The organism is Vibrio sp. 10N.222.52.B7 (assembly GCF_041474275.1).
GTDB lineage: Bacteria > Pseudomonadota > Gammaproteobacteria > Enterobacterales > Vibrionaceae > Vibrio > Vibrio crassostreae_C.
Map to the genome: position 1 here is coordinate 1 of NZ_JBFRTU010000017.1, position 50716 is coordinate 50716.

Below are 50716 nucleotides of genomic sequence, written 5' to 3' on the forward strand. Positions count from 1 at the left end.
ACTTTCACTCAAGCTATCAGGGAGCTTTGAGCTTAACGGAGCCGGAAAGGTGATGTCATCTTGTGGGATAGAGAGATCCGTCAGTGGCGAAATTTGCCAAAGACCATCGAGAAGCAACCGCATATCATTCCTTGAGCTAGATCAATTTTGACCGCATTATAATGAATGAATGCATATAAAGACATTTATTTTTCTGAGGGTAAAAAAATGCCAGCTCGAGGCTGGCATTTTTTAAAATTGGGAAAGAATTACTCTTCGCCTTCATCATCTTCGTCTGGGTAGATAGCATCTTCACCTTCGTAGTAAGTGCCCCAGCCGTCGTAGATAATGTCAAACTTCTCTGCAAGGTTTACAAGCTTCTCAACTTGCTCATCAATCGCTTCTGCATTCAGAGTACATTGCATCGTTGCATCACAACAAAGTAGCTTATTGCCATCTTCGTCTTCTGTCTCTTCAGCTTCAAGCACTTCAAAGCCCATTTTGAATGCTTCAACAACCGCTTTCTCAAGCACATCGAAATCTTCAGCAAATAGGTGATGCTCGATATCGTATAGAGCTTCAGGATCGCTACCATCTTCAATTAATGCTGTAATGATGTCGCGAGTCTCTTCCTTTTGAAATTCAATTAATTCCGCTACTGATAGATATTCATCTTCGTGAGACATGTGTCTGCTCCAGAGTGTTGACTATGAAAAGATCAAATTTGATTGTCACGAAATATGGCACGGATCGTCCAGAAAAGCCACCCAGATCAGGCCTAGAAAGGTAAGTTTATCGCGAGATCGCAGCGCCAATATCAATTCAAAAGTGAAATCAAAATCACAGAAACAAATTTTCAACATTTTATTAACTGCGCCGTATTTTAGCATTTCGTTTTTGTGGCCACTTTAGGGCTTATTGAATAAAACTTGCGTGATTAGTCACGTTAGGTGCATACGCTAAACCGCTTTTGGGGTGCATAAATCCTCAGCTTGTTATCAAAAAGTGCATAATAGTGAATAAAAAATCACGATTAATAAGCAAAATTCAATTCTAACAAGCCACGAATTGAGCATAGATCCTCAAAAACGTTGTTCCGTTCGATAGCCAGTTAGTTGGAATTTAATCTGTATAAACTTAAAAATCACAGGTTTTATGACCAATTATTACCCAAATACCTTGTATTAACTCAATCTACAAAACTTGCATATTACGGACAAGCTTGTCATAAATAGACGCTGGATTAATAGTAAGGATGCAAAATGAGTAAGCTGTACGTTGGCTCCGAAGTCGGTCAATTGAGACGAGTTCTCCTAAATAGACCTGAAAGAGCACTCACCCACCTCACCCCTTCAAACTGTCATGAGCTTCTATTTGATGATGTACTTGCCGTTGAAGCCGCTGGTGAAGAACATGATGCCTTTGCAGAAACGCTGCGCAGCCAAGACGTAGAAGTACTACTGCTGCATGACCTGCTAGTAGAAACGCTTGCCGTATCTCAGGCTCGTGAGTGGTTGCTGAATACTCAAATCTCAGATTTCCGTTATGGGCCGACTTTCGCCCGTGACTTAAGAAACTACCTTGCTCAAATGGATAATGAGCATCTAGCAACGATCTTACTCGGTGGCTTGGCCTACTCTGAGCTTCCTATCAAATCATCATCGATGCTGCCTAAAATGCATCGACCACTCGATTTCGTTATCGAGCCACTGCCTAACCACCTATTTACGCGAGATACTTCTTGCTGGGTTTACGGTGGTGTATCGCTTAACCCAATGATGAAGCCTGCACGTCAACGTGAAACGAACCACCTGCGTGCTATCTACCGCTGGCACCCAGTGTTCGCAGGCCAAGATTTCATTAAGTACTTTGGTGACGAAGACCTTCACTATGACAACGCTAACATTGAAGGCGGTGACGTACTGGTTATCGGTAAAGGTGCGGTACTGGTTGGTATTTCAGAGCGTACGAAACCACAAGGTGTCGAAAACCTAGCGGCTAGCCTATTTAGATCAGGCCAAGCGAGCGAAGTGATTGCGATCGATCTACCAAAACACCGCTCTTGTATGCACCTTGATACGGTGATGACACACATGGATATCGACACGTTCTCTGTCTATCCAGAGATCGTTCGTAAAGACCTCGACACTTGGCGCTTAACGCCAAAAGAAAACGGCGAAATGCGTGTCGAGAAAGCTGAAAACTACCTGTCAGCGATTGAAGGCGCACTAGGCCTTGATCAACTGAAGATCATCACTACCGGCGGTGATAACTACGAAGCTGAGCGTGAACAGTGGAATGACGCTAACAACGTACTGACAGTGAAACCTGGTACCGTGATTGGTTATGAGCGTAATGTTTACACCAATGAGAAATACGACAAAGCGGGTATCGAAGTTCTAACGATTCCTGGCAACGAGCTAGGCCGTGGTCGTGGCGGCGCGCGCTGTATGAGTTGCCCTATCGAAAGAGACGGTATCTAAGTCAAAGAGCTCAGTTAAACAGACTCAATAGTCTTATCTAGGCCAGTATTCATTTACTGGCCTTTTTTATCAAATTAATAAAATAAATATTCACAAATATAGCATTTTTATGTTTAACTAAGTTCTTCATTGATTCTATATACGCAAGGAGCGAGAGATGGCCTTTAATCTTCGCAATCGTAACTTTCTAAAACTTCTCGACTTTACTCCTAAAGAGATTCAGTTTTTACTCGACCTGTCTGCTGACCTAAAAAAAGCTAAGTATGCAGGCACTGAGCAGAAGAAACTCAACGGCAAAAACATTGCTTTGATCTTCGAGAAAGCATCAACTCGAACACGATGTGCGTTTGAAGTGGCCGCCTTTGATCAAGGTGCTCAAGTCTCTTACCTTGGCCCTTCTGGTTCTCAGATTGGTCAAAAAGAATCAATGAAAGATACGGCGCGTGTATTGGGACGCATGTACGATGGCATCGAGTATCGTGGCTTTGGTCAGAGTATCGTTGAAGACTTAGGCGCTTATGCGGGCGTGCCGGTTTGGAATGGCTTAACCGATGAGTTCCACCCTACTCAGATCTTGGCTGATTTCCTCACTATGCTTGAGCATGGCCGCGGGAAGCATCTACACCAAATCAGCTTTGCTTATCTAGGCGATGCACGCAATAACATGGGTAACTCTCTGTTAGTCGGAGCCGCGAAGATGGGCATGGATATTCGCCTTGTCGCGCCAAAAGCCTTTTGGCCAGAAGAGCAGCTTGTTGAAGAGTGCCAAGCTATCGCGCAAAGCACAGGTGCCAACATCACGCTGACAGAAGACGTTGCTGAAGGTGTTCAAGGCTGTGATTTCCTTTATACCGATGTTTGGGTTTCAATGGGCGAGGCCCCTGAAGCTTGGGACGAACGTGTAGCGGTAATGAAACCATACCAAGTGAATATGGATGTCATTAAGCTCACTGGCAATCCTCAAGTGAAATTCATGCACTGCCTACCCGCTTTCCATAACAATGAAACCGTGATCGGCCAGCAAGTCGCAGATAAGTATGGAATGAACGGTTTAGAAGTTACTGATGAAGTCTTTGAATCGGATTACTCAATTGTGTTTGATGAAGCTGAGAATCGCATGCATACCATCAAAGCGGTGATGGTTGCGACACTGGGTCAATAGCGAATACTGAAAGTAAACAAAAGCTTGATGTAATCGCTTGCGCTCACAAATTGAAAGCGTATAATTCTCGGCAATTTGTCTGAGAGTAGTGAAAATGACGCCAACCAATATTGTGATAACACATAGTAATATTGTGAAAACACCAAATATTGCTCGTAAGCTAAGATGCTTACCAGGCCGTCTATTCTGCTTTTCAGCACTTTTTTAAAGCCTCCCATTATGGGGGGCTTTTTTATGGCCAATACATTATTGTGGGGAAGAAGATCATGGCGAATTCGCTCTATCAAAAGCACATCATCTCAATTCCAGAGCTTTCTCGTGAAGAGCTAGAATTAATTGTTCAAACGGCAGGTCAGCTAAAGGCTGAGCCAAACCCAGAACTCATCAAGAACAAAGTTGTTGCCAGCTGCTTCTTCGAACCTTCTACGCGAACTCGTCTCTCTTTTGAAACTGCGATTCAACGCATCGGTGGTGATGTGATTGGTTTCGACAGTGGTGGTAACACTTCTTTGGCAAAGAAAGGCGAAACGCTAGCGGACTCGGTACAGGTTATCTCTTCATACGTTGACGCTTACGTGATGCGTCACCCTCAAGAAGGCGCAGCGCGTCTGGCTTCTGAGTTCTCAAACGGTGTTCCTGTTATTAACGCAGGTGACGGCGCAAACCAACACCCAACACAAACGTTATTAGACCTATTCTCTATAGCTGAGACACAAGGCCGCCTCGACAACCTAAACGTTGCATTCGTTGGTGACCTTAAGTACGGCCGTACGGTTCACTCGTTGACTCAAGCACTAGCGAAGTTCGACAACATCTGTTTCTACTTCGTGGCTCCAGAAGCACTAGCGATGCCAGACTACATTTGCGAAGAGCTTGATGAAGCGGGCATCAAGTACCAACTATTGACGGACATGGAAGATGTGATTCCTGAGCTCGATGTCTTGTACATGACTCGAGTTCAAAAAGAGCGCTTCGATGAGTCAGAATACGCGCACATAAAATCCGCATACATCCTGACCGCTTCGATGCTGGAAAATGCACGCGATAACCTGAAGGTTCTGCACCCTCTTCCTCGCGTTGATGAAATTACTGTCGATGTCGATAAAACACCTTACGCTTACTACTTCCAGCAAGCAGAGAATGGTGTTTACGCCCGTGAAGCATTGCTAGCCCTTGTTCTTAACGAAACGCTGTAGAGGAGAGATATCATGTCTAAAGAGACTCAATTAAAAGTTGAAGCAATCAGAAACGGTACTGTTATCGACCATATCCCAGCCAATATCGGGATCAAGGTGCTAAAACTGTTCGACATGCACAACTCTCATCAGCGCGTGACGATTGGCCTGAATCTACCGTCTTCTGCACTGGGCGGAAAAGACCTGCTCAAGATTGAGAATGTGTTTATCACAGAAGAACAGGCGAGCAAGCTGGCACTTTATGCGCCTCATGCAACAGTGAACCAAATAGAAGATTACGAAGTAGTTAAGAAGCTACCACTAGAACTTCCTGAGCAAATCAACGATGTGTTCGAGTGTCCAAATACTAACTGTATTACTCACAATGAACCGGTTGAAAGCAGCTTTAAGATCTTTGAAAAGAAAGAAGATATTCGATTGAAGTGTAAGTATTGCGAAAAAGTCTTCTCTCGCGAGATCGTGACAGAAAGATAACGTCATACTGCAAAGAAGACCGAATGTAAAAACTATCAAATACCTCGCCTGTGCGGGGTATTTTGCGCTTTACCTATCCAAAGTTTGAAGGCACACTGAAAATTGATTTTTATCTAATAACTGATGGAATAAACCAATGACTAAAGTACTTCACACAGAATCTGCTCCAGCTGCAATCGGCCCATACGTACAAGGCGTTGACCTTGGCAACATGGTACTGACTTCTGGTCAAATCCCAGTAAATCCAGCAACTGGTGAAGTATCTGCTGATATCGCAGAGCAAGCTCGCCAATCTCTAGACAACGTTCAAGCGGTTGTTGAAGCTTCAGGCCTGACTGTAAAAGACATCGTAAAACTAACGGTATTCGTTAAAGACCTAAACGACTTCGGCACAGTAAACGAAGTTTACGGTAAATTCTTCGATGAGCACGGCGTTGCAAACTACCCTGCACGTTCATGTGTTGAAGTAGCTCGTCTGCCAAAAGATGTAGGTATCGAGATCGAAGCTATTGCGGTTCGCAAATAGGTTTTAATCTTTAGATTAAACACCTTCTAATAAACGACTTAGCGTAATACTGGGTGTTTATTAGATACAAAAAAAGGTTGCCCAGTTGGCAACCTTTTTTATTGTTCATCGTTTCGCTTAGATAATTACTTTTTATTAAGCTCAACCACTTCTTTGTCTAACTCTTCAAGTTTCGCAGCCATCTGCTCACGAACTAGGTTAGCCAGTTCACGAACATTAGACTTGTCGTAGCCTTCAGTGCTGATTGGTGGCAGCATTTCAACAATCACGTGACCATTGTTCCAACGGTTTAGCTTCACGCCACCGGTTGAGCTACACACGATAGGGATGATAGGCAAGCCAGCACCAATCGCAGCATGGAATGCACCTGTTTTGAATGGCAGCAGACCACGGCCACGAGAACGAGTGCCTTCAGGGAACATCCAAACTGAAACATCGCTCTCTTTTAGACTCGTCACGACCTGATCAATCGTACCTACCGCTTTGCTACGGTTAGCACGGTCAATTAGGATGTTACCCGTCAACCAGTAAAGCTGACCAAATAGAGGCATCCACACTAGGCTTTTCTTACCAACAGTTACCACTTTTGGCGTTACCGCTGATGAAATCGTGAATAGATCCCAGCTGTTTTGGTGGTTCGCCACATAAACATGTTGGCCGCGAGAGTAGGCATCTTCTGGGATGCGAAGCTCTAACTTCATGCCGAAGATCTTCGACATGCGACCGAAATAACGGCCAAAGGTAAATACGTGTTTCGGGTTGCGTGGACTTAATAGGCAGTAACCACAACCAAATACAAACATAAGAATCGCAAATATCGCCACTGCGAAAATACGTAATATTGCTATCATTTTGTTCCTCACCGACCGCCAAGTTGATTCATCTATTCGCGCAAAAATGAGCAATAGATTTACTCGCGGTAAATACAACTATAAAAAAGCCGAAACCAAGGTTCCGACTTTTATGTTTTCATCTTACTGATTCATGAATCCACTAACCTAAGTTAGTTCGACTCACTAAATCGTATAATGTTTGCGCCTAAGGCTGACAATTTATCTTCAATCTTATCGTAGCCACGATCGATGTGATAAATACGGTCAACGATGGTTTCACCTTGAGCAATACAGCCAGCAATAACAAGGCTCGCAGATGCGCGAAGGTCCGTTGCCATTACTTGAGCGCCGCTCAGTTTTTCCGTTTCACCACAGATAGCCGTGTTACCTTCGATTTCCGCTTTTGCACCCATTCGCTGTAACTCAGGAATGTGCATAAAACGGTTTTCAAAGATAGTCTCAGTGATAACACCACTGCCCTTCGCCATCATGTTAAGCAGAGTAAACTGTGCTTGCATGTCGGTTGGGAAACCAGGGTGAGGTGCCGTTACGATTTTCACCGCTTTCAGTTCACGACCCGTCATATCAAGACTGATCCAGTCTTCGCCCGTTTCAACCTTCGCACCCGCTTCTTCAAGCTTCGCTAAGGCAGCTTCAAGAAGATGAGCGTTGGTGTTGCGACAAACCACTTTACCGCCAGAAACAGCAGCAGCAACCAGGAAAGTACCTGTTTCAATACGGTCAGCAACCACAGAGTGTTGGCCACCACCAAGACGTTCAACGCCTTCGATAGTAATCGTATCTGTACCTGCGCCAGAAATTTTAGCACCCAGTTTGTTTAGGAAGTCAGCCGTATCAACAATCTCAGGCTCACGCGCTGAGTTATCGAGTACTGTTGTTCCTTCCGCTAGCGTTGCTGCACACATGATAGTAATGGTGGCACCCACACTTACTTTATCCATCACGATGTGCGCGCCTTTCAGACGGCCATCAACACTTGCTTTCACATAACCATCTTCCAACTTAATGGTCGCACCTAGTTGCTCTAGACCGTGGATATGCAGATCAACAGGTCGAGCACCAATTGCACAACCGCCTGGAAGTGACACTTGGCCTTCACCAAAACGAGCGACTAGAGGACCTAAAGCCCAGATAGAAGCACGCATTGTTTTCACTAAATCGTAAGGCGCACAAAATTCATTAATTTCGCTGCCATCAACATGAACACTACCATTACGCGATACTTTTGCGCCTAAACGCTTAAGCAGTTCCATCGTAGTATCGATGTCACGTAGGTGAGGAACGTTACTTACTTCCACTGGCTCTTCAGCAAGAATTGAAGCAAATAAGATAGGTAGCGCTGCATTTTTTGCGCCTGAGATCGTCACTTCACCGCTTAGCGGCTTATCCGATCCAATAACTCGAAACTTTTCCATCATAAACCTTAAAGTGACATCAGTTTCTTATCACGTTCCCACTCTTCCGGCGTGAAAGCCTTAATAGAAAGAGCATGGATGTCATTGCGTTGAATGTATTCCATTAGTGGGCCGTAGATTAGTTGCTGCTTCTTAACTCGATTCATGCCGTCAAAACATGGATCAACCGCAACAACTTCGTAATGACTGCCTTCCCCTTTCACGAAAATTTCCTGAAGGTTCAGTGCTTCTGCTAATAATTCTTGTACTTTTGTGCTGTCCACAAATAGCTCCTGCCTAATTTTTTATGTGTTCTGCCATCATTGGCTGGATATTGCTCAATTGGAACAACGTTCGTAATTGTTCTGGCACGAAACTGAGCATTATATGACAGTTTTGATTTTTTGCATGCTCTAATAAGTGAATTAGCATCACCATTCCTGCTGAATCGACTCGATTTATATGGCTAAGGTCAATTTCAACGCTCGATTCCGTCGTTTGCCACTTTTCCAATATACGCCAGATTGCAGGGACACTGTCTCGGTCTAAATCACCGAACAGTTGATACTCTTTAGAGCTTAGTGCTTGCCATTGAGAATGGCTCATTATTTGTTACTCTCAAAACGAATCGGTTGTGCGGCTAATTTCTCTAGTTCGTCTGCAACTTGTAAGATGCCTTCTTGACGAATCTTAGTATTCCACTCCGATTGCTTGCTCGACAACAAGCTAATACCTTCGGCAACCATATCAAATGCTTTCCACTCGCCAGATTTCTTGTCTTTGCGAAGCTTAAATTCAAGCTTAATGTTTGGTCGCGGCGTATCGATGATGTCGACCTTGATACTGGTAATGCGGCTATCCGCTTTGATTTTTGGTTCTGGACCAAATTCAATCGTCTGATCTGTGTATTGAGTCAGCACTTGGGCATAAGAAGAAACAAGGTATTTACGGAATGAATCGATAAACACGCCCACGTCTTTTCTATCCGCGCCTTTCAAGTTTGGTCCAAGTAACTTAAGAGCTGCATATTGTGCATTCACATAAGGCATCAACTCTTCTTCCACGATGACCTTCAATAACTCTGGATCTTGGTGGATGTTGTCTTGTTCACTCTTCAAACGCTCAAATGCCACTTCGGCAACTTGAGTCATCATCTGGTAAGGCTGAGTACGGTCAATCGATTCTGCAGCAAAGGCTTGGGTAGAAATAAGCAACGCCATTGCCGCCATAAACATTGATTTCAAGTAACCAATAGCTTTTAAATAACTAATAGTTTTCAACATTATCTTATTCCTTAGCTTCGCTGTCATTAGAACCACCAACGCTATACAGCACTTGGCCAATCAAATCTTCTAGTACCAATGCTGACTTAGTGTCTTCAATTGAATCACCATCGACCAACATCTCTTCATCATCAAAAATGAAGCCTGGAACCAGACTAATGTACTGCTCACCAATTAAGCCAGATGTTAAAATTTGAGCACTAGAGGTATCTGGAAATTGTGAGTACTTCCCGTCAATAGACAGTTCAACGACAGGAAGGTAGCTCTCGGTATCAAGCTCAATGCTTTTAACTCGTCCAACAACGACGCCACCCACTTTCACTGGAGAACGAACTTTTAGGCTGCCAATGTTGTCAAAGGTCGCTTTTAGATTGTAAGTATGGTTCGAACCTATGCCTTTTACGTCAGCGACTTGAAAGATCATGATTAAGATTGCGCAAATTCCGGCAATAACAAAGGTGCCGACCCATAATTCTAATTTTCGAGTTTGTTGCATGATTAATTCCCAAACATCAATGCGGTAAGAACAAAATCTAGCCCTAGTACCGCTAGAGAAGAGTGCACTACAGTGCGTGTGGTTGCCTGACTGATACCTTCTGAAGTCGGTACTGCGTCATAACCATTGAAAAGTGCGATCCAAGTTACGGTGATAGCGAAGACCATACATTTGATCATGCTGTTACCAATATCTCGGCCAAGTTCTACTGAAGACTGCATCGCAGACCAGAAACTGCCGTGATCAATGCCTTTCCAATCAACACCAACCAGTTGACCGCCCCAAATACCTACCGCCATAAAAATCATAGCAAGCAGTGGCATTGAGATAAGCCCGGCCCAAAGACGTGGTGCAATAATGCGTTTAAGAGGGTCAACGGCCATCATCTCAAGGCTTGAGATCTGCTCTGTTGCCTTCATTAACCCAATCTCTGCCGTGAGTGCTGAACCGGCTCGACCTGCAAATAATAACGCAGTCACCACAGGCCCCAACTCACGCAACAGTGAAAGCGCGACCATTTGACCAAGGTTTCCCTCAGCGCCGTAGTCAATTAACACGACATAGCCCTGCAGGCTGAGCACCATGCCGATAAACAGACCCGAAACTAAAATAATAGCCAATGACTGAACGCCAACGCTATAAAGTTGTTTTACTAATAAGGGGAAGTTTTTTAGTCGCGGGATGCCAAACAAAGCCCCAAATAACATCAGGCTTGCTCGACCAAATGACTCACAGCTCGCAAGTGTACGCTTACCGACACCCGCAATAGTTTTAACAATCATATTAAAACAAATCCTTTTCTAAGCTCTTCGCAGGGAATCTAAATGGTACTGGACCATCGGCTTCGCCTTGCAAAAATTGCTGCACTCTCGGATCGCTATTGTTGTACAACTCATCAGGTGTTCCAGCGGCAATAATCTTGCTATCTGCCATGAGGTAAACCCAATCAGCAATACTCATCACCTCTGGCACATCGTGAGAAACAACAATCGAGGTTAAGCCCAAGGCTTGATTGAGATTTCGTATCAATTCAACCAATACGCCCATGGTGATGGGATCTTGGCCAACAAACGGCTCATCGTACATGATAAGTTCTGGATCCAGTGCGATTGCGCGCGCCAGTGCGGCACGCCTAGCCATTCCGCCAGACAACTCACTCGGCATCAATTGCGCAGCACCACGTAATCCTACCGCTTCAAGCTTAAGTAATACGATGGTACGAATGAATTTTTCATTAAGTTCAGTGTGCTCTCGCAGCGGAAACGCCACATTATCAAAGACATTGAGATCCGTAAAAAGCGCACCCGATTGAAATAGCATGCTCATTTTCTTACGTGCTTGATACAGCTTTCGACGTGATAATGCAGGGACATTGTCGCCATCAAACCAAATTTCGCCTTCATCTGGCGGCAGTTGCCCACCAATCAAACGCAGTAAAGTCGTTTTGCCAATCCCAGACGGCCCCATGATTGCGGTTATCTTGCCTTGAGGCACCTCTAAACTGATGTCATCAAAGATAACGCGCTCACCACGTGAGAAGCTGAGGTTCTTAACTTTCACAAGCTCAGTGTTCAACATATTTTTGTTGTTTCCTTGCTTTAAAAAACGCCAATTATGGCTGCAATAATAATGAGTCTACTTTAGAATTAAAAGCACTGTTCAATTAATTCATATTAAACAGGAATCTATGCAGGGATTTGAAAGCATTAGGAAATTATCTATTGATCTCTCTTTCTTGCCTGCTAACTGGTAATTAATTTGCCGAGTGACTTCCCTTTTATCTAGCAACAGGTCAAAATTAGCGGTTAATTCTCCGTTTTTATTAATTTTTTAGGAATCATCATGCTTGAAGCGATTGCGTTTCTTATTATCGGTCTAGGTTTTTTGGTGTGGAGTGCAGATAAGCTGGTTTACGGTGCCGCTGCTCTTGCTCGCAACTTCGGTATTTCACCACTAGTTATCGGTATGACGATCTTAGCAATGGGGTCTTCGGCTCCTGAAATGATGGTTTCTGCGACAGCAGCCCTTGATGGCAAAACAGATACAGCTGTAGGCAACGTACTGGGCTCTAACATCGCCAACATCGCGCTGATTTTAGGTATTACAGCCCTTATCAAGCCGTTATCGATTAGCTCAGGCGTGATTCGTCGTGAACTACCATTAATGATCGGTGTCACTCTGCTAGCGGGCGCCCTATTGTGGGATAACCATTTAGGCTTCTATGAAGGCGTGTTGTTGTTTGTTCTTTTTGCCGCGTTTTTGTTTGCTATGTTGCAAATCAGCCGCAGCGAGAAAAAGAACGGCGATGCTTTCCTTGATGAGCAAGAATCAGAGATCCCTGAAGGCGTAAGTAACCCTAAGGCTGCAATGTGGGTCGTGATTGGTCTAATCGTCCTACCTTTAGCTGCTGATATGCTGGTAGATAACGCTGTGATCATCGCGAAGTTCTTCGGCATGAGCGACCTTGTCATTGGTTTAACCATCATTGCTGTTGGTACTAGCCTTCCTGAACTTGCAGCATCACTAGCCGGCGTTATGAAGGGTGAAGATGATATGGCTGTAGGTAATATCATTGGTTCAAACGTATTCAACATCCTTGCTGTTATGGGTATCCCGGGCATCCTAAACCCTTCGATCTTGAGCGAGTTCGCTATGGGTCGTGACTTCTGGGTAATGCTAGGCGTATCGCTACTACTTGTTGTGATGGCACTAGGAAAATCTCGTAGTGTGAATCGTATTGAAGGCGGCGTGTTAATTGTGACGTTCGTGGCCTACCAAAGTTACCTATTAATGAACATGTCGGCTTAATTGTTGATTTAACTTCCCGTACTTGGAGTATTTGATGTCTCAGCCATTTGATTACCGCAGCGTTGCAAAACAAGTTTTGGAAACCGAAGTTGCAGGTCTCACTCAATTAGACCAATATTTTAATGATGATTTTTGTAAAGCTTGCGACCTTATCCTGAACAACAAAGGCAAAGTCGTTGTGATGGGCATGGGTAAATCAGGCCACATTGGCAACAAAATCGCAGCAACATTGGCAAGTACCGGGACATCGGCTTTCTTTGTTCACCCAGGCGAAGCGGCGCATGGCGACTTAGGCATGATCGAACCTGGTGATATTGTGATTGCAATATCCAACTCCGGCGAATCGGGAGAAATCCTCAGCCTATTTCCTGTGTTAAAGCGTCTGAGCATCAAGATCATCAGCATGACAGGCAAGCCAGCATCAAACATGGCAACCCTGTCTGATATCCATTTACAAATTTCAGTACCGGAAGAAGCTTGTCCGCTGGGCTTAGCACCAACAACAAGCACCACGGCGACTTTGGTCATGGGTGATGCATTAGCCGTTGCACTTTTGCAGGCTCGAGGCTTCACCGCTCAAGACTTTGCCCTGTCTCATCCTGGTGGCGCTTTAGGTCGTCAGCTGCTGTTGAAGCTCGACGACATCATGCACACAGGCGATTCACTTCCTGTTGTAGCACCCGACGCACTAGTAAGAGACGCTCTACTAGAGATATCTCAGAAAGGCTTAGGCATGACAGCAATCGTTGGTGAAGATGGCCAAATGGCCGGTATTTTTACCGATGGTGATTTACGCCGTATCTTAGACAAACGCGTTGATATCCATAACACGCAGATCGGTGATGTGATGACGCTAAACCCGACGGTAGCCGAGCCAAACATGCTCGCGGTTGAGGGCTTAAACTTGATGCAAGCGAAGAGCATCAATGGCCTGATGTTATGCCAAGAAGGTAAATTAGTCGGAGCGTTAAACATGCATGACTTACTGAAAGCAGGAGTAATGTAATGACACAGACAGTCGAAACTCTATACGGCACTGTTAACTCAGATGTATTTGCAATTGCAAAAGAGATCAAACTGCTGATTTGCGATGTCGATGGTGTCTTCTCTGATGGTCGCATCTACATGGGCAACAACGGTGAAGAGCTGAAAACCTTCCACACTCGTGACGGTTACGGTATCAAATCACTGATGAACGCAGGCATTGAAATCGCGATCATCACGGGTCGCAAATCTCAAATTGTTGAGAATCGTATGACCGCTCTAGGCATTAAGCTGATTTATCAAGGTCAAGACGATAAAGTTAAGGCATACCAAGATATTTGCGATAAGCTTTCTGTAAACCCTGAAAATACAGGTTACATCGGAGACGATCTGATTGACTGGCCTGTAATGGAAAAAGTTGGCTTGAAGGTCTGTGTGGCAGATGGGCACCCGCTACTTGCAAAGCGTGCAAACTACGTGACAACCATTAACGGTGGTCATGGCGCGGTACGTGAAGTCTGTGACCTTATTTTACAAGCAAGAAATGAACTCGACGTGCATAAAGGTTTAAGCATATGAGTTTTACTCGTATTATCTATTTAATACTCATATTTATTGCCTCTTGGTCGACCTATTACTTGTACGACAAAGAGCAAACATCAACGATACAAGTGGCTCCAAATTTGGAGCTGCCCGCGTTTAGTGGCAAAAGCCTGAACAACATTAGCTACGACGAAAGCGGTATTCGCAGCTATCAGGTTGAATCGACGTATTTAGAACACTACTCAGTAGTTGGCGATACGCACTTTCAAAACCCAGTTCTTTCGGTATTCCGTGAAGGGCACACGATTGAATGGCAAGTCACCGCTGATCGCGCGATTATGGATGAGAATCAAGTTGTCACGTTTTATGACAACGTCGTAGCAAAGAACCTGTTGCCAGAAGCCAGCTTCGATACAATGACCACAGATAAAATGGTTGTTGAGCTGCCTAGCCGAGATTTTTATTCAGAGACTCCGGTCCATATGATCGGTACATTTTTTGAAACTGAGGGACAAGCAATGAAAGGTAACTTCGGTACCAACAATGCAACCCTCTTTAATTCTGTTCAAGGTAGATATGAAACTCTTACACCTTAGTTTATTCGCTTTGACCCTTGCGGCACCTAATGTCTATGCTCTGTCTTCGGATAGTGAGCAACCTGTCTACATTGACTCAGACAGCCAGCAATTGGATATGAAAAGTAACCAAGTGACTTTCCTTGGTGATGTGAACCTTAAACAAGGCAGCATCAATATCAATGCCGATAAGGTTATTGTTACTCGTAACGCCGTAAACGGTGAGATTGAAGAAATTCAAGGCTTCGGTAAGCCAGCAACCTTCTCTCAGCTTACTGACGACGGTAAGACACTCTACGGTGAAGCTGACGACCTGCACTACCAGCTTGTTGCCGACCGACTGATCATGACTAAGAATGCGATGTTATCTCAAGATGGCAGCATCATTCGCGGTTCTAAGATCACTTACCAGATCGGTTCTCAGAAATTAGTCGCTGACAGTGGTGAAAACAAACGAGTGTCAACGGTTTTACAACCAACGGAAGTGAATAAGTAACGATGGCTGTTCTTAAAGCAAAAAACCTAGCGAAAACCTACAGTAAACGTAAGGTTGTTACCGATGTAAGCTTACAGGTAGAGTCAGGCCAGATCGTCGGTCTGCTTGGGCCTAACGGTGCAGGTAAAACCACATCTTTCTATATGATTGTTGGTTTGGTGGCGCGTGATGAAGGTACCATCAGCATTGATGACCGAGACATCAGTATCTTACCAATGCACAGCCGCTCTCGTCTTGGTATCGGTTACCTGCCTCAAGAAGCATCGATTTTCCGTAAGTTGTCCGTAGAGAACAACATCATGGCGGTTTTACAAACCCGTGATGAAATGACCAACGAACAACGCCAAGATAAGCTGGAAGACCTGCTAGAAGAGTTCCACATCCAACATATCCGCACCAGCAATGGTATGGCTCTGTCGGGTGGTGAGCGTCGTCGTGTAGAGATTGCTCGTGCACTAGCAGCAAACCCGCAGTTCATTCTATTGGATGAACCATTCGCCGGTGTTGACCCGATCTCAGTAATCGATATCAAAAAAATCATTGTTCACCTGCGTGATCGCGGCTTGGGCGTTTTGATTACCGACCACAACGTTCGTGAAACATTAGACGTGTGTGAAAAAGCTTACATCGTAAGCCAAGGACACCTGATCGCTGAGGGTACTCCTGAAGATGTTCTCAATAACGAACAAGTTAAACAAGTTTATCTAGGCGAACAATTCCGTCTATGATTATATAGAGAGTATCGAGAGTTCTAAGAATAATAACTAGGTAAGTCACACTGAATGAAACCCTCATTACAACTTAAGCTAGGCCAACAGTTAGCAATGACTCCTCAATTGCAGCAAGCGATTCGTTTGTTGCAATTGTCTACTTTAGATTTGCAACAAGAGATTCAAGAAGCACTTGAATCTAACCCACTACTCGATGTCGAAGAAGGCAATGAAGACACGCCAACATCGGAAGAAAAACCTAGCAGTGACGAAAAAGAAACCGTTGAAGCCACAGAGCAAGACTTACCTGATAGTTCAGACTTAATCGAAAAATCAGAGATTGGCAACGAACTAGAAATCGACACAACTTGGGAAGACGTCTACAGCGCAAACACCGGTAATACAGGTATTGCAGTTGATGACGACATGCCTGTTTACCAAGGTGAAACCACTCAAAGCCTGCACGATTACCTACTTTGGCAACTCGATCTAACACCATTCACTGACACCGACCGAAGCATAGCTTTCGCGTTGATTGATGCCATCGATGACTATGGCTACCTCACTGTAACTTGTGAAGACATCCTTGAAAACTTCGACAATGAAGAGATCGAGCTTGATGAAATTGAAGCGGTACGTAAACGAATTCAGCAGTTTGATCCGCTAGGTGTCGGGTCAATCAATCTGCAAGATTGCTTATTACTGCAACTGGCAACCTTCCCTCAAGATACTCCTTGGCTCAACGAAGCTAAGTTAGTACTTACTAGCCATATTGACCAACTTGGTAACCGTGATTACAAATTGGTTATCAAAGAAACCAAGTTGAAAGAAGCAGAACTACGTGAAGTTTTGCAGCTTATTCAACAGCTGGACCCTCGCCCTGGCAGTAAGATTACTCCGGATGAAACTGAGTATGTGGTCCCGGATGTATCTGTCTTCAAAGACCTTGGCAAATGGTTAGTGACCATTAACCCTGATAGCGTGCCTAAACTGAAAGTGAATCAGCAGTACGCTGATCTGGGCAGTAAAGGCAACAGCGCCGACAATCAATACATCCGCTCAAATTTGCAAGAAGCAAAGTGGTTAATTAAAAGCCTAGAGAGCCGAAATGAGACGCTACTCAAAGTTGCGCGATGCATTGTTGAACATCAGCGTGATTTCTTCGAACATGGCGAAGAAGCGATGAAGCCAATGGTTCTTAATGATGTTGCGTTAGCTGTTGATATGCACGAATCCACGATCTCTCGTGTGACGACTCAAAAATTCATGCATACGCCACGTGGCATCTTCGAGCTCAAATACTTTTTCTCAAGCCATGTCAGCACTGACAATGGCGGTGAATGTTCATCTACAGCAATTCGCGCACTCATCAAGAAGCTTGTCGCAGCGGAAAATACCGCGAAGCCTCTAAGTGATAGTAAGATTGCTGCTTTACTGGCTGACCAAGGAATTCAGGTAGCTAGACGTACCATAGCGAAATACCGTGAGTCTCTGGGCATTGCCCCATCGAGTCAGCGTAAACGCCTGCTATAAGCTCATTTAGTCGCTAGTTACTTAGCAACTATGATCAGGCAACCAACTGAAAAGGAAAGTCTATGCAAATCAATATTCAAGGCCATCACGTTGATCTTACCGATTCAATGCAAGACTATGTTCACACCAAATTCGACAAACTTGAGCGCTTCTTTGATCATATCAATAGCGTTCAGGTTGTTTTAAAAGTTGAGAAAATCAATCAAATCGCAGAAGCTACCCTGCATATAAATCAGGGGGAAATCCATGCGACAGCAACAGATGAAAGCATGTATGCCGCGATTGATTCATTGGTTGATAAACTCGTCCGCCAACTCAACAAGCACAAAGAAAAGCTAAGTAGTCACTAACATGCAATTAAGCGAAGTACTTTCATTGGACTGCACCAAAAGTGCAGTCCAATGCACAAGCAAAAAAAGAGCCCTTGAGCTCATCAGCCAGATAGCAGCTGAGAGCTGCGGTCAAGATTCAACAGAGCTATTTGAGTGTATGTTGAGCCGTGAGAAGATGGGCAGTACCGGTATTGGTAATGGTATCGCGATTCCCCATGCTCGTATGAATGTCAGTGATAAAGCGATAGCTGTATTACTGCAATGCCAAGATCCTATCGAATTTGATGCGATTGATAATCGTCCTGTCGACCTACTATTTGCCCTGCTTGTTCCTAGCGAACAATGCAAAGAGCATCTAAAAACCCTTTCTTGTATGGCAGAACGACTAAACGACAAGCAGACTCTTAAACAGCTGCGTAATGCTCAGAGCGATCAAGAGCTTTACGACATCATGATTCAAGTGCCAACTTGCGAGCAATAACATGCGATTAATCGTGGTTAGTGGCCAATCAGGGGCCGGTAAAAGTGTTGCGTTACGAGTCCTAGAAGACTTGGGGTATTACTGTGTCGATAATCTACCAGTAAACCTGCTCAACAACTTTGTCGAATCGGTACGCGAAAGCAACCAAAACGTTGCGGTAAGTATTGATATACGTAACCTACCGAAAGAGCCTCAGTTAGTCACCGACACGCTCGAGCAACTCGAGTCAGCTACAAACATCGATGTTGATGTATTGTTCCTCGATGCCAGCAAGCAGACACTCCTTAAGCGCTACAGCGAAACCCGCAGAATCCACCCTTTATCAATTGGCCAAGAAAAGCTCTCTCTTGAGCAAGCGATTGATTTAGAGAAGACACTTCTGACACCTCTCGCAGAGCACGCCAGCATTGTGATCGACAGCAGTGACTGCAACCTCTACGAATTGAGTGAAAAGGTTCGATTTAAAGTTGAAGGCAAAGAGAAGCAAGAGCTGATCATCGTCTTTCAATCTTTCGGTTTTAAGTATGGCTTGCCAAGTGATGCCGACTACGTGTTTGATGTTCGCTTTTTGCCGAACCCTCACTGGGAACCTGCACTACGACCACTAACCGGGCTAGATGCACCAATTCACTCCTTTCTAGAAGAACATTCAGAAGTTCTGGAACTCAAGCAACAGATCCAAGGCTTTGTTGAACAGTGGTTACCAATGTTAGAGAAGAACAATCGCAGTTACCTAACGGTCGCGATTGGCTGTACTGGCGGCAAACACCGCTCGGTTTATCTAACCCAGAAAATTGGTGAGTACTTTGAGCAACTTGGCCATCAAGTTCAAATCAGACACGCCTCCCTAGAGAAGCACCAACAGGGCTAACCATGGAATTAACTCGAACTGTACTGATCCAAAATCGCTTGGGTCTTCACGCTAGAGCAGCCGTAAAGTTGGTTGAGCTTGCACAAAGCTTTGATGCAACCATCACTATCCATAGCGAAGAAGATAAAACAGCAACAGCAGACAGCGTAATGGGGTTACTTATGCTGGAATCAGCGCAAGGGCAACATATTACGATTCAAGCTGCAGGTACCGATTCACAGCAAGCACTGGATGCCGTCTGTCATCTCATTGAAGACAAGTTTGATGAGGGTGAGTAGCGAAAACGCTTCACTCACAACGCCTAAGACTCAAACAACGAACCAACCAATATTAAATCTTAGTTCTATCTAAGTTTATGATTTAAATAAGCCCCAGAATTAAGTTACTATTCCAACCATTGTTAGAATAATGAGATAGGAGGAAAATATGGCAGAGCAATTAGAATTCGACCAAGCTCACCAAACCCTCCAAGAAGTCAGCGAAGCCCTAGAAAACGGCCGATTTGTTCACGTACGCCGACAACTTCAGGACATGGAGCCTGAAGATATTGCACACCTTTTAGAAGCCTCCCCTCGCAAAAGTCGTGACGTACTCTGGCAACTCACCGATCCTGAAGACTACGGTGAAATTCTTGATGAACTAAACGAAGACGTCAAAGATGCTCTTGTGTCGAAAATGGCACCTGAGACCTTGGCAGAAGCAACCGAAGGTATGGAAACCGATGACGTCGCGTACGTACTTCGAAGCCTACCCGACGATGTTTCTCGCGAAGTCCTTTCTCAAATGGACTCCGTCGATCGTGCATTAGTTGAAACTGCCCTGTCGTACCCTGAAGATTCAGCGGGTGCGATCATGAACACCGACGTAATCACGATTCGTGGTGATGTCGATGTTGACGTTGTATTGCGCTACATGCGTATGCGTGGCGAACTGCCGGATGCAACTGATGCTCTGTATGTTATTGATGAAGAAGAACGTCTTATCGGTAACCTATCACTTACCACGCTAGTAACGACTCAACCTGATGTCCCTGTTTCAGAAGTGATGGATGATGCCGACGAAGCGATCGCGGTAGAAACCAGTGCGTCAGATATCGCGAGCCTGTTTGAACGTCGTAACTGGGTTTCTGCGCCTGTCATCGATAGTAACCAGCACCTTGTTGGTCGTATCACCATCGATGACGTGGTTGATGTTATCCGTGAAGATGCCGAACACTCAATGATGAGTATGGCGGGTATGGACGATGACGAAGATACCTTCGCACCGGTCGTAAAATCTGCTCGTCGTCGTAGTGTGTGGCTTGGTGCTAACGTACTCGCAGCACTGGCGGCAGCATCTGTATCAAACATGTTTGAAGCAACGCTCGATCAAATGGCAGCGATTGCGGTTCTGATGACTATCGTGCCTTCGATGGGGGGTGTTGCGGGTAACCAAACCGTTGCTCTGGTGATTCGTGGTTTGGCACTCGGTCATATCGGTGACAGTAACAAACGCGAACTGCTACTCAAAGAGGCAGCCATCGGCTTCCTAAACGGCGTTCTATGGGCCGTTATCATTGGTGGTATCGTGGTGGCTTGGAAAGGTAACTGGATACTGGGAGGCATCATCTCAGCGGCGATGATGACCAACTTGATTGTCGCAGGTATTGCTGGTGTAACTATCCCAGTGATGTTGAAGAAGATGAATATCGATCCAGCCCTTGCTGGCGGTATGGCACTGACCACAGTAACCGATGTTATTGGCCTATCGGTGTTCCTAGGCTTAGCGACCATACTGATCTAGTTAGCATAAGCAGTTAGCCAATTTTTGGCGAAATACAGAAAACAAAAAGGGAGCCACGGCTCCCTTTTTTAATTCATCAGATTCGCTTTAATTGAATTACTCACCCGCGACTTTCATCGACTCAAGCAGGATAGAACCCGTTTGAATTTGCGAACGTGTTTCTACGTCGTTACCCACAGCAACAATCTGAGTAAACATGTCTTTTAGGTTACCTGCGATTGTTACTTCTGATACTGGGTATTGGATCTCTCCGTTTTCAACCCAGAAACCTGCAGCGCCACGTGAATAATCACCCGTTACGGTGTTTACGCCTTGGCCCATCACTTCAGTGACTAGGAAGCCAGTACCCAACTCTTTTAGCATCTGCTCAAAGTTTTGACCGGTCGATTTAACGAACCAGTTATGAATACCACCAGCATGACCGGTTGGCGTCATATCCATCTTACGTGCGGCATAGCTCGTTAGTAGGTAAGTTGCTAGCACACCGTCAGTGATGATTTCACGATCTTGAGTGAACACACCTTCGCTATCGAATGGGCTTGAAGCCAAACCACGCAAGATATGTGGTCGCTCAGAAATGTTAAACCAGTCAGGTAGGATTTTCTGACCGAGATGATCCAATAGGAATGACGACTTGCGGTAAAGGTTACCGCCACTGATCGCCATAACAAGGTGACCAATCAAGCCAGTTGCCACATCATTAGCGAACATAATTGGGTACTGGCCTGTTGGTAGCTTTTTCGCATCCAAACGGCTAATGGTCTTTTCTGCAGCTTCTTGACCTACACGCTCAGGCGTCCACAGCTCGTCACGGTGACGTGCAACGGTGTAGCTGTAGTCACGCTCCATCTCACCGTTAGCGCCTTGTCCAATTACACAGCAGCTCGTGCTATGACGACTAGAAGCATAGCTTGCTAGTAAGCCATGGCTGTTACCATAAACCTTAACGCCATAGTGGCTGTCGTAGCTTGCGCCATCACTCTGTTTGATCTTATCGCTATAAGCTAACGCTTGCTTCTCAGCAGCAATCGCAATCTCAGCGGCATAGTCAGGGTTTGGTTCATCAGGGTGAAAAAGATCCAAATCTGGAATTTCTTTTACCATGTATTCTTTTGCCGCAGGACCGGCAAATGGGTCTTCAGAAGTGTACTGAGCGATATCAAGTGCGGCCGCGACGGTTTGAGCAATCGCCTTCTCACTCAGGTCAGATGTAGATGCGCTGCCTTTTTTCTGGCCGCGATAAACAGTAATACCAAGTGCACCATCACTATTAAATTCAACGTTTTCCACTTCACACATACGTGTTGAAACACTTAAACCCGTTGACTTAGTAATAGCAACTTCAGCGGCGTCGGCACTCACAGAGGCCATGTCCAACGCTTTTGCTACTGCGGCTTCTAGCTCAACTCTTTGCTGGGCGACTTGCTGTTTTACATCCATATCTATTCTAATTTTGTAGGTCAATATTACGTAGGATAACAAGAATTTCGCTTTCTCCCCAAGATTCTTGCTAAAATAGGCAATATATTCGTTTGAGATAGTGACATAGGCAGAAAAGATGGCTCGCAAAAACCAAAAAGCCCCATGGGAACCAGAAGAAGAAATCATCTGGGTAAGTAAGACAGAAATGAAAACCGACATGGAAGCGCTACAAAAACTGGGGGAAGAACTTGTTTCCCTGAAGCCTTCTGTATTAGACAAGTTTCCTCTGTCTGAAGATTTGGCACAAGCGATTAAAGATGCACAACGCTTTAAAAATGAAGCGAAGCGCCGTCAACTTCAATACATTGGTAAAGTAATGCGCAATGTTGATCCTGAGCCAATTCAAGCGGCTTTGGATAAAGTACGTAACAAGCACTCGCAAGCAACCGCTGAACTGCACAAGCTTGAGCAACTGCGTGATCGTGTTGTTGCTGAAGGTGATGCGGCTATTTCAGAAGTAATGGAAATGTACCCTGAAGCAGACCGTCAGCGTCTTCGTCAGCTAGCTCGCCAAGCTAACAAAGAGAAATCAGCGAACAAGCCAGCAAAGGCTTCTCGTGAAATCTTCCAAATCTTAAAAGAGCTAAAGCTAGAAGACTAATCGTTATCTCGCTTTACTCATAGAGTGAATAAAAGACCTAGCACATGCTAGGTCTTTTTGTTTTTGACGTACTCGATATCAAGAAGCACTCAATATCAATAAATACTCACAGGAGTGATGAGTCGTCACTCACCCGCTTTAACAAATGAGCTTAATTCTGTCTGTGGATGATCCGCCGTCAGTGCCTCTATCGAGTCTTCAACCAACACCTTACCTAGCGCCACAAACACAAACTTATTCGCGATACTGCGTGCGTCACCTAAATGGTGAGTCACCATCAAGACCGTAATATTTCGCTCTGCCGCTAATCGCTTCACTAAGCTAAGCATCTCTTCACGCAGCAAAGGATCAAGCGCAGAGAAAGGTTCATCAAGCAGCCAAATATCATGAGGTTGGACAAAACAACGCGCTAACGCAACACGCTGGCGTTGACCGCCGGATAAGTGCTCAGGCAACCTATCCAAATACTCAGCGACGCCAACTTGCGCTGCGGCTTGCTCCACAGCTTGCTTTTGGGTTGCAGTAAGCTTTAAACCTGGATGCAGACCTAAACCAATATTTTCTCGCACCGTAAGGTGAGCAAACAGGTTGTGCTCTTGAAACAACATCGCCAACGGACGCTGATGAGCTTCTTTACCAATAAGCGACTGCCCAGCCACTGATATCTCACCCGATGTAGGCTCGATGAAACCAGCAACTAGCGCCAACAGTGTAGACTTACCCGCACCACTCGGCCCCATAAGCGCAACAATATCGCCCTGCTCAGCTTGAAAATCAAAGCTAAACAACTCTCTGTGATAGTGGTAATCCACATCTTTCATCACTAACATCATCGGTTCCTTAATTCTTTAGCATCGAGCTTAGATCTTCGAGTAAATAAGAATTCTATTAAGCTAAAACTGCCGACACTCAGTAACAGTAAGCTCACAGAAACTACCGCCGCCGCTTCCATTTGATAGCTGCCTAACAATTGGAATAGATACAAAGGCAGAGTTCTAAAATCTTGGCTACCAAACAAAGCAATCGCGCTTAAGTCACCCATCGCCAACATAAAGCTAATCGAGAAGGCTTGCGCCATCGGCTTACGCAATGCTCGCCACTCCACTAACCTAAAACGCGTGAAACCTGTCATACCCAAGCTTGCACACACATACTGGTACTGCTGAGACAAATGCAGCATAGGTTGAGCTAGGGTTTTAATTACGTAAGGCAGCGCCATTAAGCTGTTGACGGCAATCACGATAAAGAAAGCTAAACTGAATACATCGGTGAATGAACGCAGTAATAAGAAAATACCCGTACTGATCACCAGCCCCGGAGTCACCAAGATAATAGTGCCAATCAGCTCGATTTTATCGGCTCGAAAATTCTTGTTCTGTAAACGCCATGCTCGGCTAGTCAGTAGTATGGCGATACCAATACCAACTGCGATAACACTTGCTAATGACGCGACTTTAACCGAGGTCATTAACGCCGCCCAAAACGGCTCGCTGCTGAGTACGGTTAATGCCTGCGAGTTAATTCCACTGACGATAACCATAGCTAATGGCGGCAATACCAGCATTGAGACTATGATGATCCAAAAGCTATCCCAAGCTTTTGACCACCAGCTGTCCTTAACCAAATATTTCTCTTCCGACAGCTGACTGGCCGTCACTGAAATAGGCTTCGATAGGCGTTGAATGCTCACCGCTAGCACACCACACAGCAGCATTTGCCATATCGCGAGCAAGGCACCAGCTTGAAGGTCAAAGTCGAATTTAATCGCCTGATAAATAGCGAGCTCGATAGTGGTTGATTTAGGTCCACCGCCTAGCGCCATCACGGTAGCAAAGCTGGTAAAACACAACATGAAGACTAAGCCACACACATGTGGTAATTGCTGTCTTAAGCGAGGCCATTCAACCCATCTGAATTTGTTCCAATGACTCATACCCAAGTGAGCACAAAGCTTGTGTTGCTCGGCAGGCACGGTATCTAACGCTTGCAGAAGTAAGCGACTGGCATAAGGCAAGTTGAAGAAAACGTGCGCCAGCAAAATACCATTCAATCCGTATATGGAAAATGGCAATTCAATATCGAAGTTCGCCAAAAACTTAGCTAACCAACCACTATTGCCATAGATCGCAAGTAAGCCAAATACACCCACTAACACTGGCAGGACTAAGGTCGACGCGAACAGCCTTAACAACAAAGCGCGTCCAAAAAATTGTCTACGACACAGCGCATGAGCAATAGGTATAGCAAAGCCAACACTCAGCACCGTTGAGAGTGTCGCCTGATAAAAACTGAATTTCGTTACATGCCAATAGTAGGGATCGGACCATACTTGGCTGATATCAAGAGAAGGGGCATTGCTAAGCAATGCCCCAACTGCTGAAACCACGAAGGCGGTAATGAGTATCGCTACCCAAATCCCAACCTTAGGTGTTTTCTTTATCATAGATTGATTTTTTACCGTAAATGGTTCGCTCAGTTAACATCGAACAAACCTTTAAATACAGAAAGTTAGAAAGCTAATTTTTTAAAAGCAAATTAAAAAGTAAGTGCACTCTGCCATTCACGAATCCATGGCTTACGCTTAGCTGCAATTTCTTCGGGCGTAAAACTTAGCGCTTTCTGAGGAACCGTAAGTTGCTCGAACCCTTTTGGAAGCTCAATATCGGTCACTGGGTACATCCAGTTGCCTGTTGGCATCGCCGATTGGAATTCATCACTTAGGATAAACGCCATAAACTCATCAGCAAGCTTTTCGTTCTTGCTGCCTTTAACCTTAGCGGCCACTTCCACTTGAGTGTAATGCCCCTCTTCGAAGCTTGCTGCTGCATACTTAGAATCGCTTTCAGCAATAATGTGGTAAGCCGGAGACGTTGTATAAGACAACACTAAATCCGACTCGCCTTCTAGGAACATAGAGTAAGCTTCAGACCAGCCTTTGGTTACAGTCACTGTTTTCTGAGCAAGCTTCTTCCATGCTGCTGTCGCTTCATCACCGTATACTGATTTCATCCAAAGCATCATGCCTTGGCCTGGTGTTGATGTACGTGGATCTTGGTAGATGACCTTAAGATCATCACGCTGCTCAACCAGTTCTTTCAAGCTCTTCGGCGGGTTTTCCAGTTTCTCTTTATTGTAAACAAAAGCAAAGTAGCCAAAGTCATAGGGTACAAAAGTGCTGTCGTTCCAACCATTAGGAAGCGTTACCGATGACGTATCAACATTATGCTCAGCCAATAAGCCCGTCGCTTTCGCTTCAGCCATCAGGTTGTTGTCGAGACCTAGCAAGATATCGGCTTTGCTGTTGCCGCCCTCAAGACGTAAACGGTTCAGAATAGACACGCCATCTTCTAGAGCGACAAAATTCACATCACAACCACACTTCTCTTCGAATGCTTTTTCAACGGCAGGACGAGGGCCCCAATCCGCAGCAAAAGAGTCATAGGTGTATATAGTCAAAGTGTTGTCTGCAGCAAAGGCAGAAAAAGAAATAGCTGTAGTAACAGCAAGGGTAGTTAATGTGAATTTCACTGGACGCTCTCCATGGTCTGAGCGGCACAGGTTTGAGGGAGGAGAACGGTAGAGGTTGTTCCTAACTCAATTCCTACGCCAGCATTATCTGGTTCAGGTTTACGGGTCCCAAGCACCTGCTTGATCTCAGCTCGCATTCATTATTTGAATGGTTCGCTCCCCGATGAGTGTTCAGAATTGTAATTTGATTTTTAACAATAAGCTATCAAGTTTGGATCAATTACGTTGATCGTAACCCCAACGTGGCACTAAACCTTGTTCGATACCAAGGTGATCTAGAATACGCGCCACCATAAAGTCGACCAGATCTTCAACTGACTTGGGTTGATGATAAAAACCCGGAGCTGCAGGCATGATCGTTACGCCCATGGTCGAAAGTTTGTGCATGTTCTCGAGATGAAGCGTCGAAAATGGCGTCTCGCGAACCACCAACAACAATTGGCCTCGCTCTTTCATGACTACGTCTGCTGCTCGCTCAATCAGGTTATCTGATAGACCATGAGCAATCGAAGCCAAGCTTCCCGCTGAACATGGACAAACGACCATCTGTTTAGGTGCTGCTGAACCAGAGGCAACCGGCGAGAACCAATCATCTTTGCCACACACCACCAGCTTTTCAGGGTCGCAGCCAAGATGTTTAACCAAAGCTTGTTTCGCCGCATCTGGCCCAGCAGGTAACTTAAGTTCATGCTCGGTCGCCAATACCACTCGCGCTGCCGATGAAATCAGCAAGTAGACCTGATAATCGGCTGCCAAAAGGCATTCAAGTAAACGCAGGCCATAAGGCGCACCGGATGCGCCAGTGAAAGCAAGGGTTATCGCTTTATCGTGTTTTGTCATGTTCTCAATTACTTCAAATTATAAGGTCGTGGATGCCGTTAGCCTTTGAGTGCCAATCCATCCAACAGTTTTTGATGAATGCCACCAAAGCCACCATTACTCATTACCAAAATTTGGTCGCCAGCTTGTGCCTCTGAGACAATTTTAGCAACGAATGCATCCATGTCATCACTCACGTGTGCCGGTTGGTGACAAGCGTCTGCAACATCTTGAACTGACCAATCAATGTTATCCGGTTGGAATAAGTAGGTAGAATCCGCCTGCTTCAACGAATCAGCCAGTATTTCTTTGTGCACACCACGTTTCATGGTGGCGGAACGAGGCTCTAAAACGGCAATGATTTTTTTCGAGTCGACCTTATTACGTAAGCCGCCGAGCGTAAGTTCAATCGCCGTTGGGTGATGAGCAAAATCATCATAAACAGACACACCTGCCACCTCGCCTTTAAACTCCAAACGGCGCTTAGTATTAATAAAGGTAGCTAGTGATTCACAAGCAAGGTCAGGTGTCACGCCCACATGACGTGCAGCTGCAATCGCCATCAAAGCATTATTTACGTTGTGGTCGCCCACTAAATCCCAATTTACGGTTCCAACACATTCATTTTGGAAGTAAACCTCAAATTGAGAGCCATCATTGACCAGTTTCTTGGCATCCCAGTCGCCTTGCTCGCCACTCGATTCAGTTTCACTCCAGCAACCGCGAGCTAGAACATCTTCAATAGCGCTGTCTTGCTTAGGTGAGAAAATGCGACCATTGCTTGGCACAGTACGCACCAAATGATGAAATTGTCGCTTAATCGCTTCAAGATCGTCAAAGATGTCCGCATGATCGAACTCTAGGTTATTCATCACTAAGGTTCTTGGGTGGTAATGAACGAACTTAGATCGTTTATCGAAAAAAGCACTGTCGTATTCGTCGGCTTCTACCACGAAGAACATGCTTTCACCAAGGCGAGCAGAGATACCAAAGTTACCCAACACTCCGCCAACTAAGAAGCCCGGTGCATAGCCACAGTCTTCCAAGATCCAAGCCAACATACTGGAAGTTGTGGTTTTACCGTGAGTACCGGACACCGCAAGAACCCAGCGGTCATGCAATAAGAACTCTTGCAGCCATTGTGGACCAGAGGTGTATCTAAGGTTGTTATCCAACACATACTCAACACACGGATTACCGCGGCTCATTGCGTTACCGATAACCACGAGATCTGGCCTTGGTTCTAATTGGCTAGGGTCGAACCCTTCAATAATTTCAATCCCTTGTGATTCCAACAAGGTGCTCATTGGTGGGTAAACATTCGCGTCACTACCCGTAACCTTGTGACCTAATTGACGAGCCAATACCGCAGCACCACCCATGAAGGTGCCACAAATTCCTAAGATATGAATATGCATAAATTGCTTCCAAACGCTTGGCTAAATAAACAGTGCCTAATTAAAACGGCTTGCACTCATTATCATTAAATGGCGATTAAAAGCGAGCGGCAATGCAAAACAAATTGAGTCGACATAGTAAGTGAGATCTGTGTCGCTTAGTTCATTACCATTAAAAAGATCTAACCTTTAGAATTTAGGTAAGCGTCTAGATGAATAAAGCCCACTCAAGAGGCCGAATCTACAGTGCTCAAATCCCCCCTAATATTGAGAGAAGTTTAAGGAAATAACATGTCTGAGATGCGCACCCTTGGTGAGTTCATTGTTGAGAAACAGAGTGACTTCCCCCATGCAAGCGGTGATCTATCATCCCTTTTATCGTCTATTCGACTTGCTGCAAAAATTGTTAACCGTGAGATCAACAAGGCTGGCCTAGTCGACATCACTGGCGCTGTTGGTACAGACAACGTGCAAGGTGAAGAGCAGCAAAAGCTAGACCTTTACGCGAACGACAAATTTAAAGCGGCTCTAGAAGCCCGTGACCAAGTTTGTGGTGTTGCAAGTGAAGAAGAAGACGAAGCTGTCGCCTTCAATAAAGAGCTCAACAAAAACGCAAAATACGTTGTACTGATGGATCCACTAGATGGCTCATCAAACATCGATGTAAATGTATCGGTTGGTACAATTTTCTCTATCTACCGTCGAGTATCACCGATCGGTACACCACCAACACAAGAAGATTTCTTACAGCCCGGACACAAGCAAGTAGCCGCGGGTTACGTGATTTACGGTTCTTCAACCATGCTTGTATACACAACAGGTGCTGGCGTAAATGGCTTCACCTACGACCCATCACTGGGTACCTTCTGCCTATCTCATGAAAACATGATGATTCCAGACGAAGGTAAGATTTACTCAATCAACGAAGGTAATTACATCCGCTTCCCTACGGGTGTTAAGAAGTACATCAAGTACTGCCAAGAAAATGAGCCAAGCGACAACCGCCCTTATACATCACGTTACATCGGTTCTCTAGTATCAGATTTCCACCGTAACCTTTTGAAAGGCGGCATCTACTTGTACCCAAGCACGCAAAGTCACCCTCAAGGTAAACTGCGTCTGCTTTACGAGTGCAACCCAATTGCTTTCCTTATGGAACAAGCGGGCGGCATCGCTTCAGACGGTGCTCAACGTATCATGGATATCAAACCAACTGAGCTGCACCAACGTGTACCTTTCTTTGTTGGCTCAACAAACATGGTTCGCAAAGTAGAAGAGTTTCTTGAGCTGAACCCTGAGTAACCCTCTCATTTCATTCTCAAACTAACGCTATTAAAAAGCCAGCACCTCAGTGCTGGCTTTTTGTTGTCTCGTAAGGTGATTAACTAGTTAGGAATCATTGTTCCGCTGACACCAGTTACCCGAAAGTATTTCTTTATTAGCTGTTAGATCAAGCTGATACAAATATACCCATGCTAATCCAAATATAGTCTCTATTTGCTCGCGACGATACTCAACAGGAACATCTTCTAGCCGATCGAGCGACTCTAAAATTTCGTCGTTAATGATATAGACCTCACCAGCGACACTTTTCTTTCCCAAAATCATCGCCGGATAGGCACCTAAATCAAAAAGTGCGTATTCCTTAGGTGTATCAAACTGCCCTAATAAATCGCAGCCCTGCAAATAATGGTGATTGGACTGACCTTGCCTCAAGGTTCCATAGACAAAAACAAGATGCTGCATATGCCCTCCCATACGGCTCTACTCGAACTCAAATTGATAGAGAAGATCCACAGCACTGTCTAGGCCAGAAACAGCTTCAACATAGAGATCCTGCATCAATCTATAACGAACGGTAAACTCACCTAACGAGTTAAAGATACCCACACCATACTTCACCTGTAAGCCAGGCAGGATGTAACCACTTACCGTCACTTGAGAGTCATCGCCAGAGCCTGCAGTATCCAGTTGCAAGTCCTTTACACCAAAGGCTTCACCGATTTCACCAACAACCTTACCACTCTTCGCTAAACTCAAACCGATTAAAGTCGTTGTCATCGAACCGCTCGACTCACCGTCGATATCTTGGCCACGCAAAATATAAGACAGTGCGTTCGCTTGTGGCATCGCTGGGTCAGAATAAATCTCGATGGTAGGCTCTGTCGCAGGGCCAGTCACTCGAATACCAGCGGTCACGTCATCCTGAGTATTATCAGGATTACGAATCGCGTTGATGGCTACGTATGGCTGATCCGGTGGTCCATTCATTAGGATCTTACCCTCTTCGATCAAGAGGTCTTGCCCGAATGATTGATAAGTACCATCGACGATGTTCACTTCACCTGTAATAAATGGACCTTGGTCTTTTTGAGCCACGTTGAGCTTACCGACCAAATCACCTTCAAGACCGAAGGCAGACAGTTTAAAGTCATCACCAATGGAGATATTAATATTCGTCATCACATTGAATGGAATCGTATCTTCGTTTTCTGGCTCTAGATCTTTATTCAAAATAACCTGATCAGAAGAGACGCCAAACGCTGACGGTGGTAAATCTTCAACAACAATTCGTCCCCATGGTAATGCAATATCACCGGTGATTTTCGCCAGATCTGGTGTGACATCAATAGTCATATCAGGTACGACCTTCACCTTAACCATCGGTGGGATATCAACCATCAACTCATCAGCGAAAACTCTAACGTTCGAGTGCCATGCTTTAAGATCTTGCCAATCTCCGGTTCCCTCAATATCAAGGTGACCATCAGGTGTTTCGACATTCGCATCCAGTTTTGCACTATAACCATCAAAGTCGAGGTCGATGCGGCCATCTTTCACATCAACAGGCGTAACATCGCCTTTGACTTGAATACCATCAACAGAGAATTGACCAAAGACTTGAGGGTGCATCAGAGAGCCTTTAACTTGAAGATCACTCTCAAGGTCGGCTTTCAATAAGCTGTATTCACCTAGAATTGGTTGTAAGAAATCAAGATGGAACGTGGTCAGCTTAATTGCCGCATCGACCATTTTGTCTTCGGCAAGAATATCCGGTAACGACACCGTGCCAGACAGGTCACCATTGTCGGAAACATCCAACTTAAAATCGGCATCCAGTTTGTTGTCTTTCAGTTGGGCATTCAATGCAACGCTTTCCCAACCCAGTGTGATTGGCTCACCCACTTGTTGAACAACCTGACCTTTCGGCATATCAACGCTTACCGTGACTTCAGGCTCATCTTGTTCAGACCACTTTGCATGAGCAGTCGCATTGACTAAGCCCTGTAATTGCGTCTCTTTAGGCACAAAGGCTTTAATCTGCTCGAAATCGAATTGATTGATGGCTACCTTGGCCTCACCCGATTTTCCGACACGAACGTCTTCATCCAAACACACGCTCGAACCCGATTGTTTCCAACAGTGCGCTTGAACATCGGCAAACTGTTTATCAATATCCGCATTTATCGCGACAGGTTGATCTAACACCCAAGGACCTTGCTGAGTGGTGATTTTGACTCTGTCTAACGATCCATACCAAATAAGAGAAGGCTTTTGAATCAACTCTCCGGAAATAGCTAAGCTTGTAGACACGATGTCGGATATCACATCAAGTGTCACTGTGTGTTTCTTCTCACCACCACTCACCGTGAGATCAATGCTTTTTACGCTCTGATCTTGATAGGTTAGGTTGTTAGCTTTTAATTCAAGATCAGCTTGAGCTTCAGGCAATGGCAGAGGAACCACAGAACCATTAAGCGACAAGGATTCTAGTGTTGCTTCGTTATTCCAATCTACCTTATCCACATTTAAAGCGAGATCGACTTCAGGCTTTTTCGTTGGACCACTGAGCTGGATGTTACCAATCACTTTACCTTTCAAATCAGGGACGCTTTTTACAAGCTCAGGGAAGTGAATCTCAACACCCATGTCCCATTTCTTATCAAGCTCACCCTGAGCCTTAATCGAGTTAACACCGTGAGCTAAGCTCAAACCACTGGTTTTCAGTTTTGGTTCACCGCTCGCGCTGCGATCCGACGCTGACAACTGACCTTCGATATCCAGAGGGTATTCTCGCAAGATCCCTTCAATATCCAATTTAGGCAGTTCAATCGCCCAGCCGCCCGCTTCCGTCAACTCACCTGAGGTGACGATGTTTCCACTAATGTTGCCCTCAGCTTCTGGCCACTGCAGACCCGGTTGAATATCTTTGAGTGTCACGTCAGCTTGCCAGTTAACGAGACTCTTCCAGTTCGCTTTAACGACACCGTTAAGCTCACCGCCTAGCGTGTTGAGCTTTAGACGCTCGAGAACAATTTGTTCCGTCGTGCCTTTACCCTGTAGATCGATGGCTAATTCAGGGATTTCCTTACCATCGGCTTCACCTTTAAGAAGAACATTAAAACCATCTAGTGAGCCATCAGCTTTAAATTGCTCAATTGTCGCTTGGTAATCGCTTTTTCCGGTAAGGGGCCACTGTGCTTGTCCGCCCTCTAAAAGAAGGTCAAATGGCAGAGTCGGTTCTAAGGGTTGAATATCCCCAGACAACTTTGCCTCAATCAGCTCAGAAAATTGGGAGTCTAGGTTTAGCTTAGCCACGCTGCCTTGTGCTTTCAGAGACAACTTCTGCCCAACAAGGTCGGTTTCTTTCACCAACGCATCCAAAGAAAGTTCTAGCGGGTAACCGCCCTTGAGCTCAACCTTCGTGGTTAGATTGGCGCTTGCTTGTGGCATATCGAGTTCGAGAGTTGAAACATCAACCGTGTGTTTGCCCGCGCGAGCTTCTAGCCCAAGGTGGTTAACAACGATTGGTGTTTCTTGTTCTAAGGTGAAACGGTTGAGGTCAAAACGCTCCAACACAACCTGCAGAGGAATCCAGACTTCCGGCAATTCGATAGCCGTTTTAACGGCAGCTTTTGGCTCAACCTTTTCTGCTTGCGGTTCTTCTGTCGACTCAGCGAGTTTAACCTTAAGATCATTGAATAAGGTTGGCGATACAGTTAGCTTTTCGCCCTGCATACTCAAAGCCGTAGAGAACAAGCTCCATTCAATTTCATGCCCTAAGATATTCAACTTGATATCAGACAAAGCGATACGGTTGATTACGATTGGCAACGGTGTTTTTACCGATGTTACGGGCGGAGTAGGTTCTGTTTCTTCTGTAGAGGCCGGAGGCAGTTCAGTAAATGCGAAGTCCAATCCTTGAATCGCTAAACGATCGACACACAACTTAGGGTCGAGCAGACAGCGAGGATTAATCGCCAAGTTCAGCTTTTGAACTTTGGTGTCTATATGCAGGCTGTCATCTTTAAACTGAACATTATTAAGCGTAAAGCTCGGGAACAGAGCCCCTTTAGTGCTTTCCACTTTAAGCTGTGGCAACGCTTTTTCAGCGCCCCACAACACAGTGTTCAACCCTGGATTGGTGAACAAAACAAAACCTAGCAAGGCTATCAACAACAGCAAAATAGACGTCAATGAGATCGACGTCCACTTGATGCACTTGCCCATCACTTTGATCATAATTCTGGCCCTAAACTAAAGTGTAACTGGAACTCATCACCTTTTTCTGCATCTAGACCCCAAGCAAAATCCAAACTCACTGGACCAACAGGTGACGCCCAACGAACACCGACGCCGGTGCCGTGTTTCCATTCGGGTTTGTCATTAAATGCATCACCAATGTCGTAGAATGCTGCGCCCCACCAGTTTCCAACCAAGCGGTATTGGTATTCAAGCGAGCTGGTTGCAATGAATTTGGCACCCGTTAGTGCGCCACTTTCATCTCGAGGAGAGATCGACTCATAACCATAACCACGAATGCTATTGTCACCACCAGCAAAGAATCTTAGGGAGGGAGATAGCTTATCAAACTCGTCGGCAAAGTTGCCGCCAAATTGAAGTCGAGTTAAGCCTCGGTGATTGTCGCCAATGCTTCGAATCCAAGCGGTTTGACCTTGAAAACGAACAACCTTAGTTTCAGATAACAAGGTATCATCACCCGCTTCAACCATAATGGTTTGTTTATCGCCCCACATCGGCATCGAACCGCCTCGCGTTCGAGTGCGTGAGAAAGAGATACCCGGCAGCACAAATTGCGCTAAATCATCCTGCAAACCTTGCTCATAGTTTTCGACCAAGTATCGAATGAAGACCGTGCGTTGCCAACCGTTATCCAGTCGCCAATATCTTTCTAGCGCTAAGTTTGACTCCAAACTCTTGGTATCACGATTATCCAAGTTTTTCATACCGTACTTAACTTGATAGTAGTCGTTCAGCACGTCATCCAGAGGGATTTTATAGGTAGCGGTAATCGTCTGTTCAGGTTTAGAAATCGACAGGCTGCTATTGAAGCTATGGCCTTGTTCATTAACCCAAGGTTTTTTCCACTTCAGAGTGCCTTTTACGCCAAGGTCGGTGGATACACCGATACCCGTTTCGATTTGGTTACGAGCTTGCGGAGCAAGGCTAACCTTCATCGGGATCTCTCGGCCTTCGCCTAACTGGCTTAAATCTGGTTCAACAAATACCGAGGAGAACCAATCCGTATTGGACAGGTTTTGGTTGTACTCACCGACTTTGGTGATTGAGTAAGGTTCGCCATCCTCAAATGGTTTAAGTGACTGCACCTTATCTTCTTCTATCTGGCTACCAGTAACCTGAGTAGTACCAAAGTGATAGCGGATACCACTGTTATAATGAAGACGAACATAAGCGCGGTTCAATTCAGGAGCGACTTCTAGCTTACTAAGATCATAAGCACCATCGAAGTAGCCTTTCGCTAAGCCAAGGTTGCGGATCGACGATTTCAAAGAGTCATAATTACCATGATTCAGAGTCGAACCTTTAGACAAGCTACTCTTCGCTATCAAGGCTAAAAAGTCTGGGTCATCCTTGGCTTCACCAGTTAGAACGATATCTGAAGTATAAATAACAACAGGCTCTCCCGGCTCAACCGTAACGGTCATTTCGGTATCATCTTCGGAGTGAGTAAATGTGATTTTAGGGTGGTAGTAGCCTAACGCATTCAGGGCTTCTTTAATCATAGATTCCAAGCGGGATTGGAATCTTAGTGAAACCGAATACTCTTCTTCAGGGATCGCACTCAGATAAGCATCAACATTATCCTCAAGCGCTCCATCTAGCCCTTTGATTTCAAGGGAAACGTCAGCGAAAGTGAGCGTCGATGACAATAGAGTGCCAATCAGAACTGGTAAAGTTTTTCTTATCATGTTTAATTGGTGAAGAAGTTATCAATACGTTAATAAGTGAAAAGAAATAATACCGCTAAATAGGCATTGAGTCTGTAATAAATCCTGGAATAACACGGTCTAATTTAAAGACTTATTCAATATTGACCAACAGTTAATATGAACCCACGTTAAATAAAAGCCAGCGCGGTAAACGTATGCGAAAAGGAATATAACATGCTAAACAAACAACAACTGGTTTCTGCAGCAACCGCACTACCGGGAAATGCTGACCCAATTCGAATCACTGAGCGCCATTTCGTCAATCAAACCGACCTGCTCGATGCACCCACGGGCTCTCAACAAGAAGTCCTGTTTGGTATGGGGTGCTTCTGGGGAGCTGAGCGTTTGTTTTGGCAATTGGATGGCGTTATTTCAACATCCGTTGGTTACGCTGGCGGATACACAGTTAATCCCACTTATGAACAAGTATGTACTGGGCAAACCGGCCATACCGAGGTCGTTCGTGTCATATTTGATAGTGAACAAACCTCTCTAGCTCGAATACTTGAAACCTTTTGGGAGCGTCATGACCCAACTCAAGGGATGCGCCAAGGCAACGATTTAGGGACTCAGTACCGTTCTGCGATTTACACCTTCAGTGAAGAACAACAATCTATCGCTGAGCACTCTAAACGTGAATATCAACGAGCAATGACTGAATCTTTAGGCAACGAGATCACGACGGAAGTTCTGCCTGCTGGAAAATATTTTTTCGCAGAAACCTACCACCAGCAATACCTAGCTAAAAATCCGAATGGGTATTGCGGGTTGGGTGGAACAGGTGTGTGCTTCCCTCCACAATAAAGTGCCGTTCGACATACCATCGTGAACGACACGCATTAAAAAAGGGCTTCCATCAGGAAGCCCTTTTCATTGTTAATCTATTCGGTGCAAGACAAATCGATAAAGCTCAGTTACACCGGCAACGCTGCAATGGTGCCGTTAACTTCTTTAAAAATAGTGAGCTTTTGTTTGTCTGAAACTTCAGGAAGTAGCACCTTGCCTTGGTCGAAGCGAAACTCTCCAACACCTTCAATAGCAAATTGGCCTTTGAACAGGACTTTAACGAAACGCGCCACCTGACGTGGACGGTAAGTAGAAAATTTTCTTAACATAATACAACCTCAATTCCATTTGAGTACTACAGTCACATACCTGAACAGCGTCGCTGTTCAAAGCACATTTAATCGCTAATTCCTTTAGCAAACAGCAAGATAATCTATTGTTCATCTTGATATTGATGCATTATACCTTTTGGTAACAAGCCTGCAACTTCTTTCTACGTCGTACGATAAAAAAGTTAAAGAGGCATTTTTCAAATTTCATATTATACTTCCTGTGCAAACCAATAAGCGGAACAAAAATATAATGAAAAACAAAACTCTACTGGCTTTTCTAGCCGCAACCTCTCCACTCTTCGCCAATGCTCACAACCTATCAGTAGGCGCTACCCTGCCTGCCGTTGATGTGAGTAACTATGGTGAGATTGTTCTAAACGACGGAAATACTGGATATCAAGCTTGGGCAACCAATGATCTTCTAGGTAAAGTTCGCGTCGTTCAAGCTATCGCTGGCCGCAGCAGCTCTAAAGAGCTCAACGCACCACTGATGGCAGCCATTACCGCATCGAAATTCTCAGAAGACAGCTACCAAACCACCACTATCATCAACCAAGATGATGCGATTTGGGGTACTGGGTCTTTTGTTAAGTCGTCTGCCGAAAGCAGCAAAGAAGAATTTCCATGGTCTTCTATGGTCCTAGATGAAGACGGCGCCGTTGCGTCAACATGGGCTCTAAAAGAAGAAAGCTCAGCGATTATCGTTCAAGACAATCAAGGTAAAATCTTGTTTGTAAAAGAAGGTGCATTAAACGAATCAGAAGTCACTCAAGTCATTGAGTTGATTAAAGCGAGCCTTTAATAAGATATTCGCGTCTTTTTCGAGACCTAACCAAAGGATATTGTTATATTATAACAGTATCCTTTTTTTAATTCTGTGGTTAATCATCCTGATGTGGCAAAACACACCCAACAATGTGAAACGCAAAACAGGCTTCTTGCTTGGGCTTATGCTCATGTTAAGCGTGTTAGCCGCAACACACATTGTGGATATCGCACCAGAGCACCACACCTCACACCATTGTGAGCTGTTTTCGCTTAATCAGTTCATCACAGCGCACTCACTACCACAGATTCCAGAGTTCCATTCGGAATTTACTGTCGCTATCACAGAGTCAGTAACTTCACTACAGCGGCTATATTTCGCTTATTTGGCACGCTCACCTCCTGTAAATATCGCTTAATTACCACTACTTTTTAATTAACCTTTATTCAGGAAAAAACATGAAACCTACTTTTTTAGCCGTTGTTATCGGCATGACTGTCTCTACAAATGTTCTAGCTAACGAAGAATTCCGCTCTCATGATGCACACGTACATGGCCAAGTTGAAGTAAACATCGCGCAAGATGGGCAAGAATTGCTTGTTGAAGTGACAGCTCCCGGCGCTGATGTGGTTGGGTTTGAACATGCTCCAAAAACTGCAGAACAGAAGAAAGTGTTTGAACAGGCTATCGCACAATTAAACAAGCCAGAAGAGCTGTTTAGTTTTAACAATGCGAGTTGTACTCTGAAGTTCAAGTCAGTAGCAAACACCTTAGAAGGCGGTCATGACGACCATGAAGGCCATGACCATGCGGAACACGGTCATGGCGACCACAAAGACCATGATCACGCTGAACACGATCATGACGACCACAAAGACCATGACCACGCTGAACACGATCATGATGACCACAAAGACCATGACCACGCTGAGCACGATCATGATGACCACGAAGGTCACGACCACCACGATCATGAAGGCCACGATCACTCAGAAGGTGGCCACGGTGAGTTCACTGTTGAGTACCACTATGAATGTTCAGATGTTGCTAAGCTAGACACAGTTAGCACTCAGTGGTTCTCTAAGTTCAGCAACACTGAAAAAATGACGGTGAACCTACTAACAGACACAGCTCAAGTACAAGAAGTGCTTAACGCAGAGCGTATTAGTTTCCGATTCTAATCACTCATAGATCGGATTAAACGTAAAATAAACAGCCAGGTAAGTCATCGCTTACTTGGCTGTTCAAATCGGTGTGTTCCTGGGAATTTATGTTTCAAATTACTGTCCAGTAGATACACCGCTTTAATTATTGGAGCTAGCATGTCTTCTGACAGTTCATCACTTGTGGTCAAACTCGAAAATATCAGCTTTCGTTGGAAGCCTGAATTACCACCAACGCTAGAGATCCCCTCTCTTCACATCCAAGCCCAAGAGCACCTTTTTATTAAAGGACCAAGTGGTTGTGGAAAATCAACTTTGTTAGGGCTACTGACCGGAATCAACCAAGCTGAGCAAGGAGAAGTCTCTATCCTTGATCAAGACCTCACTCAGCTTACACCTCGTCAAAGAGATAAATTCAGAGCCGATCATATTGGTTATATTTTCCAACAATTTAACCTGCTTCCTTATCTATCAGTTATCGATAACGTGACGCTTCCTTGCCAGTTTTCACAGATTCGTAAACAGCAAGTCGCTGAAAGCCAGAAAAGCTTACAAGAGACGGCTCGAGAGTTGTTACTCCGATTAAAGCTACCTCAAGCTTTAATGGACAAGCCCGTTACCGAGTTGAGCATCGGTCAACAACAACGTGTTGCTGCCGCTCGTGCTTTGATCGGCCAACCCAAAATCATTATTGCCGACGAGCCAACCTCGGCTTTGGATCATGACAACCGAGAAGCTTTTATCGAACTGTTGTTAGAACAAGCCAACCAGGCAGGTTCTACTCTTATCTTTGTTAGCCATGATCCAACACTAGAAAAGTTGTTCACTCGAACCATAGATTTAAAAACCGTTAACCAAGCTAAGGTTGTCGTATGAAAGTAATTACTCACTTAGCCTTAAAAAGCGTACTCAACCGTAAAGCCACAGCCATTCTAACTATTCTCACTGTGGCTGTATCCGTCATTCTATTACTCGGTGTGGAACGTGTAAGAACCGAAGCTAAGAGCAGCTTCGCCAATACGATTTCAGGTACTGACCTTATCGTCGGTGGCCGCTCTGGTCAGGTAAACCTGCTGCTTTATTCCGTATTTAGAATCGGTAATGCGACCAACAACATCGACTGGAAAAGCTATGAAGAATTTAGCCAGCACAACGCAGTAAAGTGGGCGATACCAATATCATTGGGCGATTCACACAAAGGCTTCCGTGTGATGGGTACAAATCATAGTTACTTTGAAAACTATCGCTATGGAAGTAAGCAATTACTTACTTTCCAACAAGGTAAAGAGTTTAATCAGCTATTTGACGTAGTGATTGGTGCCGACGTCGCGAAGAAGCTAGATTACAAAATAGGTGATCAAATCATTCTTGCGCACGGTATCAGTGATGTTGCGTTTAGCCGTCACGATAATCTGCCCTTCAAGATTGTGGGAATACTCGCGCCAACAGGAACACCAGTAGACAAAACCGTACACGTATCGCTAGAGGCAATCGAAGCAATTCATGTTGGCTGGGAATCAGGTGCCAACCTCGGGCACACACCGAATGCTGAAGCGCTAAAGCAACGTGACTTCCAACCGAAGCAGATTACCGCGATGATGGTTGGCCTTAAATCGAAGATCCAAACCTTCGCACTGCAACGAGAAATCAATAACTACCGCCAAGAACCTTTAAGCGCCATTATGCCGGGCATTGCGCTTCACGAATTGTGGGGAATGATGGCTGTAGCAGAACAAGCACTACTGATTGTTTCAGGGTTTGTTGTCGTCGCCGGTTTATTGGGCATGCTCAGTAGCCTACTCACTAGCTTGCAAGAAAGGCGCCGAGAGATGGCCATCCTACGTGCGATGGGCGCAAGACCTCGTCATGTGTTTGGTTTACTGATCAGTGAAGCCAGTGCGCTAACCTTCCTTGGCATTACATTAGGTGTTGCAGTATTGTTTGCGCTGATCGCAGTGGTTGCTCCTATTGTGCAACAAAGTTATGGTATCAACATATCGATATCCGCAATCACACCGCATGAGTGGAAACTGCTTATGCTGGTACAAGTTGCTGGAATCATTATCGGCTTTATTCCCGCTTTCAGGGCTTACCGCCAGTCATTGTCTGATGGCATGACGATTCGAATCTAAAATAGGAACCTACGATGCAACGCAAATTCCTACTGATACTTGGGCTACTTCTGTTCCCATTTATCAGTACAGCTCACGCTGAAACCACTCAGAATGACGAATCGGTATTAACACTTGAATGGATTGATTTGATTCCAGAATCAGAACGTGCTCAGCTAGATTCATTTGGTATGCCGATGGTTGACCACAATAGTATGGACAAACCTCAACAATCGACACTTGGTGCTGTTCGCCCAGAGCTGAATGGCAGCACAGTGAAGATTCCTGGCTTTGTGATTCCATTGGAAGGTGATGAGAATATGATCACTGAGTTTCTGCTGGTACCGTACTTTGGCGCATGTATCCACGTGCCACCACCGCCACCGAACCAAATCATCTACGTGAAGTTCCCGAAAGGTGCACCAATACAGCAGTTATGGGATGTGATCTATTTGGTCGGAACGCTGAAAACTGAGTCAATCAGCCATGACTTAGCGCAAACCGGTTATCTTATTGAAGGTACTGCGATTGAAGAGTATGACGACATGTAGTCATTAGAAGGGTGGCTCAAGGATGAGCTGCCGTCACTGAACGAGTGTGATCATTCAATAACAGTTTAATAACGATAATTTTCTTCTGAATTACGCGATGTAATTAGATAAGTAAGCTAGAACAGCGACATAAGTCGCGAGTAATAACCCTATACTAAGCTGTTTCTTCAGCTTGTTATCATTGGCTTGATTCATAACTCCTCCTTGAGAATTACAACAAATTTAACATTTTATTATCACTAGCAAAAGTAAAATTTTGTTGAAACCTTCAACTCTGCACGCAAAATCTAGCCACCAATAAGATAAAGAGTTACATTTTAGACAGTTATACCAATCACAATAAGTAAGTGTTCAGAAATAGCGTAGAAAAAAGGCTTGAGAACCAGGCGGAGCTTTTTGATAAGTGGTTATTCTACAATCAAAAGTTCTAACGCCGTTATCGAGCGTTTTAACAAGCTAGAGCGAGCAATTATTTACTACGATTGGTCTTGAGTCGTCTCCTAACGGTACTCTTATGTCAGAAACCAAACAGCCAGTGATCATTGAGCATGCTAGCGATACACAGCAAAAGCATGAGAAAAAGCCTCATATTGCCGACAGTGCCAGCAGAATGCTGCACATCGCACAAAGCTTCGGCCTCGATTTCTTAATTAGTCATAGTGCCAAGCCAAAGGATAAAGCTGAGAGTACGCTTATCGAACGGGCACTATTGCGAGAGAAAAAACGTAGAGAGCTTCGCCAAAAGAACCTAGAACAGATTCTAAAGTTGGCGCACTCTTCATGTAAGGATGAAGCGGCTGGAGACCCGGATCAGGACTGGCTATACCGTTTCTTCGACATGGCACAAGAGATCCACAATACATCGATGCAGAGGCTATGGGCTCAAGTACTGAAACGAGAAGTCACCAACCCAGGCTCGACGTCGATGAAGGCACTGCAAATCTTAAAAGACATGACGCCAAAGGAAGCACTGACCTTACAAAGAGCAGCTTCATTAGGCTGCAGTTTTGGTAGCGATAACAGCAGAAAGCTCTTACTCGGCTTTAAATCTCATGCTGGGCTATTCAACTTTGGCAAAAGGGACACCACCAACACCATCAACCTTGGTGGGCACAACCTGCCCTACTCCAGCTTGCTCCACTTGATAGAGCTCGGGATTATTCTGGGCACAGAATTAGAATCCGGAGAGATTGATTTCGATCCAGCCCTGCACCTAACCTATCAAGGTAAGAGCATGTCACTGGCACCATTATCAAAAGGCGTGAAGCTGGTTTACTACCGATTCAGCCCTACAGGCAATGAGCTTTGTACCTTGCTCGGTAACAAGCCAAACACGCAGTATTACGATCAACTGATTGCACTATTGAGCCAGAAATTCACAGTACAGACAGAAGTGAAAAGCAGCGTGAATTACACCGTCTAGACACTCTACGGAGCTAAAATAGACGGTGTAAAAAGTGAAGTATTAAGAGGAATAAAGAGAATCTAGGGGATAGGTTTCTTGTCTCGGTAAACCAAGGCTGTACTACTTATCAGTCATGAATAAGTCGATAAGTAAGTGAACAGCCTTAGTCGTACCAACGATCTCAATTGGCTAAAATATTTCGCTTCTCCAACGCATCAATACACAGTTCGACCAATTCATCGAGTGTCTTCTCACCTGCAGGTAGATCAATCTCAGGGCTCAGAGGCGCTTCGTACACTGAACTAATACCTGTGAAGTTCGGGATTTCTCCGGCACGTGCTTTCTTATACAGACCTTTAGGGTCACGCTGTTCGCAAACCTCTAATGGAGTATTGACGAACACCTCAAGAAACTCACCTTCCGGCAATAAATCTCTCACGAGTTGCCTTTCAGCTTGATGCGGAGAAATAAAGGCTGACAGTACAATCAAACCAGCATCTGCCATCAATTTAGCAAGCTCACCAATACGACGGATGTTCTCTCGACGATCTTGCTCAGAGAAGCCAAGGTCGCTACATAAGCCATGACGCACATTGTCACCATCCAATAAATAAGTATGGTAACCAAGCTGTGCCAAACGATTTTCTAATGCTCCAGCGACTGTCGATTTACCAGAACCAGACAACCCCGTGAACCAGAGCACGGCTGGCTTTTGTGATTTCAGATCCGCGCGAAATGTTTTATCAATCGAGTGTTGATGCCACACAACATTCTCATCTTTGGGTTTGAGTACTGCGGTCATAATTAGTCCTTTAAATAAACAGCATTAAAATGGGAAAAAATAAGGAATTAGGGTCAGCACCAAGCCCGAATATACAATCGAGATTGGAATGCCGATACGCAGATAATCCGTTAAATGGTAATTACCTACGCTATAAACAAGTAAGTTGGTTTGGTAGCCGTATGGAGAGATAAAACTGGCACTGGCACCAAACAGTACCGCCATGATGAACGGCATAGGGTCAACGCCATAACCTACTGCCATACTGTAGCCAATCGGAAATGAGAGTGCTGCAGCCGCATTATTGGTCACCAGCTCTGTCAAAACCAAAGTCATAAAGTAGGTAGCAACTAACGCACCGAATACGCCCCAGCCATTAAACGCCTCCATAAACATCAGCCCCATCCGCTCAGATAAACCCGATGAAATCATCAGTTGAGCAATAGAAAGTGCAGAGCCCACGATCACCACAATATCGACTGGGAAACGGCGGCGGAGCTCACCCAGTTGCACCACGCCAAATGCCACCAGCAACAGTAGAAAACCAGCTAAGCCTTTGATAATAGGTACTGCATCGATAAGGGCTAAACCAATCACGCTAGCAAAGCCGAGCAACACGAACGTCGATTTGTCGGCATCAAGCTTGGCACTCGAATCTAAGTCATTCATCAACACAAACTCTTTGTTGTGTTGTTGGCGCTGTTCTTCAAAGCGTTTACCTGGAACCAAAATCAAGGTATCACCAGCGGTCAATGTGATATTCCCTAGCCCACCTTCTAGGCGTTCATGGCCACGACGAATAGCAACCACAACCGCATCGAAACGGTCTCTAAACTGGCTAGTTTTCAGGGTTTTGTTACAAAAACTTGCTGATGAACTCACCACCACTTCAACAAAGCTCTGGCCATTCAAATGATGCTGACCAAACAGAGTCAGTCCTTGAATTTCTTGCAGTGTCGCCACGCTCTCAACATCACCACAAAACAGCAATCGGTCACGAGCTTGAAGAATAAAATCAGGGTCAATCGACGCGGTGGTTTTACCGTCTCGAATCACTTCGGCTAAGAACAGTTTTCTAAGAGCTCTAAGATTATTTTCACTGACGCTACGGCCAACTAATGGAGAACCTGGCTCAACTCGCGCCTCGAGAAAGTAAGGCAGATCATCTTGAGAACCATCATCGTAGCTGGGTAGAAAATAGCTAAGAGGAATAAGGATCAATACCCCACCGACCAAAACCGCTAAACCGATCAAGGTAGGTGTGAAAAAGTTTAAGCTCGGTAAACCTGCATCTTCAACAAAACTATTGATGATCAAATTGGTAGAGGTGCCGATCAATGTCAGGGTGCCACCTAAGATGGCAGCGTATGACAAAGGGATAAGTAACTTAGACGGCGCGTGCTGTTGATTACGTTTGATCGCCCCGATCAAAGAAACAACCACCGCGGTGTTATTAGTAAAAGAAGAAAGTAACGCTGTAGAAATACCCAACTTCGCAACCACGGTACCTAGCCTACCTTCAGAGATATTGCGGCTAACCCAGCTGATTAAGCGAGTTTTCTCCAACGCACTTGATGCGAGGATCAGAAGAATTAAAGTCAGTAACGAGGAGTTAGTGAAGTTATTAGCCAAGCTCGACAAGTCGATCATGCCAGCCATAAAAGCAATAAACGCCGCGCCAGCAAAGATAAAGCTTGGCTTAATACGGGTAACGAGCAGGCAAGTAATGATGCCGAGCAAAATCGCTAATACAAATCCTTGTTGCCACATATACTCGTCCTTTATGGCGGAAACGATCGGTTTCCGCCTGATTCAATAAGCTGTTACTTGGTCGTTTATGACTTCAGTAGTTGGCTTAGATCTTTGGCATCCCAATGAGGGAAATGTTTGCGAACCAATGCGTTGAACTCAAGTTCAAATGCAGAGAAGTTACCGACTTGCTGTTCAACAGAGTCCAAACGGTCTCGAATCAAACCCGCGCCAACCGTCACGTTGGTTAGTCGGTCGATAACGATGAAGCCACCGGTATCGGCACTTTCACGGTATTTATCCAGCGCGACAGTCTCGTTCAGTGACCATTCACACAAGCCAATGCCATTCAATGGCAACTCATCGACAGCGTGAGTCGATAGGTTGTTGATGTCGTATTGGTGACGAACCGTTTCAACCTGACCAACGGTTTTCTTGCCTGCGATCTTGATGTCGTAAGCTTTGCCCGGTTGCAATGGTTGCTCTGTCATCCACACGATGTCAGCCAATACGTGGTTAGTGGATTCAATCTGCGCGTTTTCTAGCACAATCAAATCACCACGACTGATATCAATCTCATCTTCAAGGGTCAGTGTTACTGCCAAGCCCGCTTGCGCAGACTCCAAATCACCATCAAAAGTTACAATGCGTGCAACCTTAGAGGTTTTACCCGACGGCAGCGCCTTGATTTCATCACCGACACTGACACGGCCAGAGGCAACGGTGCCAGCAAAACCGCGGAAGTCTAAGTTAGGACGATTGACGTACTGAACTGGGAATCGGAATTCACCTGCCGAACGCTTTTGGTCAATGTCGACGTTCTCTAACACTTCTAGCAGAGATGGGCCTTCGAACCATGCAAGCTCTTTACTTGGTGCAGCAACGTTGATGCCTTCAAGCGCCGATACTGGCAAGATCTGAATATTGGTTTCACCTTCTAGGTTTTCTGCAAACTCTAGATACTGATCGCGAATCTCTTCAAAACGATCTTGTGAATACTCCACAAGATCCATCTTGTTTACAGCAACGATGAAATGCTTCAAACCAAGCAGGTTAGAGATAAACGAGTGACGACGTGTTTGATCCAGAACGCCCTTACGAGCATCAATCAAGATCACCGCCAGATCACACGTTGAAGCGCCTGTTGCCATGTTGCGCGTATACTGCTCATGCCCAGGAGTATCAGCAATAATGAACTTACGTTTTTGAGTCGAGAAGTAGCGGTAAGCCACATCGATCGTGATCCCTTGCTCACGCTCAGCCTGCAGACCATCAACAAGCAGTGCCAAATCAGGTTTCTCACCTGTCGTTCCCACTCGTTGGCTATCCGAGTGAACCGCCGCTAGCTGATCTTCATAAATCTGTTTTGTATCATGGAGTAAGCGACCGATTAGCGTACTTTTACCGTCATCTACCGAGCCACAAGTTAAAAATCTAAGCATAGATTTATGCTGATGCTGACTTAGATAACCTTCAATCCCTAGTTCAGCCAATTCGGCTTCTACTGCACTATTCATTTTTCTTTCCTTAGATTCTTAGAAATAACCTTGGCGCTTTTTCAGCTCCATAGAGCCCGACTGATCATGGTCAATCGCTCGACCTTGACGCTCACTAGACGTCGCCACCAGCATCTCTTCAATAATGCCCGTTAGCGTATTCGCCTCAGATTCAACCGCTCCGGTTAATGGGTAACAGCCTAAAGTACGAAAACGAACGTTTTTCTCTTCAATCACTTCACCTTCTTGCAGCTCCATACGGTCATCATCAACCATGATCAGCATGCCATCACGCTCAACTACAGGGCGTTTGTCTGAAAGGTAAAGTGGAACAATATCGATGCTCTCTAGATAGATGTATTGCCAGATATCGAGCTCAGTCCAATTAGATAGCGGGAAGACACGAATGCTTTCGCCCTTATTAACCTGACCGTTGTAGGTGTGCCAAAGCTCTGGACGCTGGTTTTTTGGATCCCACGTATGGTTCTTATCACGGAAAGAATAAACACGTTCTTTCGCACGAGATTTTTCTTCATCACGACGCGCACCACCAAAAGCCGCATCGAACCCATACTTGTTTAACGCCTGCTTAAGGCCCTGTGTTTTCATGATGTCAGTGTGCTTCGAAGAACCATGTACAAATGGGCTACAACCCATCTCAATACCTTCTGGGTTCTTATGTACTAAAAGGTCGAAGCCGTACTTTTTAGCCGTACGATCACGAAACTCAATCATCTCGCGGAATTTCCAATCCGTATCTACATGCAATAGTGGGAATGGAATCTTGCCTGGATAAAACGCTTTGCGAGCTAAATGAAGCATCACAGAAGAATCTTTTCCGATGGAGTACATCATCACTGGGTTATCAAACTCAGCCGCTACTTCACGGATAATATGAATACTTTCCGCTTCGAGCTGTTTTAGGTGGGTTAAACGTTCTTGGTCCATTTCAGTGCTTCCTTTAAGGCTCGCGTTACGAGCAATTCATTACTTGGTCTTGCCAAGCAAGGGATTTAACTCATCCACTTGAGTGAATGGGAGTATTGGCACTAGAAGAAAACAGAAGCTTCGTTTTGAGCTATCCTTGCTATTCATCTGCCTGATACGTCCTTGATATAGGCATTATGACGAGCCCCTCATATTACTGGAAATTCTAAAATTTCATTTTTTATTCGAAAAGCTGATAAGGGATTGAATTTACCGATAAGCCGGTGAAATGAATGAACTAATATTATCGATATCAGTTGCGCATGGATTGAGCAGCTTTGGGAGGCGTCTTGCAGAACACCATAAAGTAATCGATCTAAGTCACGAATTAACATTCGTTGTAATCATTGTTTCATTCGGTTTTGTTACATTACGCAACGAATTTTCTACTATCCACTTTGGAGCTACAAAATGAAAGTTGCAATGAAACCTTTGTCATTGGCTGTACTTGCGGGTCTTGGTTTGACTTTAGCAGGCTGCACAACAACACCAGATACCGATGAAGTGATTAAATTACGTGTCGTAGAAACGACGGATATCCATACCAATCTAATGGATTACGACTACTACAAAGACAAGCCATCGAAAAAAATTGGCTTAGCACGTACTGCAACTCTAGTAAAAGAAGCTCAAAGCGAAGTAACCAACAGCGTATTAGTTGATAACGGTGACTTGCTGCAAGGTAGCCCAATGGGTGACTACATGGCAGACAAAGGCATCGAAGCGGGCGAAGTTCACCCTGCATACAAAGCTATGAACCAACTAAGCTACGACGCTGCAAACCTAGGTAACCACGAATTCAACTACGGTCTTGAGTTCCTAGAAGAATCGATCAACGACGCTGATTTCCCTTACATCAGTGCTAACGTTTACGACGCAGAAACCAAAGAACACTACTTCACGCCTTACATCATCAAGACGCACACGTTCGAAGATACTGCTGGCGTAGAGCACGAAGTAAAAGTGGGTTACATCGGTTTTGTTCCACCACAAATCATGACGTGGGATAAGAAGAATCTAGAAGGCAAAGTGATCGCTCGCGATATCATTGAGACGGCTAACGAGTTAGTGCCTCAAATGAAAGCGGAAGGTGCAGAGGTTATCGTTGCTATCCCTCACTCAGGCGTATCAACTGACCCATACAAAAATGGCGAAGAGAACTCAACGTTCTACCTATCTGAAGTAGACGGCATCGATGCGATCGCATTCGGCCACTCTCACGCAGTTTTCCCAGGTAAAGGTTTTGATGACATTCAAGGCATCGACAACGAAACGGGCACCATGAACGGCGTTGCGGCAGTAATGCCTGGTCGTTGGGGTAGCCACGTTGGTGTTATGGATCTAACACTTGCACAAAAAGACGGTAAGTGGGAAGTGGTTAAAGGCCAATCAGAAGCGCGCCCTATCTACGACAAAATAGAGAAGAAATCGCTTGCTGCAGCTGATGAAGGCATCGTAACAGCACTAGAAAAAGACCACGCTGGTACTCGTGAGTTTGTTAACCAACCGATTGGTAAAGCAGACGATGTGATGTACAGCTTCTTGTCTCTAGTACAAGACGATCCAACAGTTCAAATCGTTAACCTTGCACAGAAAGATTACGTTGAACAGTTCATCCAAGGTGACCCTGACCTAGATGGTACGCCAGTACTTTCAGCAGCTGCACCATTCAAGGCCGGTGGCCGTAAGAATGACCCAGCGAACTTCACTGAGGTTGAATCTGGTCAACTGACATTCCGTAACGCAGCTGACTTGTACCTTTACCCGAACACGCTAGTTGCGATGAAGGTAACAGGTCACGAAGTAAAAGAGTGGCTTGAGTGTTCTGCAGGTCAGTTCAACCAAGTGGATGTTAACTCCACAGCACCACAACAGTTGATTGAGTGGGATAACTTCCGTACTTACAACTTCGATGTTATCGACGGTGTTGATTACCAAATCGACGTAACTCAACCTGCTAAATACGATGCAAACTGTAAAGTCGTTAACCCTGACTCACAGCGTATTGTTGGCCTAACTTACCAAGGTAAGCCAATCGACATGAAGCAAGACTTCCTGATCGCCACCAACAACTACCGTGCATACAGCGCTAAGTTCCCAGGCACAGGTGAAGACTTCATCGCATTTGATGCACCAGATGAGAACCGTACTGTTCTTGCAAACTACATCTCTCGCGTAAGCAAAGAGCAAGGTCAAGTGAGCCCAAGCGCGGATAACAATTGGTCATTTGCGCCAATCAAAACAGATAACAAGCTAGATATCCGCTTTGAAACATCTCCAAGCGACAAAGCAGCAGAGTTCATTAAAGAGAAGGGTCAATACCCGATGAAACGTGTTGCGACTGACGATGTTGGTTTCGCTGTTTACCAGATTGACCTAACTAAATAGATTGCTTAAGTAATCCATAGTTAACGTTCTGAAAGGCTGAGTTTAACGACTCAGCCTTTTTCTTTTCTTCTAAATGTTCACTCCAAAGCTCTAATTTTCGAACGACAAACTCTCGTTCAACCCGCTTCCAAATGCCACGCCTTTAGCTTCAAAACAGCA

At 45.0% G+C, this 50716-nt stretch carries 51 protein-coding genes and 1 riboswitch; of the genes, 28 read left to right on the forward strand and 23 right to left on the reverse strand.

The annotated features are described in order from the left end of the window. Window positions 1–248: 248 nt before the first annotated feature. A complete protein-coding gene (gene rraB / locus AB4512_RS06665) occupies window positions 249–665 on the reverse strand; it encodes a ribonuclease E inhibitor RraB (protein ID WP_017058930.1) in 417 nt (138 codons plus the stop codon). Window positions 666–1241: 576 nt separating this feature from the next. Between rraB and arcA the strand changes: the two genes are divergently transcribed. The 5 genes from arcA to AB4512_RS06690 all read left to right on the forward strand — a co-directional run bounded on the left by arcA (window position 1242) and on the right by AB4512_RS06690 (window position 5820). Further along, a complete protein-coding gene (gene arcA / locus AB4512_RS06670) occupies window positions 1242–2462 on the forward strand; it encodes an arginine deiminase (RefSeq protein ID WP_017063739.1) in 1221 nt (406 codons plus the stop codon). Window positions 2463–2619: 157 nt separating this feature from the next. Beyond that, window positions 2620–3624 carry an ornithine carbamoyltransferase gene (locus AB4512_RS06675; RefSeq protein ID WP_017066667.1) on the forward strand — a complete coding sequence of 335 codons (1005 nt, stop codon included), beginning with the start codon at window positions 2620–2622 and terminating at the stop codon, window positions 3622–3624. A 266-nt stretch (window positions 3625–3890) separates the two neighbouring features. Further along, window positions 3891–4820: an aspartate carbamoyltransferase gene (pyrB, locus tag AB4512_RS06680; protein WP_012604860.1), complete on the forward strand. Its 930-nt coding sequence runs from the start codon at window positions 3891–3893 to the stop codon at window positions 4818–4820. A gap of 12 nt (window positions 4821–4832) precedes the next feature. After that, window positions 4833–5294, forward strand: a complete 462-nt coding sequence (pyrI, locus tag AB4512_RS06685) for an aspartate carbamoyltransferase regulatory subunit (RefSeq protein ID WP_017058927.1) — start codon at window positions 4833–4835, stop codon at window positions 5292–5294. A gap of 136 nt (window positions 5295–5430) precedes the next feature. Then, on the forward strand, window positions 5431–5820 hold the full coding sequence (locus AB4512_RS06690; RefSeq protein WP_004735319.1) for a RidA family protein: 390 nt from the start codon (window positions 5431–5433) through the stop codon (window positions 5818–5820). 125 nt (window positions 5821–5945) lie between these two features. On the opposite strand, the gene AB4512_RS06695 is transcribed toward AB4512_RS06690, so the two are convergent. The 8 genes from AB4512_RS06695 to mlaF all read right to left on the reverse strand — a co-directional run bounded on the left by AB4512_RS06695 (window position 5946) and on the right by mlaF (window position 11425). Continuing rightward, the gene (locus AB4512_RS06695; protein WP_372174652.1) at window positions 5946–6671 is read right to left on the reverse strand and encodes a 1-acylglycerol-3-phosphate O-acyltransferase; all 726 of its coding nucleotides are present in this window, start codon (window positions 6669–6671) and stop codon (window positions 5946–5948) included. A gap of 152 nt (window positions 6672–6823) precedes the next feature. Then, window positions 6824–8089, reverse strand: a complete 1266-nt coding sequence (gene murA, locus AB4512_RS06700) for a UDP-N-acetylglucosamine 1-carboxyvinyltransferase (RefSeq protein ID WP_372174654.1) — start codon at window positions 8087–8089, stop codon at window positions 6824–6826. 8 nt (window positions 8090–8097) lie between these two features. Then, window positions 8098–8352, reverse strand: coding sequence for a BolA family iron metabolism protein IbaG (gene ibaG / locus AB4512_RS06705; RefSeq protein WP_017058924.1), 255 nt, complete (start codon window positions 8350–8352; stop codon window positions 8098–8100). Between the two features lie 13 nt (window positions 8353–8365). Continuing rightward, window positions 8366–8674 carry a lipid asymmetry maintenance protein MlaB gene (locus AB4512_RS06710; protein WP_017058923.1) on the reverse strand — a complete coding sequence of 103 codons (309 nt, stop codon included), beginning with the start codon at window positions 8672–8674 and terminating at the stop codon, window positions 8366–8368. Further along, window positions 8674–9303, reverse strand: coding sequence for a phospholipid-binding protein MlaC (locus AB4512_RS06715; protein ID WP_120459707.1), 630 nt, complete (start codon window positions 9301–9303; stop codon window positions 8674–8676). Before AB4512_RS06715 ends, AB4512_RS06710 begins: the two co-directional genes overlap by 1 nt. Before the next feature lie 52 nt (window positions 9304–9355). Beyond that, complete coding sequence (gene mlaD, locus AB4512_RS06720) at window positions 9356–9847, reverse strand: outer membrane lipid asymmetry maintenance protein MlaD (RefSeq protein ID WP_017058921.1); 492 nt, start codon at window positions 9845–9847, stop codon at window positions 9356–9358. A 2-nt stretch (window positions 9848–9849) separates the two neighbouring features. Then, complete coding sequence (gene mlaE, locus AB4512_RS06725) at window positions 9850–10629, reverse strand: lipid asymmetry maintenance ABC transporter permease subunit MlaE (protein WP_017058920.1); 780 nt, start codon at window positions 10627–10629, stop codon at window positions 9850–9852. Window position 10630: 1 nt separating this feature from the next. Then, a complete protein-coding gene (mlaF, locus tag AB4512_RS06730) occupies window positions 10631–11425 on the reverse strand; it encodes a phospholipid ABC transporter ATP-binding protein MlaF (protein ID WP_171733232.1) in 795 nt (264 codons plus the stop codon). 264 nt (window positions 11426–11689) lie between these two features. On the opposite strand from mlaF, the gene AB4512_RS06735 reads away from it, so the two are divergent. From AB4512_RS06735 to mgtE, 12 genes are all read left to right on the forward strand, one after another. Then, a complete protein-coding gene (locus tag AB4512_RS06735; protein WP_017063737.1) occupies window positions 11690–12655 on the forward strand; it encodes a calcium/sodium antiporter in 966 nt (321 codons plus the stop codon). A 34-nt stretch (window positions 12656–12689) separates the two neighbouring features. Continuing rightward, a complete protein-coding gene (gene kdsD, locus AB4512_RS06740; RefSeq protein WP_017058917.1) occupies window positions 12690–13661 on the forward strand; it encodes an arabinose-5-phosphate isomerase KdsD in 972 nt (323 codons plus the stop codon). Continuing rightward, window positions 13661–14218, forward strand: coding sequence for a 3-deoxy-manno-octulosonate-8-phosphatase KdsC (kdsC, locus tag AB4512_RS06745; protein ID WP_017058916.1), 558 nt, complete (start codon window positions 13661–13663; stop codon window positions 14216–14218). Before kdsD ends, kdsC begins: the two co-directional genes overlap by 1 nt. Next, window positions 14215–14778 (forward strand): LPS export ABC transporter periplasmic protein LptC, encoded by a 564-nt coding sequence (gene lptC, locus AB4512_RS06750; protein WP_004735306.1) that lies wholly within the window; start codon window positions 14215–14217, stop codon window positions 14776–14778. The genes kdsC and lptC overlap by 4 nt, the downstream gene beginning before the upstream one ends. Continuing rightward, entirely contained in the window at window positions 14759–15253 is a 495-nt protein-coding gene (lptA, locus tag AB4512_RS06755) for a lipopolysaccharide transport periplasmic protein LptA (RefSeq protein ID WP_017058914.1), read from the forward strand. Before lptC ends, lptA begins: the two co-directional genes overlap by 20 nt. 2 nt (window positions 15254–15255) lie before the next feature. After that, window positions 15256–15981 (forward strand): LPS export ABC transporter ATP-binding protein, encoded by a 726-nt coding sequence (gene lptB, locus AB4512_RS06760; RefSeq protein WP_004735304.1) that lies wholly within the window; start codon window positions 15256–15258, stop codon window positions 15979–15981. Between the two features lie 54 nt (window positions 15982–16035). Continuing rightward, window positions 16036–17496 (forward strand): RNA polymerase factor sigma-54, encoded by a 1461-nt coding sequence (locus AB4512_RS06765; protein ID WP_019821454.1) that lies wholly within the window; start codon window positions 16036–16038, stop codon window positions 17494–17496. 62 nt (window positions 17497–17558) lie between these two features. After that, on the forward strand, window positions 17559–17846 hold the full coding sequence (hpf, locus tag AB4512_RS06770) for a ribosome hibernation promoting factor (RefSeq protein ID WP_009847742.1): 288 nt from the start codon (window positions 17559–17561) through the stop codon (window positions 17844–17846). Between the two features lies 1 nt (window position 17847). After that, complete coding sequence (gene ptsN, locus AB4512_RS06775; protein ID WP_004738707.1) at window positions 17848–18309, forward strand: PTS IIA-like nitrogen regulatory protein PtsN; 462 nt, start codon at window positions 17848–17850, stop codon at window positions 18307–18309. Window position 18310: 1 nt separating this feature from the next. Continuing rightward, window positions 18311–19180 carry an RNase adapter RapZ gene (gene rapZ / locus AB4512_RS06780; protein ID WP_017063735.1) on the forward strand — a complete coding sequence of 290 codons (870 nt, stop codon included), beginning with the start codon at window positions 18311–18313 and terminating at the stop codon, window positions 19178–19180. A 2-nt stretch (window positions 19181–19182) separates the two neighbouring features. Further along, on the forward strand, window positions 19183–19458 hold the full coding sequence (locus AB4512_RS06785; protein ID WP_017066670.1) for an HPr family phosphocarrier protein: 276 nt from the start codon (window positions 19183–19185) through the stop codon (window positions 19456–19458). Window positions 19459–19606: 148 nt separating this feature from the next. Next, window positions 19607–20962 (forward strand): magnesium transporter, encoded by a 1356-nt coding sequence (gene mgtE / locus AB4512_RS06790; RefSeq protein ID WP_017058911.1) that lies wholly within the window; start codon window positions 19607–19609, stop codon window positions 20960–20962. Between the two features lie 96 nt (window positions 20963–21058). Here mgtE and pmbA read toward each other — a convergent pair whose 3' ends face one another. Continuing rightward, a complete protein-coding gene (gene pmbA, locus AB4512_RS06795) occupies window positions 21059–22402 on the reverse strand; it encodes a metalloprotease PmbA (protein WP_017058910.1) in 1344 nt (447 codons plus the stop codon). Between the two features lie 118 nt (window positions 22403–22520). Between pmbA and yjgA the strand changes: the two genes are divergently transcribed. Beyond that, window positions 22521–23045, forward strand: a complete 525-nt coding sequence (yjgA, locus tag AB4512_RS06800) for a ribosome biogenesis factor YjgA (protein WP_102394283.1) — start codon at window positions 22521–22523, stop codon at window positions 23043–23045. A 125-nt stretch (window positions 23046–23170) separates the two neighbouring features. Here the strand turns inward: yjgA and thiQ are convergent, their stop codons facing one another. The 5 genes from thiQ to mpl form a co-directional block, all read right to left on the reverse strand. Further along, window positions 23171–23875, reverse strand: coding sequence for a thiamine ABC transporter ATP-binding protein (thiQ, locus tag AB4512_RS06805; RefSeq protein ID WP_017071293.1), 705 nt, complete (start codon window positions 23873–23875; stop codon window positions 23171–23173). Further along, window positions 23875–25488 (reverse strand): thiamine/thiamine pyrophosphate ABC transporter permease ThiP, encoded by a 1614-nt coding sequence (thiP, locus tag AB4512_RS06810; RefSeq protein ID WP_017058907.1) that lies wholly within the window; start codon window positions 25486–25488, stop codon window positions 23875–23877. The genes thiQ and thiP overlap by 1 nt, the downstream gene beginning before the upstream one ends. Before the next feature lie 92 nt (window positions 25489–25580). Further along, window positions 25581–26573 carry a thiamine ABC transporter substrate binding subunit gene (gene thiB, locus AB4512_RS06815; RefSeq protein WP_102320274.1) on the reverse strand — a complete coding sequence of 331 codons (993 nt, stop codon included), beginning with the start codon at window positions 26571–26573 and terminating at the stop codon, window positions 25581–25583. 53 nt (window positions 26574–26626) lie between these two features. Then, a riboswitch (TPP riboswitch) is annotated at window positions 26627–26746 on the reverse strand. 43 nt (window positions 26747–26789) lie between these two features. Beyond that, on the reverse strand, window positions 26790–27413 hold the full coding sequence (locus tag AB4512_RS06820; protein WP_372174656.1) for a flavin prenyltransferase UbiX: 624 nt from the start codon (window positions 27411–27413) through the stop codon (window positions 26790–26792). A 38-nt stretch (window positions 27414–27451) separates the two neighbouring features. After that, on the reverse strand, window positions 27452–28810 hold the full coding sequence (mpl, locus tag AB4512_RS06825) for a UDP-N-acetylmuramate:L-alanyl-gamma-D-glutamyl-meso-diaminopimelate ligase (RefSeq protein WP_372174658.1): 1359 nt from the start codon (window positions 28808–28810) through the stop codon (window positions 27452–27454). A gap of 270 nt (window positions 28811–29080) precedes the next feature. Here mpl and fbp point away from each other — a divergent pair, with 270 nt between their 5' ends. After that, window positions 29081–30091, forward strand: a complete 1011-nt coding sequence (gene fbp / locus AB4512_RS06830; RefSeq protein WP_017633404.1) for a class 1 fructose-bisphosphatase — start codon at window positions 29081–29083, stop codon at window positions 30089–30091. An 87-nt stretch (window positions 30092–30178) separates the two neighbouring features. Here the strand turns inward: fbp and AB4512_RS06835 are convergent, their stop codons facing one another. The 3 genes from AB4512_RS06835 to AB4512_RS06845 are packed head-to-tail and all read right to left on the reverse strand — an operon-like array spanning window position 30179 to window position 36021. Further along, a complete protein-coding gene (locus AB4512_RS06835; RefSeq protein ID WP_017069403.1) occupies window positions 30179–30535 on the reverse strand; it encodes a gamma-glutamylcyclotransferase in 357 nt (118 codons plus the stop codon). An 18-nt stretch (window positions 30536–30553) separates the two neighbouring features. Continuing rightward, complete coding sequence (locus AB4512_RS06840) at window positions 30554–34312, reverse strand: translocation/assembly module TamB domain-containing protein (RefSeq protein WP_372174660.1); 3759 nt, start codon at window positions 34310–34312, stop codon at window positions 30554–30556. Further along, on the reverse strand, window positions 34309–36021 hold the full coding sequence (locus AB4512_RS06845) for an autotransporter assembly complex family protein (RefSeq protein WP_372174662.1): 1713 nt from the start codon (window positions 36019–36021) through the stop codon (window positions 34309–34311). Before AB4512_RS06845 ends, AB4512_RS06840 begins: the two co-directional genes overlap by 4 nt. Window positions 36022–36216: 195 nt before the next feature. On the opposite strand from AB4512_RS06845, the gene msrA reads away from it, so the two are divergent. Beyond that, window positions 36217–36846 carry a peptide-methionine (S)-S-oxide reductase MsrA gene (msrA, locus tag AB4512_RS06850; RefSeq protein ID WP_017058899.1) on the forward strand — a complete coding sequence of 210 codons (630 nt, stop codon included), beginning with the start codon at window positions 36217–36219 and terminating at the stop codon, window positions 36844–36846. Between the two features lie 110 nt (window positions 36847–36956). Here msrA and AB4512_RS06855 read toward each other — a convergent pair whose 3' ends face one another. Next, on the reverse strand, window positions 36957–37157 hold the full coding sequence (locus AB4512_RS06855) for a DUF1107 family protein (protein ID WP_017058898.1): 201 nt from the start codon (window positions 37155–37157) through the stop codon (window positions 36957–36959). Window positions 37158–37410: 253 nt separating this feature from the next. On the opposite strand from AB4512_RS06855, the gene AB4512_RS06860 reads away from it, so the two are divergent. The 7 genes from AB4512_RS06860 to AB4512_RS06890 all read left to right on the forward strand — a co-directional run bounded on the left by AB4512_RS06860 (window position 37411) and on the right by AB4512_RS06890 (window position 43174). Continuing rightward, window positions 37411–37962 (forward strand): YtfJ family protein, encoded by a 552-nt coding sequence (locus AB4512_RS06860; RefSeq protein WP_372174664.1) that lies wholly within the window; start codon window positions 37411–37413, stop codon window positions 37960–37962. Window positions 37963–38053: 91 nt separating this feature from the next. After that, the gene (locus tag AB4512_RS06865; protein ID WP_017063722.1) at window positions 38054–38344 is read left to right on the forward strand and encodes a DUF2607 family protein; all 291 of its coding nucleotides are present in this window, start codon (window positions 38054–38056) and stop codon (window positions 38342–38344) included. Window positions 38345–38384: 40 nt separating this feature from the next. Then, window positions 38385–39107, forward strand: a complete 723-nt coding sequence (locus AB4512_RS06870) for a DUF2796 domain-containing protein (protein WP_017058895.1) — start codon at window positions 38385–38387, stop codon at window positions 39105–39107. A gap of 141 nt (window positions 39108–39248) precedes the next feature. After that, the gene (locus tag AB4512_RS06875) at window positions 39249–39965 is read left to right on the forward strand and encodes an ABC transporter ATP-binding protein (RefSeq protein ID WP_017058894.1); all 717 of its coding nucleotides are present in this window, start codon (window positions 39249–39251) and stop codon (window positions 39963–39965) included. Beyond that, window positions 39962–41221: an FtsX-like permease family protein gene (locus tag AB4512_RS06880; protein ID WP_017067558.1), complete on the forward strand. Its 1260-nt coding sequence runs from the start codon at window positions 39962–39964 to the stop codon at window positions 41219–41221. The genes AB4512_RS06875 and AB4512_RS06880 overlap by 4 nt, the downstream gene beginning before the upstream one ends. 14 nt (window positions 41222–41235) lie before the next feature. Beyond that, a complete protein-coding gene (locus AB4512_RS06885; protein WP_017058892.1) occupies window positions 41236–41751 on the forward strand; it encodes a DUF3299 domain-containing protein in 516 nt (171 codons plus the stop codon). A 514-nt stretch (window positions 41752–42265) separates the two neighbouring features. Further along, window positions 42266–43174 carry a TIGR03899 family protein gene (locus tag AB4512_RS06890; RefSeq protein WP_017058890.1) on the forward strand — a complete coding sequence of 303 codons (909 nt, stop codon included), beginning with the start codon at window positions 42266–42268 and terminating at the stop codon, window positions 43172–43174. A 163-nt stretch (window positions 43175–43337) separates the two neighbouring features. Here the strand turns inward: AB4512_RS06890 and cysC are convergent, their stop codons facing one another. From cysC to cysD, 4 genes are all read right to left on the reverse strand, one after another. Next, a complete protein-coding gene (cysC, locus tag AB4512_RS06895) occupies window positions 43338–43958 on the reverse strand; it encodes an adenylyl-sulfate kinase (protein ID WP_102333023.1) in 621 nt (206 codons plus the stop codon). 24 nt (window positions 43959–43982) lie between these two features. Continuing rightward, window positions 43983–45707 (reverse strand): SLC13 family permease, encoded by a 1725-nt coding sequence (locus AB4512_RS06900; protein ID WP_017067554.1) that lies wholly within the window; start codon window positions 45705–45707, stop codon window positions 43983–43985. Window positions 45708–45772: 65 nt separating this feature from the next. Then, on the reverse strand, window positions 45773–47203 hold the full coding sequence (cysN, locus tag AB4512_RS06905; RefSeq protein WP_017063719.1) for a sulfate adenylyltransferase subunit CysN: 1431 nt from the start codon (window positions 47201–47203) through the stop codon (window positions 45773–45775). 18 nt (window positions 47204–47221) lie between these two features. Beyond that, window positions 47222–48166 carry a sulfate adenylyltransferase subunit CysD gene (gene cysD / locus AB4512_RS06910; RefSeq protein ID WP_372174666.1) on the reverse strand — a complete coding sequence of 315 codons (945 nt, stop codon included), beginning with the start codon at window positions 48164–48166 and terminating at the stop codon, window positions 47222–47224. A gap of 414 nt (window positions 48167–48580) precedes the next feature. On the opposite strand from cysD, the gene AB4512_RS06915 reads away from it, so the two are divergent. Beyond that, entirely contained in the window at window positions 48581–50557 is a 1977-nt protein-coding gene (locus AB4512_RS06915) for a bifunctional 2',3'-cyclic-nucleotide 2'-phosphodiesterase/3'-nucleotidase (protein WP_017069395.1), read from the forward strand. Window positions 50558–50716 lie beyond the last annotated feature (159 nt).

Excerpts from the sequence above, each read along its gene's own strand:
- rraB (WP_017058930.1), bottom strand. The coding sequence starts at position 665 with ATGTCTCACGAAGATGAATATCTATCAGTAGCGGAATTAATTGAATTT.
- arcA (WP_017063739.1), top strand. The coding sequence starts at position 1,242 with ATGAGTAAGCTGTACGTTGGCTCCGAAGTCGGTCAATTGAGACGAGTT.
- AB4512_RS06675 (WP_017066667.1), top strand. The coding sequence starts at position 2,620 with ATGGCCTTTAATCTTCGCAATCGTAACTTTCTAAAACTTCTCGACTTT.
- pyrB (WP_012604860.1), top strand. The coding sequence starts at position 3,891 with ATGGCGAATTCGCTCTATCAAAAGCACATCATCTCAATTCCAGAGCTT.
- pyrI (WP_017058927.1), top strand. The coding sequence starts at position 4,833 with ATGTCTAAAGAGACTCAATTAAAAGTTGAAGCAATCAGAAACGGTACT.
- AB4512_RS06690 (WP_004735319.1), top strand. The coding sequence starts at position 5,431 with ATGACTAAAGTACTTCACACAGAATCTGCTCCAGCTGCAATCGGCCCA.
- AB4512_RS06695 (WP_372174652.1), bottom strand. The coding sequence starts at position 6,671 with ATGATAGCAATATTACGTATTTTCGCAGTGGCGATATTTGCGATTCTT.
- murA (WP_372174654.1), bottom strand. The coding sequence starts at position 8,089 with ATGGAAAAGTTTCGAGTTATTGGATCGGATAAGCCGCTAAGCGGTGAA.
- AB4512_RS06710 (WP_017058923.1), bottom strand. The coding sequence starts at position 8,674 with ATGAGCCATTCTCAATGGCAAGCACTAAGCTCTAAAGAGTATCAACTG.
- AB4512_RS06715 (WP_120459707.1), bottom strand. The coding sequence starts at position 9,303 with ATGTTTATGGCGGCAATGGCGTTGCTTATTTCTACCCAAGCCTTTGCT.
- mlaD (WP_017058921.1), bottom strand. The coding sequence starts at position 9,847 with ATGCAACAAACTCGAAAATTAGAATTATGGGTCGGCACCTTTGTTATT.
- mlaE (WP_017058920.1), bottom strand. The coding sequence starts at position 10,629 with ATGATTGTTAAAACTATTGCGGGTGTCGGTAAGCGTACACTTGCGAGC.
- mlaF (WP_171733232.1), bottom strand. The coding sequence starts at position 11,425 with ATGTTGAACACTGAGCTTGTGAAAGTTAAGAACCTCAGCTTCTCACGT.
- AB4512_RS06735 (WP_017063737.1), top strand. The coding sequence starts at position 11,690 with ATGCTTGAAGCGATTGCGTTTCTTATTATCGGTCTAGGTTTTTTGGTG.
- kdsD (WP_017058917.1), top strand. The coding sequence starts at position 12,690 with ATGTCTCAGCCATTTGATTACCGCAGCGTTGCAAAACAAGTTTTGGAA.
- kdsC (WP_017058916.1), top strand. The coding sequence starts at position 13,661 with ATGACACAGACAGTCGAAACTCTATACGGCACTGTTAACTCAGATGTA.
- lptC (WP_004735306.1), top strand. The coding sequence starts at position 14,215 with ATGAGTTTTACTCGTATTATCTATTTAATACTCATATTTATTGCCTCT.
- lptA (WP_017058914.1), top strand. The coding sequence starts at position 14,759 with ATGAAACTCTTACACCTTAGTTTATTCGCTTTGACCCTTGCGGCACCT.
- lptB (WP_004735304.1), top strand. The coding sequence starts at position 15,256 with ATGGCTGTTCTTAAAGCAAAAAACCTAGCGAAAACCTACAGTAAACGT.
- AB4512_RS06765 (WP_019821454.1), top strand. The coding sequence starts at position 16,036 with ATGAAACCCTCATTACAACTTAAGCTAGGCCAACAGTTAGCAATGACT.
- hpf (WP_009847742.1), top strand. The coding sequence starts at position 17,559 with ATGCAAATCAATATTCAAGGCCATCACGTTGATCTTACCGATTCAATG.
- ptsN (WP_004738707.1), top strand. The coding sequence starts at position 17,848 with ATGCAATTAAGCGAAGTACTTTCATTGGACTGCACCAAAAGTGCAGTC.
- rapZ (WP_017063735.1), top strand. The coding sequence starts at position 18,311 with ATGCGATTAATCGTGGTTAGTGGCCAATCAGGGGCCGGTAAAAGTGTT.
- AB4512_RS06785 (WP_017066670.1), top strand. The coding sequence starts at position 19,183 with ATGGAATTAACTCGAACTGTACTGATCCAAAATCGCTTGGGTCTTCAC.
- mgtE (WP_017058911.1), top strand. The coding sequence starts at position 19,607 with ATGGCAGAGCAATTAGAATTCGACCAAGCTCACCAAACCCTCCAAGAA.
- pmbA (WP_017058910.1), bottom strand. The coding sequence starts at position 22,402 with ATGGATGTAAAACAGCAAGTCGCCCAGCAAAGAGTTGAGCTAGAAGCC.
- yjgA (WP_102394283.1), top strand. The coding sequence starts at position 22,521 with ATGGCTCGCAAAAACCAAAAAGCCCCATGGGAACCAGAAGAAGAAATC.
- thiQ (WP_017071293.1), bottom strand. The coding sequence starts at position 23,875 with ATGTTAGTGATGAAAGATGTGGATTACCACTATCACAGAGAGTTGTTT.
- thiP (WP_017058907.1), bottom strand. The coding sequence starts at position 25,488 with ATGATAAAGAAAACACCTAAGGTTGGGATTTGGGTAGCGATACTCATT.
- AB4512_RS06820 (WP_372174656.1), bottom strand. The coding sequence starts at position 27,413 with ATGACAAAACACGATAAAGCGATAACCCTTGCTTTCACTGGCGCATCC.
- mpl (WP_372174658.1), bottom strand. The coding sequence starts at position 28,810 with ATGCATATTCATATCTTAGGAATTTGTGGCACCTTCATGGGTGGTGCT.
- fbp (WP_017633404.1), top strand. The coding sequence starts at position 29,081 with ATGTCTGAGATGCGCACCCTTGGTGAGTTCATTGTTGAGAAACAGAGT.
- AB4512_RS06835 (WP_017069403.1), bottom strand. The coding sequence starts at position 30,535 with ATGCAGCATCTTGTTTTTGTCTATGGAACCTTGAGGCAAGGTCAGTCC.
- AB4512_RS06840 (WP_372174660.1), bottom strand. The coding sequence starts at position 34,312 with ATGATCAAAGTGATGGGCAAGTGCATCAAGTGGACGTCGATCTCATTG.
- AB4512_RS06845 (WP_372174662.1), bottom strand. The coding sequence starts at position 36,021 with ATGATAAGAAAAACTTTACCAGTTCTGATTGGCACTCTATTGTCATCG.
- msrA (WP_017058899.1), top strand. The coding sequence starts at position 36,217 with ATGCTAAACAAACAACAACTGGTTTCTGCAGCAACCGCACTACCGGGA.
- AB4512_RS06855 (WP_017058898.1), bottom strand. The coding sequence starts at position 37,157 with ATGTTAAGAAAATTTTCTACTTACCGTCCACGTCAGGTGGCGCGTTTC.
- AB4512_RS06860 (WP_372174664.1), top strand. The coding sequence starts at position 37,411 with ATGAAAAACAAAACTCTACTGGCTTTTCTAGCCGCAACCTCTCCACTC.
- AB4512_RS06865 (WP_017063722.1), top strand. The coding sequence starts at position 38,054 with ATGTGGCAAAACACACCCAACAATGTGAAACGCAAAACAGGCTTCTTG.
- AB4512_RS06870 (WP_017058895.1), top strand. The coding sequence starts at position 38,385 with ATGAAACCTACTTTTTTAGCCGTTGTTATCGGCATGACTGTCTCTACA.
- AB4512_RS06875 (WP_017058894.1), top strand. The coding sequence starts at position 39,249 with ATGTCTTCTGACAGTTCATCACTTGTGGTCAAACTCGAAAATATCAGC.
- AB4512_RS06880 (WP_017067558.1), top strand. The coding sequence starts at position 39,962 with ATGAAAGTAATTACTCACTTAGCCTTAAAAAGCGTACTCAACCGTAAA.
- AB4512_RS06885 (WP_017058892.1), top strand. The coding sequence starts at position 41,236 with ATGCAACGCAAATTCCTACTGATACTTGGGCTACTTCTGTTCCCATTT.
- AB4512_RS06890 (WP_017058890.1), top strand. The coding sequence starts at position 42,266 with ATGTCAGAAACCAAACAGCCAGTGATCATTGAGCATGCTAGCGATACA.
- cysC (WP_102333023.1), bottom strand. The coding sequence starts at position 43,958 with ATGACCGCAGTACTCAAACCCAAAGATGAGAATGTTGTGTGGCATCAA.
- AB4512_RS06900 (WP_017067554.1), bottom strand. The coding sequence starts at position 45,707 with ATGTGGCAACAAGGATTTGTATTAGCGATTTTGCTCGGCATCATTACT.
- cysN (WP_017063719.1), bottom strand. The coding sequence starts at position 47,203 with ATGAATAGTGCAGTAGAAGCCGAATTGGCTGAACTAGGGATTGAAGGT.
- AB4512_RS06915 (WP_017069395.1), top strand. The coding sequence starts at position 48,581 with ATGAAAGTTGCAATGAAACCTTTGTCATTGGCTGTACTTGCGGGTCTT.